The organism is Streptomyces triticisoli (assembly GCF_003270085.1).
Classification (GTDB): Bacteria; Actinomycetota; Actinomycetes; order Streptomycetales; family Streptomycetaceae; genus Streptomyces; species Streptomyces triticisoli.
On record NZ_QFDQ01000029.1, the window covers coordinates 57,672 to 114,238 of the forward strand.

At 69.8% G+C, this 56,567-nt stretch carries 51 protein-coding genes and 1 tRNA gene (2 of these 52 cut by a window edge); 23 read left to right on the plus strand and 29 right to left on the minus strand.

Going from position 1 to position 56,567, the window contains the following annotated elements:
- Positions 1 to 1,817, plus strand: partial view of a transglycosylase domain-containing protein gene (locus DEP02_RS06310; protein ID WP_112466343.1) — the 3' portion only. Its footprint begins 874 nt before the window's first position; 1,817 of the gene's 2,691 nt are visible here — the last part of the coding sequence; its start codon lies off the left edge, out of view; it ends in the stop codon at positions 1,815 to 1,817.
- Between the two features lie 108 nt (positions 1,818 to 1,925).
- Entirely contained in the window at positions 1,926 to 3,434 is a 1,509-nt protein-coding gene (locus DEP02_RS06315) for a glycosyltransferase family 87 protein (RefSeq protein ID WP_438947731.1), read from the plus strand.
- A gap of 83 nt (positions 3,435 to 3,517) precedes the next feature.
- Here DEP02_RS06315 and DEP02_RS06320 read toward each other — a convergent pair whose 3' ends face one another.
- The 3 genes from DEP02_RS06320 to DEP02_RS06330 form a co-directional block, all read right to left on the minus strand.
- Entirely contained in the window at positions 3,518 to 4,549 is a 1,032-nt protein-coding gene (locus DEP02_RS06320; protein WP_112466345.1) for an alanine racemase, read from the minus strand.
- Positions 4,550 to 4,632: 83 nt separating this feature from the next.
- Positions 4,633 to 5,754 (minus strand): lipid II:glycine glycyltransferase FemX, encoded by a 1,122-nt coding sequence (locus DEP02_RS06325; RefSeq protein WP_112466346.1) that lies wholly within the window; start codon positions 5,752 to 5,754, stop codon positions 4,633 to 4,635.
- Between the two features lie 212 nt (positions 5,755 to 5,966).
- A complete protein-coding gene (locus DEP02_RS06330; RefSeq protein WP_112466347.1) occupies positions 5,967 to 6,290 on the minus strand; it encodes a hypothetical protein in 324 nt (107 codons plus the stop codon).
- 284 nt (positions 6,291 to 6,574) lie between these two features.
- Between DEP02_RS06330 and rpsF the strand changes: the two genes are divergently transcribed.
- The 4 genes from rpsF to rplI all read left to right on the plus strand — a co-directional run bounded on the left by rpsF (position 6,575) and on the right by rplI (position 8,299).
- Positions 6,575 to 6,865: a 30S ribosomal protein S6 gene (gene rpsF, locus DEP02_RS06335; protein ID WP_112466348.1), complete on the plus strand. Its 291-nt coding sequence runs from the start codon at positions 6,575 to 6,577 to the stop codon at positions 6,863 to 6,865.
- Between the two features lie 78 nt (positions 6,866 to 6,943).
- Positions 6,944 to 7,540, plus strand: coding sequence for a single-stranded DNA-binding protein (locus DEP02_RS06340; protein WP_112466349.1), 597 nt, complete (start codon positions 6,944 to 6,946; stop codon positions 7,538 to 7,540).
- Between the two features lie 57 nt (positions 7,541 to 7,597).
- On the plus strand, positions 7,598 to 7,834 hold the full coding sequence (gene rpsR, locus DEP02_RS06345; protein ID WP_003949403.1) for a 30S ribosomal protein S18: 237 nt from the start codon (positions 7,598 to 7,600) through the stop codon (positions 7,832 to 7,834).
- 18 nt (positions 7,835 to 7,852) lie between these two features.
- Entirely contained in the window at positions 7,853 to 8,299 is a 447-nt protein-coding gene (rplI, locus tag DEP02_RS06350; RefSeq protein WP_112466350.1) for a 50S ribosomal protein L9, read from the plus strand.
- 111 nt (positions 8,300 to 8,410) lie between these two features.
- Here the strand turns inward: rplI and DEP02_RS06355 are convergent, their stop codons facing one another.
- Positions 8,411 to 9,748 (minus strand): MATE family efflux transporter, encoded by a 1,338-nt coding sequence (locus DEP02_RS06355; RefSeq protein WP_112466351.1) that lies wholly within the window; start codon positions 9,746 to 9,748, stop codon positions 8,411 to 8,413.
- Positions 9,749 to 10,208: 460 nt separating this feature from the next.
- Here DEP02_RS06355 and dnaB point away from each other — a divergent pair, with 460 nt between their 5' ends.
- Together dnaB and DEP02_RS06365 are read left to right on the plus strand one after the other, a co-directional pair.
- On the plus strand, positions 10,209 to 11,684 hold the full coding sequence (gene dnaB / locus DEP02_RS06360) for a replicative DNA helicase (protein ID WP_112466352.1): 1,476 nt from the start codon (positions 10,209 to 10,211) through the stop codon (positions 11,682 to 11,684).
- Positions 11,685 to 11,774: 90 nt separating this feature from the next.
- Positions 11,775 to 13,163 (plus strand): serine hydrolase domain-containing protein, encoded by a 1,389-nt coding sequence (locus DEP02_RS06365; RefSeq protein WP_112466353.1) that lies wholly within the window; start codon positions 11,775 to 11,777, stop codon positions 13,161 to 13,163.
- A gap of 8 nt (positions 13,164 to 13,171) precedes the next feature.
- On the opposite strand, the gene DEP02_RS06370 is transcribed toward DEP02_RS06365, so the two are convergent.
- The 6 genes from DEP02_RS06370 to DEP02_RS06395 form a co-directional block, all read right to left on the minus strand.
- Positions 13,172 to 13,624 (minus strand): GNAT family N-acetyltransferase, encoded by a 453-nt coding sequence (locus DEP02_RS06370; protein ID WP_112466354.1) that lies wholly within the window; start codon positions 13,622 to 13,624, stop codon positions 13,172 to 13,174.
- Positions 13,625 to 13,699: 75 nt separating this feature from the next.
- Positions 13,700 to 14,572, minus strand: coding sequence for a GNAT family N-acetyltransferase (locus DEP02_RS06375; protein WP_232838980.1), 873 nt, complete (start codon positions 14,570 to 14,572; stop codon positions 13,700 to 13,702).
- A 135-nt stretch (positions 14,573 to 14,707) separates the two neighbouring features.
- Positions 14,708 to 15,190, minus strand: coding sequence for an NUDIX domain-containing protein (locus DEP02_RS06380; RefSeq protein WP_112466356.1), 483 nt, complete (start codon positions 15,188 to 15,190; stop codon positions 14,708 to 14,710).
- A gap of 81 nt (positions 15,191 to 15,271) precedes the next feature.
- On the minus strand, positions 15,272 to 16,174 hold the full coding sequence (locus tag DEP02_RS06385) for a LysR family transcriptional regulator (RefSeq protein ID WP_112466357.1): 903 nt from the start codon (positions 16,172 to 16,174) through the stop codon (positions 15,272 to 15,274).
- 238 nt (positions 16,175 to 16,412) lie between these two features.
- Complete coding sequence (locus DEP02_RS06390) at positions 16,413 to 17,594, minus strand: cystathionine gamma-lyase (RefSeq protein WP_232838981.1); 1,182 nt, start codon at positions 17,592 to 17,594, stop codon at positions 16,413 to 16,415.
- Between the two features lie 37 nt (positions 17,595 to 17,631).
- The gene (locus DEP02_RS06395; protein WP_112466359.1) at positions 17,632 to 18,009 is read right to left on the minus strand and encodes a phage holin family protein; all 378 of its coding nucleotides are present in this window, start codon (positions 18,007 to 18,009) and stop codon (positions 17,632 to 17,634) included.
- A gap of 48 nt (positions 18,010 to 18,057) precedes the next feature.
- Here DEP02_RS06395 and DEP02_RS06400 point away from each other — a divergent pair, with 48 nt between their 5' ends.
- From DEP02_RS06400 to DEP02_RS06415, 4 genes are all read left to right on the plus strand, one after another.
- Complete coding sequence (locus DEP02_RS06400) at positions 18,058 to 18,375, plus strand: cupin domain-containing protein (RefSeq protein WP_073950561.1); 318 nt, start codon at positions 18,058 to 18,060, stop codon at positions 18,373 to 18,375.
- A gap of 176 nt (positions 18,376 to 18,551) precedes the next feature.
- Positions 18,552 to 18,749: a DUF5326 family protein gene (locus DEP02_RS06405; RefSeq protein WP_112466360.1), complete on the plus strand. Its 198-nt coding sequence runs from the start codon at positions 18,552 to 18,554 to the stop codon at positions 18,747 to 18,749.
- Positions 18,750 to 18,961: 212 nt separating this feature from the next.
- Entirely contained in the window at positions 18,962 to 19,849 is an 888-nt protein-coding gene (locus tag DEP02_RS06410) for an IclR family transcriptional regulator (protein ID WP_198668312.1), read from the plus strand.
- A 97-nt stretch (positions 19,850 to 19,946) separates the two neighbouring features.
- Positions 19,947 to 20,384 (plus strand): SsgA family sporulation/cell division regulator, encoded by a 438-nt coding sequence (locus tag DEP02_RS06415; protein WP_112466361.1) that lies wholly within the window; start codon positions 19,947 to 19,949, stop codon positions 20,382 to 20,384.
- A gap of 107 nt (positions 20,385 to 20,491) precedes the next feature.
- Here the strand turns inward: DEP02_RS06415 and DEP02_RS06420 are convergent, their stop codons facing one another.
- Positions 20,492 to 21,910 (minus strand): YibE/F family protein, encoded by a 1,419-nt coding sequence (locus DEP02_RS06420; RefSeq protein ID WP_112466362.1) that lies wholly within the window; start codon positions 21,908 to 21,910, stop codon positions 20,492 to 20,494.
- Between the two features lie 242 nt (positions 21,911 to 22,152).
- On the opposite strand from DEP02_RS06420, the gene thiC reads away from it, so the two are divergent.
- Positions 22,153 to 23,913, plus strand: a complete 1,761-nt coding sequence (thiC, locus tag DEP02_RS06425) for a phosphomethylpyrimidine synthase ThiC (RefSeq protein ID WP_112466363.1) — start codon at positions 22,153 to 22,155, stop codon at positions 23,911 to 23,913.
- A gap of 57 nt (positions 23,914 to 23,970) precedes the next feature.
- Here thiC and DEP02_RS06430 read toward each other — a convergent pair whose 3' ends face one another.
- From DEP02_RS06430 to DEP02_RS06440, 3 genes are all read right to left on the minus strand, one after another.
- The gene (locus tag DEP02_RS06430) at positions 23,971 to 24,828 is read right to left on the minus strand and encodes a hypothetical protein (protein ID WP_112466364.1); all 858 of its coding nucleotides are present in this window, start codon (positions 24,826 to 24,828) and stop codon (positions 23,971 to 23,973) included.
- Between the two features lie 181 nt (positions 24,829 to 25,009).
- On the minus strand, positions 25,010 to 26,101 hold the full coding sequence (locus DEP02_RS06435; protein WP_112466365.1) for a metallophosphoesterase: 1,092 nt from the start codon (positions 26,099 to 26,101) through the stop codon (positions 25,010 to 25,012).
- A gap of 183 nt (positions 26,102 to 26,284) precedes the next feature.
- On the minus strand, positions 26,285 to 27,397 hold the full coding sequence (locus DEP02_RS06440) for a LacI family DNA-binding transcriptional regulator (RefSeq protein ID WP_112466366.1): 1,113 nt from the start codon (positions 27,395 to 27,397) through the stop codon (positions 26,285 to 26,287).
- Positions 27,398 to 27,829: 432 nt separating this feature from the next.
- On the opposite strand from DEP02_RS06440, the gene hisC reads away from it, so the two are divergent.
- From hisC to cydD, 4 genes are all read left to right on the plus strand, one after another.
- Positions 27,830 to 28,909 carry a histidinol-phosphate transaminase gene (gene hisC, locus DEP02_RS06445; RefSeq protein ID WP_112466367.1) on the plus strand — a complete coding sequence of 360 codons (1,080 nt, stop codon included), beginning with the start codon at positions 27,830 to 27,832 and terminating at the stop codon, positions 28,907 to 28,909.
- 248 nt (positions 28,910 to 29,157) lie between these two features.
- A complete protein-coding gene (locus DEP02_RS06450; protein ID WP_112466368.1) occupies positions 29,158 to 30,663 on the plus strand; it encodes a cytochrome ubiquinol oxidase subunit I in 1,506 nt (501 codons plus the stop codon).
- Between the two features lie 20 nt (positions 30,664 to 30,683).
- Positions 30,684 to 31,688 carry a cytochrome d ubiquinol oxidase subunit II gene (gene cydB / locus DEP02_RS06455; protein ID WP_112466369.1) on the plus strand — a complete coding sequence of 335 codons (1,005 nt, stop codon included), beginning with the start codon at positions 30,684 to 30,686 and terminating at the stop codon, positions 31,686 to 31,688.
- A 50-nt stretch (positions 31,689 to 31,738) separates the two neighbouring features.
- Positions 31,739 to 35,245 (plus strand): thiol reductant ABC exporter subunit CydD, encoded by a 3,507-nt coding sequence (cydD, locus tag DEP02_RS06460; protein WP_112466370.1) that lies wholly within the window; start codon positions 31,739 to 31,741, stop codon positions 35,243 to 35,245.
- A 45-nt stretch (positions 35,246 to 35,290) separates the two neighbouring features.
- Here the strand turns inward: cydD and DEP02_RS06465 are convergent, their stop codons facing one another.
- The 4 genes from DEP02_RS06465 to DEP02_RS06480 all read right to left on the minus strand — a co-directional run bounded on the left by DEP02_RS06465 (position 35,291) and on the right by DEP02_RS06480 (position 39,679).
- A complete protein-coding gene (locus tag DEP02_RS06465; protein ID WP_198668314.1) occupies positions 35,291 to 36,178 on the minus strand; it encodes a Cof-type HAD-IIB family hydrolase in 888 nt (295 codons plus the stop codon).
- A gap of 49 nt (positions 36,179 to 36,227) precedes the next feature.
- Positions 36,228 to 37,130, minus strand: a complete 903-nt coding sequence (locus DEP02_RS06470) for an LLM class flavin-dependent oxidoreductase (RefSeq protein WP_112466372.1) — start codon at positions 37,128 to 37,130, stop codon at positions 36,228 to 36,230.
- A gap of 92 nt (positions 37,131 to 37,222) precedes the next feature.
- Complete coding sequence (locus tag DEP02_RS06475) at positions 37,223 to 37,771, minus strand: RNA 2'-phosphotransferase (protein ID WP_112466373.1); 549 nt, start codon at positions 37,769 to 37,771, stop codon at positions 37,223 to 37,225.
- Positions 37,772 to 37,894: 123 nt separating this feature from the next.
- On the minus strand, positions 37,895 to 39,679 hold the full coding sequence (locus DEP02_RS06480; protein WP_112466374.1) for an SDR family oxidoreductase: 1,785 nt from the start codon (positions 39,677 to 39,679) through the stop codon (positions 37,895 to 37,897).
- 74 nt (positions 39,680 to 39,753) lie between these two features.
- On the opposite strand from DEP02_RS06480, the gene DEP02_RS06485 reads away from it, so the two are divergent.
- The 5 genes from DEP02_RS06485 to DEP02_RS06505 all read left to right on the plus strand — a co-directional run bounded on the left by DEP02_RS06485 (position 39,754) and on the right by DEP02_RS06505 (position 43,940).
- Positions 39,754 to 40,806 carry an ABC transporter ATP-binding protein gene (locus tag DEP02_RS06485; RefSeq protein ID WP_198668315.1) on the plus strand — a complete coding sequence of 351 codons (1,053 nt, stop codon included), beginning with the start codon at positions 39,754 to 39,756 and terminating at the stop codon, positions 40,804 to 40,806.
- Positions 40,796 to 41,704, plus strand: coding sequence for an ABC transporter permease (locus DEP02_RS06490; RefSeq protein ID WP_112466375.1), 909 nt, complete (start codon positions 40,796 to 40,798; stop codon positions 41,702 to 41,704). The genes DEP02_RS06485 and DEP02_RS06490 overlap by 11 nt, the downstream gene beginning before the upstream one ends.
- A 223-nt stretch (positions 41,705 to 41,927) precedes the next feature.
- Positions 41,928 to 42,839: an ABC transporter ATP-binding protein gene (locus DEP02_RS06495; protein ID WP_112466376.1), complete on the plus strand. Its 912-nt coding sequence runs from the start codon at positions 41,928 to 41,930 to the stop codon at positions 42,837 to 42,839.
- Positions 42,840 to 42,849: 10 nt separating this feature from the next.
- Complete coding sequence (locus DEP02_RS06500) at positions 42,850 to 43,569, plus strand: ABC transporter permease subunit (RefSeq protein ID WP_112466377.1); 720 nt, start codon at positions 42,850 to 42,852, stop codon at positions 43,567 to 43,569.
- A gap of 285 nt (positions 43,570 to 43,854) precedes the next feature.
- Positions 43,855 to 43,940: transfer RNA gene (locus DEP02_RS06505), tRNA-Ser, on the plus strand.
- A 92-nt stretch (positions 43,941 to 44,032) separates the two neighbouring features.
- Here DEP02_RS06505 and DEP02_RS06510 read toward each other — a convergent pair.
- The 9 genes from DEP02_RS06510 to DEP02_RS06550 form a co-directional block, all read right to left on the minus strand.
- Positions 44,033 to 44,845, minus strand: a complete 813-nt coding sequence (locus tag DEP02_RS06510; protein ID WP_112466378.1) for an HAD family hydrolase — start codon at positions 44,843 to 44,845, stop codon at positions 44,033 to 44,035.
- Positions 44,842 to 46,119 (minus strand): serine--tRNA ligase, encoded by a 1,278-nt coding sequence (serS, locus tag DEP02_RS06515; protein WP_112466379.1) that lies wholly within the window; start codon positions 46,117 to 46,119, stop codon positions 44,842 to 44,844. Before serS ends, DEP02_RS06510 begins: the two co-directional genes overlap by 4 nt.
- A 524-nt stretch (positions 46,120 to 46,643) precedes the next feature.
- Positions 46,644 to 47,576, minus strand: coding sequence for a prephenate dehydratase (gene pheA, locus DEP02_RS06520; RefSeq protein ID WP_112466380.1), 933 nt, complete (start codon positions 47,574 to 47,576; stop codon positions 46,644 to 46,646).
- Between the two features lie 107 nt (positions 47,577 to 47,683).
- Positions 47,684 to 48,982, minus strand: a complete 1,299-nt coding sequence (gene efeB, locus DEP02_RS06525) for an iron uptake transporter deferrochelatase/peroxidase subunit (protein WP_112466381.1) — start codon at positions 48,980 to 48,982, stop codon at positions 47,684 to 47,686.
- An 8-nt stretch (positions 48,983 to 48,990) separates the two neighbouring features.
- On the minus strand, positions 48,991 to 51,018 hold the full coding sequence (locus tag DEP02_RS06530; protein WP_112466382.1) for a copper resistance CopC/CopD family protein: 2,028 nt from the start codon (positions 51,016 to 51,018) through the stop codon (positions 48,991 to 48,993).
- Positions 51,019 to 51,031: 13 nt separating this feature from the next.
- Positions 51,032 to 51,478 (minus strand): copper chaperone PCu(A)C, encoded by a 447-nt coding sequence (locus DEP02_RS06535; protein WP_112466383.1) that lies wholly within the window; start codon positions 51,476 to 51,478, stop codon positions 51,032 to 51,034.
- A gap of 26 nt (positions 51,479 to 51,504) precedes the next feature.
- Complete coding sequence (locus DEP02_RS06540) at positions 51,505 to 52,155, minus strand: SCO family protein (protein WP_112466384.1); 651 nt, start codon at positions 52,153 to 52,155, stop codon at positions 51,505 to 51,507.
- 92 nt (positions 52,156 to 52,247) lie between these two features.
- Positions 52,248 to 52,979 (minus strand): YcnI family copper-binding membrane protein, encoded by a 732-nt coding sequence (locus DEP02_RS06545; protein ID WP_112466385.1) that lies wholly within the window; start codon positions 52,977 to 52,979, stop codon positions 52,248 to 52,250.
- A 163-nt stretch (positions 52,980 to 53,142) separates the two neighbouring features.
- On the minus strand, positions 53,143 to 53,988 hold the full coding sequence (locus DEP02_RS06550; RefSeq protein WP_112466386.1) for a hypothetical protein: 846 nt from the start codon (positions 53,986 to 53,988) through the stop codon (positions 53,143 to 53,145).
- A 222-nt stretch (positions 53,989 to 54,210) separates the two neighbouring features.
- On the opposite strand from DEP02_RS06550, the gene DEP02_RS06555 reads away from it, so the two are divergent.
- The gene (locus DEP02_RS06555) at positions 54,211 to 54,657 is read left to right on the plus strand and encodes an ATP-binding protein (protein ID WP_112466387.1); all 447 of its coding nucleotides are present in this window, start codon (positions 54,211 to 54,213) and stop codon (positions 54,655 to 54,657) included.
- A gap of 176 nt (positions 54,658 to 54,833) precedes the next feature.
- Here DEP02_RS06555 and DEP02_RS35435 read toward each other — a convergent pair whose 3' ends face one another.
- Together DEP02_RS35435 and DEP02_RS06565 are read right to left on the minus strand one after the other, a co-directional pair.
- Positions 54,834 to 55,028 carry a hypothetical protein gene (locus DEP02_RS35435; protein ID WP_112466388.1) on the minus strand — a complete coding sequence of 65 codons (195 nt, stop codon included), beginning with the start codon at positions 55,026 to 55,028 and terminating at the stop codon, positions 54,834 to 54,836.
- 660 nt (positions 55,029 to 55,688) lie between these two features.
- Positions 55,689 to 56,567: the 3' portion of an aminopeptidase P family protein gene (locus DEP02_RS06565; RefSeq protein ID WP_112466389.1), read on the minus strand. 579 nt of this gene lie beyond the right edge of the window; the window shows 879 of its 1,458 coding nt (coding positions 580-1,458); its start codon lies off the right edge, out of view; its stop codon occupies positions 55,689 to 55,691.

Here is a 56,567-nt window from a genome sequence, read left to right on the forward strand (position 1 = left end):
ACGGCCTTCAGGCGGCCGCGCGCGCGTACTTCAACAAGGACGCCAAGGACCTGAAACCGGGCGAGTGTGCCTTCCTGGCCGCGATGCTCAAGGGCGCGACCTACTACGACCCCGCGGGCGCGACCTCGATCGACCCGGCGGCCACGCCCGAGGACAACAAGAGGCGGGCCCTGCGACAGATGCAGGACACCCTCACCAAGATGGTCGAGTACGGCCATCTGAGCGCCACGGAACGGGCCAAGTACAAGACGCTGCCCAAGCTGGAGAACCCCAGGTCGAACACGCAGCTGAGCGGCCAGATCGGCTATCTCGTCGACCTCGCCAAGGGGTACGTCGTCAACAACACGGAGATCACTGCCGACAAGCTGCAACAAGGCGGCTACCAGATCCACACGACCTTCGACCGGAAGAAGGTCGACAAGCTGGAGAAGGCCGTCAAGAAGGTGTACAAGGCGAACATCGACCCCAAGAAGCGCCCGAGGACCGACACGCACGTCCAGTTCGGCGGGGCCTCGGTCGACCCGGAGACGGGCGCCATCGTGGCGGTCTACGGCGGTGAGGACGCGACGAAGCACTTCACGAACAACGCCGACGCCACGGGTGCCCAGGTGGGCTCGACGTTCAAACCGTTCGTGCTGGCCGCGGCCATGCAGGACGGCGTCCGTAATCCCAGTCTCGGAGAGACACAGGCGCAGGACGAGCGCACGCAGGTCTCCCCCAAGAGCCGCTTCAGCGGTCAGAACAAGCTCAAGATCAAGAATTACGACGGCACGGTCTGGACGAACGAGAAGGACCAGGAGTGGCTCCAGGTCAATGACGGCCAGGAGTCCTACGGCAGCCCGCCCGACTATCTGATCGATCTTCGCGAGGCGATGCGTTGGTCGGTGAACTCCGCCTTCGTGCAGCTGGGCATGGACGTGGGTCTGGACAAGGTCAAGCAGGCCGCCACCAACGCCGGCCTGAAGGAGAACAGCCTGGGCGGCGCCACCTTCCCGTCCTTCTCCATCGGCATCTCCGACCCCAGTGCCATCCGTATGGCGGGCTCGTACGCCACCTTCGCCGCCAGCGGAAAGCAGAACGAGCCGTTCTCGGTCACCAAGGTCGAGAACAAGGACGGGGTGCTCTTCAAGCACGAGAGCCGGACCAAGCAGGCTTTCACCGAGAAGGTCGCCGACAACGTCACCGACATCCTGAAGACCGTGGTGGAGAAGGGCACGGGCACCAACGCCCAGTTGCCGGGCCGTGAGGTGGCCGGCAAGACCGGTACCACGGACGGCAACAAGTCGGCCTGGTTCGTCGGCTACACCCCACAGCTGTCGACCGCGATCAGCATGTTCCGGCTCGACGACGACGAAAGCAACAAGTCGCGGGAATTCCTGAAGATGTTCGGAACGGGCGGCCAGGAGAAGATCCACGGCGCCTCGTTCCCGGCCGAGATCTGGCACGACTACATGCTGGAAGCGCTCAAGAACGTGCCGGCGAAGGCCTTCCCGACGCCCGAGCCCATCGGCGAGATCGTCAACGCCGAGCCCAGCCCCACACCGACTCCTTCGGCCACCGAGACCGAGGAGGAGAGCCCGACTCCCTCGCCCACGCCCAGCCGGACCGAGCCCAGCCCGACGCCCACGCCGACCCGGACTCGTTGTGGTTTCTTCGGCTGCGGCGACAACGGCGGTCAGACGGGCGACGGCGGCACGGACGGTGGCATCACCCCGGAGCCTTCACCCAGCGACACGGGTGGTGACGACAGTGGCAGCGGAGGCAGCAACCGGGGCAACGGCAACGGAGGCGGCTTCTTCGGGGGCACGAACAATTAGCCGCTTCGCCATCCGGCGAGGGCGTTTCACGTGAAACAAGGGCCGCCGCACCCACCCGGTGCGGCGGCCCTCCGCTTCTTCCCGGACACGTACGGCAGGATGTGCCCCATGCCCAGTGCTGAACCCACGCAAGCGAGCGCACACGAACCCGACCCGGTGCGGCCCACCAAGGAGGACGAGGTCGCCACGGCCGGCAGTGAGCTGATCGGCGGCCCGGTCGGTCGACGCGCCCTGCTCGGGACGTCCTGGTGGACCCCGGTACGGGTCGTCGCGCTCGTCGCGATCGGCATGTTCGCCCTCGGCCTGGTCCAGAAGGCGCCCTGCTACCACGGCGCCTGGTTCTTCGGCGCGAGCTCGCAGTACACAAAGGCCTGCTACTCGGACATCCCGCACCTCTACCAGGGGCGCGGCTTCGCCGACGGCCTCGTGCCCTACTTCGACAAGCTCCCCGGCGACATGCCGTACCTGGAGTACCCGGTGCTGACCGGACTGTTCATGGAGGTGGCCTCCTGGCTGACCCCGCACAGCGGCAGCATCCAGCACCAGGAGCAGTGGTACTGGATGGTCAACGCCGGGATGCTGATGGTGTGCGCGGCCGTCATCGCCGTCTGCGTGGCCCGTACGCACGCCCGGCGGCCGTGGGACGGTCTGCTGGTCGCCCTGGCACCGGCCTTCGCGCTGACCGCCACCATCAACTGGGACCTGCTGGCGGTCGCCCTGACGGCCGCCGCGATGCTGATGTGGTCCCGGGGACGTTCGCTCGCCTTCGGCGTCCTGCTGGGGCTCGCCACGGCCGCCAAGCTCTACCCCGTCTTCCTGCTCGGCCCGCTGTTCCTGCTGTGCTGGCGTGCGGGGAAGTGGCGCGACTTCGGCAAGGCCCTGGCGGGCGCGGTCGTCGCCTGGCTGGTGGTGAACCTGCCGGTGATGGCCTTCGCCGAGGACGGCTGGTGGCAGTTCTACAGGTTCAGCCATGACCGGGGCGTCGACTTCGGATCCTTCTGGCTGATCTGGGCCCAGAACTCCAGCAACCCGCCCAGCACCGACTTCGTCAACACCACGGCCACGCTGCTGGTGGTGCTGTGCGCCCTCGGCATCGCGGTGCTGACACTGTCCGCCCCGCGCCGCCCGCGCTTCGCCCAGCTCGCCTTTCTGATCGTCGCGGCCTTCATCCTCACCAACAAGGTCTACTCGCCGCAGTACGTCCTGTGGCTGGTCCCGCTGGCCGTGCTGGCCCGCCCCAAGTGGCGGGACTTCCTGATCTGGCAGGCCTGCGAGGTGGCGTACTTCCTCGGGATCTGGATGTACCTCGCGTACACGACCAGCGGCGATGCCCACAAGGGTCTGCCGACCGACGGCTACCACTGGGCGATCGCCGTGCATCTGCTGGGCACGCTGTACCTGTGCGCGGTCGTCGTACGCGACATCCTCATGCCGGAGAGGGACGTGGTGCGCCGCGCCGGCGACGACGACCCCTCGGGCGGCGTACTCGACGGCGCCGAGGACGTCTTCGCCCTCGGCACCCGCACTCCTTCACCACGTGACCTGACCCACGTCGGCGCACCACAGGTGGAGTGGGGCGGCCAGAGCACGGACGCACCCCAGGACGGTTCGCCCTGAGCGAACAGAGCTCGCTCAGGGCGAACATGCGGAAGGCCGTACACGGCAGTGACCGTGTACGGCCTTCCGCATGAGAAGGGGGCTCAGTGGTCCACGAGCCGGTCGAACTGCGTGGTGGTGTGCCGCAGATGCGCCACCAGTTCGTCACCGACCTTGGGCTCCTGGGCGTCCGTGGGGATGAACAGGATCGACACCTGCATGTGCGGTGGCTCAGCGAACCAGCGCTGCTTGCCGCTCCAGACGAACGGGGAGAGGTTCCGGTTCACCGTGGCAAGGCCGGCGCGGGCGACGCCCTTGGCCCTCGGCATGACGCCGTGCAGCGCCTTGGGGGCCTCCAGGCCCACGCCGTGCGACGTACCGCCCGCCACGACCACCAGGAAGCCGTCCGAGGCCGCCTTCTGCTGGCGGTAGCCGAAGCGGTCGCCCTTGGCGACCCGCGTGACGTCCAGGACCGAGCCGCGGTACTCGGTGGCCTCGTGATCCCCCAGCCACAGCCGCGTGCCGATCCGGGCACGGAAACTGGTCTGCGGGAACTGCTGCTGCAGCCGGGCGAGTTCGTCCGCCTTGAGATGGCTGACGAACATCGTGTGCAACGGCAGCCGGGCCGCGCGCAGCCGGTCCATCCAGCCGATGACCTCCTCCACCGCGTCCGAGCCGTCGGTGCGGTCCAGCGGCAGGTGGATGGCGAAGCCCTCCAGCCGGACGTTCTCGATGGCGGCGTGCAGCTGCGGCAGGTCCTGCTCGCTGACACCGTGCCGCTTCATCGAGGACATCACCTCGATGACGACACGGGCCCCGACAAGGCCGTACACCCCGTCGACCGACGACACCGAGCGGACCACCCGGTCGGGCAGCGGCACCGGCTCCTCGCCGCGGCGGTACGGCGTGAGCACCAGCAGGTCGCCGCTGAAGAAGTCCTTGATGCGCGCGGCCTCGTACGTCGTGCCGACGGCGAGGATGTCCGCGCCCAGCCGGGTGGCCTCCTCCGCCAGCCGCTCGTGCCCGAAGCCGTAGCCGTTGCCCTTGCAGACCGGGACGAGTCCCGGGAACTGCTCCTGCACGTGCTTGTGGTGCGCCCGCCAGCGCGCGGTGTCGACGTAGAGCGTGAGCGCCATGGCCGGACCTGGAACCTTTCTCGTGGCTGCGGTGTATCAGAAGTATGGAAGTTGTCGACCGAGTCGAAGCGAAGAGCGTCAGGTCAGCGACGCGACATGTAGATGTCGAGCGCCTTGTGGAGCAGCTTGTTCAGCGGGAAGTCCCACTCGCCGAGGTACTCGGCGGCCTGCCCGCCGGTGCCGACCTTGAACTGGATCAGGCCGAAGAGGTGGTCGGTCTCGTCCAGCGAGTCGGAGATGCCGCGCAGGTCGTAGACCGTGGCACCGAGCGCGTAGGCGTCGCGCAGCATCCGCCACTGCATTGCGTTCGAGGGCCGGACCTCCCGGCCGATGTTGTCGGAGGCGCCGTAGGAGTACCAGACGTGGCCGCCGACGATCAGCATGGTCGCCGCGGCCAGGTTCACACCGTTGTGCCGGGCGAAGTACAACCGCATGCGGTTGGGGTCCTCGGTGTTGAGGGCTGTCCACATGCGCTGGAAGTACGACAGAGGGCGGGGCCGGAAGTGGTCGCGCACCGCGGTGATCTCGTACAGCCGCTGCCATTCCTCGAGGTCCTGGTAGCCGCCCTGGACGACCTCGACACCGGACTTCTCGGCCTTCTTGATGTTGCGACGCCACAGCTGGTTGAAGTTCTTGTGCACCTCTTCCAGGGACCGGTTGGCCAGCGGTACCTGGAAGACGTAGCGGGGCTGGACGTCACCGAAGCCGGCGCCCCCGTCCTCACCCTGCTGCCAGCCCATACGGCGCAGCTTGTCGGCGACCTCGAAGGCGCGGGGCTCGATGAAGTCGGCTTCCAGGTCGCGCAGACGCTTGACGTCCGAGTTCTGGATGCCCTTCTTGATGGTCTCGGCGTTCCAGCGGCGGATGACCACCGGCGGGCCCATCTTCACCGAGAAGGCGCCCTGTTGCTTCAGATGCGCCAGCATCGGCTGGATCCAGTCGTCGAGGTTCGGCGCGAACCAGTTGATGACCGGACCCTCGGGCAGATAGGCGAGATACCGCTTGATCTTGGGCAGTTGGCGGTACAGGACGAGACCCGCACCGACCATCTCGCCGGTGCGGTCGTCGAACCAGCCCAGGTTCTCCGGGCGCCACTCCGACTTGACGTCCGCCCAGGCCGGGACCTGCATGTGACTCGCCGCGGGCAGGCTCTGGATGTAGGCCAGATGCTGCTCTCGACTGATGGTCCTCAGGGTCAGGCTCATTCGGGGCGCTCCTCGGGCTGGTGTGTCCCCATGGGGTCAGGGGCTCCGGCTCTCGCGCCGAAGCCTACTGCGCCCGGGGAGCGCGCAGACGGGCCGCACGCAACCTTCGCCCTGGCCCGTCGCCCGCCGGGGCGCCGCGCACGGTCGGTGGGGGGCGGCGTCCGCGCAGTCCGGTGAACGCCGCCCGTCAGGAGCGGCCGGGGTGCCCGGGATCAGCTGAAGAAGCCGCCGAAGAGACCGCCGTGCGCCAGGCCGAGGTAGAAGCCGACCGCGGAGGCGCCGAGGCCGAGGATCAGCCCGAAGCGCTGGCGTGTCGTCACCGAGACCCACTGGCCGTACGCGCCGGTGAGGATGCCCACCAGGCCGGCCCAGGAACTCAGCAGGTGCAGACTGTGGAAGAGGAGCCCGGTGATGAAGGCCACCACGCCCAGCACCAGGGTCACCGCGAGCAGGGTGTCCTGGAGCGGGTGGGGCTTGCCGTCCGTGGCGAAGAGGCCGCCGCCGGCGGCGGTGTTCGGTCGCATCGTCTGTGCCATGGGGCACCTCCTGCGAAAGGCGGCGCATCCTAGCGCCGTGCACACCCGTGATGTCCAGGTTGGCGGTCCCTGCGACCCGATTTCAACCGGAAGCGGATGTGCGGGTACTCTGTACGGTCTGCACAGTGTCTGCCCCGGCGGAGCCACGGCGAACCCGGAGAGTGCGTCGGCCGACCCCGATTGTCAGTGACGGCTGATGTAATGCAGGCACTGTTGCGTACGCATCGCAACCCTCCTGCCACGGAACGACCGTGGCCGCTGAGTCCGAAGGAGGTGGGTTCCACATGCGTCACTACGAGGTGATGGTCATCCTCGACCCCGATCTTGAGGAGCGCTCTGTCTCCCCGCTGATCGAGAACTTCCTTTCCGTCGTCCGTGACGGTGGCGGAAAGGTCGAGAAGGTCGATACCTGGGGCCGTCGTCGTCTCGCGTACGAGGTCAAGAAGAAGCCCGAGGGTATCTACTCGGTCATCGACCTGCAGGCCGAGCCTGCGGTCGTCAAGGAGCTCGACCGCCAGATGAACCTGAACGAGTCGGTCCTCCGGACCAAGGTCCTCCGCCCCGAGACCCACTGAGCCCTTCCGCTCAGCCGGCCTCGGGATTCGAGTAGCAGCACAAGCAGCCAGAGCAGCACACCCGCCGAGAGGTTCCCCATGGCAGGCGAGACCGTCATCACGGTCGTCGGCAATCTTGTCGACGACCCCGAGCTGCGCTTCACCCCTTCCGGTGCGGCGGTCGCGAAGTTCCGCGTCGCGTCCACGCCCCGCACCTTCGACCGCCAGACGAACGAGTGGAAGGACGGCGAGAGCCTCTTCCTCACCTGCTCGGTCTGGCGCCAGGCGGCGGAGAACGTCGCCGAGTCGCTCCAGCGAGGCATGCGCGTCATCGTGCAGGGGCGGTTGAAGCAGCGGTCCTACGAGGATCGTGAGGGCATCAAGCGCACGGTCTACGAGCTGGACGTCGACGAAGTCGGCGCCAGCCTGCGCAACGCCACGGCCAAGGTCACCAAGACCACCGGCCGCGGTGGCCAGAGCGGTTACGGCGGCGGCCAGGGTGGCGGCGGCTGGGGCGGCGGCCCCGGTGGCGGCCAGGGCGGCGGCCAAGGCGGTGGCCAAGGCGGTGGCCAGGGCGGCGCTCCTGCCGACGACCCGTGGGCGACCGGTGCTCCCGCCGGTGGCGGCCAGGGTGGCGGCGGCTGGGGCGGCGGCTCCGGCGGCGGTGGCGGCTACTCGGACGAGCCCCCCTTCTAGGTCCCCGGACCGAGGGCGGGTCGTACCCACACTTCTTGATCACACAGGAGAAACACCATGGCGAAGCCGCCTGTGCGCAAGCCTAAGAAGAAGGTCTGCGCTTTCTGCAAGGACAAGGTCACGTACGTGGACTACAAGGACACGAACATGCTGCGGAAGTTCATTTCCGACCGCGGCAAGATCCGTGCCCGCCGCGTGACCGGCAACTGCACGCAGCACCAGCGTGACGTCGCCACGGCCGTCAAGAACAGCCGTGAGATGGCGCTGCTGCCCTACACCTCCACTGCGCGCTAAGGGAAGGGTGAGCCACTCATGAAGATCATCCTCACCCACGAGGTCTCCGGCCTCGGTGCCGCAGGTGACGTCGTCGATGTCAAGGACGGTTACGCCCGCAACTACCTGGTCCCGCGGAAGCTCGCGATCCGCTGGACCAAGGGCGGCGAGAAGGACGTCGAGCAGATCCGTCGTGCTCGCAAGATCCACGAGATCCAGACCATCGAGCAGGCCAACCAGGTCAAGGCCCAGCTCGAGGGTGTGAAGGTCCGCCTGTCGGTCCGTTCCGGCGACTCCGGTCGTCTCTTCGGCTCCGTCACCCCGGCCGACGTCGCCTCGGCGATCAAGGCTGCCGGCGGTCCCGAGGTCGACAAGCGTCGCATCGAGCTGGGTGCGCCGATCAAGACCCTGGGCGCCCACGAGACGTCCGTGCGTCTGCACCCCGAGGTTGCCGCCAAGGTCAACATCGAGGTCGTCGCGGCCTGACCGCCGCACGCGGCTTGAGCAGTCGGCGAAGGGGCCGCACCCGTCAAGGGTGCGGCCCCTTCGCGTGGTCGGCGCGCTGTGGTGCGAGAAGCGGCGTTTCACGTGAAACGGTCAGCGCGTCGCTCCCGTGACGACCCAGCGGCCCGAGCGGGAGCGCAGCCACAGGGTCAGCATGCGCACGGTCATCATCAGTGCCATGGCCGCCCAGAGCATGGTGAGTCCGCCTCCAAGAGTGGGAACGAGCAACGCCACCGGGGTGAAGACCGCCAAGGTGACCAGCATGGCTCCGGCGAGATACGGTCCGTCTCCAGCACCCATCAGCACACCGTCCAGGACAAAGACGATGCCGCAGACCGGCTGGGAGAGTGCCACCACGAGCAGGGCGGGCAGCGCGGTGTCCTTAACGGCGACGTCGCTGGTGAAGAGGGACAGAAAGAGCGGGCGGCTCAGGAGCACGAGGAGCCCGAGGCAGAACCCGACGGCTGTGCCCCACTGCACCATGCGCCGGCAGGCTTCCCTGGCGCCTGCGGCGTCCTCGGCGCCCAGACAGCGGCCGATGATGGCCTGTCCGGCGATCGCGATGGCGTCGAGGGCGAACGCGAGCAGACTCCACAAGGACAGGATGATCTGGTGAGCGGCGATGTCCGTGTCACCGAGGCGGGCCGCCACCGCCGTGGCGATCAGCAGGATCGCGCGCAGGGAAAGCGTACGGACGAGCAGGGGAACACCGGCCTGCGCGGACGCCCTGATACCGGCCGCGTCGGGGCGGAGAGAGGCGTTGTGTTTTCGGGCTCCGCGGACGACCACGGCAAGGTAGACGGCCGCCATGCCGCACTGGGCGATGACAGTGCCCCAGGCCGAGCCCGCGATGCCGAGCCCGGCACCGTAGACGAGACCGGCGTTCAGGACCGCGTTGGCGATGAAACCCGCGACGGCCACATACAGCGGTGTCCGGGTGTCCTGCAGTCCGCGCAGGACACCGGTGGCGGCCAGAACGACGAGCATGGCCGGAATGCCCAGCGAGGAGATACGCAAATAGGTGGTCGCGTACGGAGCCGCGGTCTGCGAGGCACCGAAGAGGTCCACCAGAGCGGGGGCGGTGGGCAGCACGACCGCGATCATGGCGCCGCCGAGCAGCAGCGCCAGCCAGATGCCGTCCATGCCCTGGCGGATGGCGGCCTGGAGATCACCCGCACCGACGCGGCGGGCGACGGCCGCCGTGGTGGCGTAGGCGAGGAAGACGAAGACGCTGACGGCGGTCATCAGGAGGGCCGAGGCGACGCCGAGCCCGGCGAGCTGCGCCGTGCCGAGATGGCCGACAATCGCGCTGTCGGTCATCACGAAGAGCGGCTCGGCGACGAGTGCGCCGAAGGCTGGAACGGCCAGTGCGACGATCTCTCGGTCGTGCCGGCGCCGGGTGACCGTGCGGCGTGCGGGGGCCTGTGTCATGAGCGCCAATCTAATCGTCCACAGGTAAGAGATGCAAAGGCATGGAGACCCTTACTTCAGCTCTTGTGGCGTTCGCTTGTGCGTACCGCCTCAAGCGATCTTGATCCAACTGGGGAAGTTTTTCTCCTGCACAGCCGGTGGATGGGAAAGCAGCAGGTCAGAAGCGCCCCGCAGCAGGTTTCGAGGGCTTGTTCACAGCGCTGTCCACCGAGTCGTGCACAGGTTTGGAGGAGTTCTCCACAGCATCCGGGCGCTCGTCCACATGGCCTGTGGATAACCAGATTGGCTGACGCCCCTCGGGGGCCTACCGTGGTCCGGCGCCCGCTCTGTTCGTCGGCCTTCCAAACCGTCGTAAACCTGACGCGCCCAAAGCGGAGGTGGGCCCCTCATTTGTCAGTGCCGCCCCTTAGAAAAGAGGGGCACGGCGAGGTCCGCTCGGCGGACGGGAGGAGGTTGCTCGGTGAGCATTTCCGAGCCCTTGGACGACCCGTGGGCCGACAGAGGACCCAGTGATCGTCCGTCCGCCTCCCGACGCCTCGACTCGGCTCCCGGCCGCGACGAGCAGCACGACCGCGGCCAGGACCGCGGCGCGTGGGACGACGGGGGCTCCTCCTTCGAGCGACTGCCCCCGCAGGACCTGGACGCCGAGCAGTCGGTTCTCGGTGGAATGCTCCTGTCCAAGGACGCCATCGCCGATGTCGTGGAGATCCTCAAGGGCCACGACTTCTACAAACCGGCGCACGAGACGATCTACCAGGCGATCCTCGACGTCTACGCCAAGGGTGAGCCCGCCGACCCCATCACCATCGCCGCCGAGCTCACCAGACGCGGCGAGATCAACAGGGTGGGCGGTGCCTCCTACCTCCACTCGCTCGTGCAGACCGTGCCGACGGCGGCGAACGCCGCGTACTACGCGGAGATCGTCCACGAGCGTGCGATCCTGCGCCGCCTCGTCGAGGCCGGTACGCGCATCACGCAGATGGGGTACGCGGCCGACGACGATGTCGACGAGATCGTCAACCGTGCCCAGGCCGAGGTCTACGCGGTCACCGAGCAGCGCACCAGCGAGGATTACCTGCCGCTGGGCGACATCATGGAAGGCGCGCTCGACGAGATCGAGGCGATCGGTTCGCGCAGCGGCGAGATGACCGGTGTGCCCACCGGATTCACCGACTTCGACTCGCTGACGAACGGTCTGCACCCGGGCCAGATGATCGTCATCGCAGCGCGCCCCGCGATGGGCAAGTCGACGCTCGCGCTGGACTTCGCGCGGGTGGCGTCGATCAAGCACAACCTGCCCAGCGTGATCTTCTCGCTGGAGATGGGGCGCAACGAGATCGCGATGCGTCTGCTGTCCGCCGAGGCCCGCGTCGCCCTGCACCACATGCGCTCGGGCACGATGACCGACGAGGACTGGACGCGGCTGGCCCGCCGGATGCCGGACGTCTCGGCCGCCCCGCTCTACATCGACGACTCTCCGAACCTGTCGATGATGGAAATCCGCGCCAAGTGCCGGCGCCTGAAGCAGCGCAACGATCTCAAGCTGGTCATCATCGACTACCTGCAGCTGATGCAGTCCGGCGGCTCCAAGCGCGCCGAGAGCCGGCAGCAGGAGGTCTCGGACATGTCCCGCAACCTCAAGCTGCTGGCCAAGGAGCTGGAGCTCCCGGTCATCGCGCTCTCCCAGCTCAACCGTGGCCCCGAGCAGCGCACGGACAAGAAGCCGATGGTCTCCGACCTGCGTGAGTCGGGCTCCATCGAGCAGGACGCCGACATGGTCATTCTGCTGCACCGCGAGGACGCCTACGAGAAGGAGTCGCCGCGCGCCGGTGAGGCCGACCTGATCGTCGCCAAGCACCGCAACGGCCCGACCGCGACGATCACGGTCGCCTTCCAGGGTCATTACTCGCGGTTCGTGGACATGGCGCAGACCTGAGCGGCGGCGTCCCGTGGTCCGCCACGCCCTGCCGCCGTGTCCGCCGGAAATGCGCTCGACGTGCGCGGACGCACCGGATGGACTGGGGGCATGACGACTTCTCAGGATGAATTGCTTCCCGGTACGCGCCGGGCGCTGTCGCACCGGATCGCCGTGGCACAGACCGAGGGGCGGGCACCGTCGCTCGTCGCCGCGGTCGTGCGCGAGGGGCGGACCGTCTGGCATGGCGCGCGGACATCGGTGGAGGGCCACGGACCGGACGAGAACACGCAGTACCGGATCGGCTCGATCACCAAGACCTTCACCGCCGTGCTCGTGCTGCGGCTGCGCGACGAGGGTGTCCTGGACCTGACGGACCCGCTGGAGAAGCATCTGCCGGGCACCGGTGTGGGGGAGGCCACGATCGCTGACCTGCTGGCGCACACGGGAGGGCTGGCCGCCGAGTCGCCCGCGCCGTGGTGGGAGAGATCGCCCGGAGCTCTGCGCCCCGAACTCGCCGACGTACTGGGCGAGGAGCCGCTGCGGCATCCGGTCGGCCGGCGGTTCCACTACTCGAATCCCGGCTACACCCTGCTGGGCGCGCTCGTCGAGGAGGTGCGCGGCGTCGACTGGGAGGAGGTCCTTCGGCGGGAAGTGCTCGAACCCCTGGGACTGAACCGCACGGGCGCTCACCCCGAGGCGCCGTACGCGGATGGCTGGGCGGTGCATCCCTGGGCCGATGTGATGCTGCCGGAGCCTGCCGAGGACCTCGGCCGGATGGCTCCGGCCGGGCAATTGTGGTCCACTACAGGGGATTTGGCTCGCTTCGCCGCCTTCCTCGCCAAGGGGGACGAGCGGGTTCTGAGCGCCGAGTCGCTCTGGGAGATGCGGACTCCGGCGGCTCCCTCACAAGCGGCGGATGTGGCCTCCGGGTACGCGTACGGCCTGGGGCTCGAACTGCGGCGGTGGGGCGACCGGCTCCTCGTGGGGCACAGCGGGTCGCTCCCGGGTTTCCTGGCCTCGCTCACCATCGATGTGGAGGCCGACGTGGCCGCGGTCGTGCTGGCCAACTGCACGTCCGGCCCGCTGCCTGTCACGGTGGGGGCCGACCTCGTGCGTATCGTCGCCGACGCGGAGCCGCGGATTCCCGAGCCCTGGCGGCCACTGCGGGAGATCGACCCGTCGGTACTGGAGCTGGCGGGGCAGTGGTACTGGGGGACGTACGGCTTCGGCCTGCGGCTGACCGCCGACGGACTCCTCTCGCTGGAACCGCTGTCCGGCAGCGGCCGGCGTTCACGGTTCCGGGCGAACGGTGACGGAACCTGGACGGGGCTGGAGGGCTACTACGCCGGTGAGGTGCTGCGGGCGGTGCGGCGGCCGGACGGGTCGGTGGACCACCTGGACCTCGGGTCGTTCGTGTTCACACGCCAGCCGTACGACACGGAGGCTTCCGTGCCCGGTGGCGTGGATCCGGAGGGGTGGCGGGGCACCGGTCGGTGACCGGGGATTCACAGCCGCAGTTTGAAGCCCAGGTGCGAGGCTTCGAAGCCCAGTCGTTCGTAGAAGCGGTGGGCGTCGGTACGGGTTCGGTCCGATGTCAGCTGCACCAACTGGCAGCCGTGGTGTCGTGAGGCGTCGATGGCCCACTCGATGAGCTGCGTGCCCAGGCCGCTGCCGCGCTCGTCGGTGTGGACGCGGACGCCTTCGATGATCGACCGGGTGGAGCCGCGTCGGGACAGGCCGGGAATGATCGAGAGCTGGAGCGTGCCGACGACGCGGTCCTCGCGCACCGCGACCATCAGGTGCTGGTGAGGATCGGAGCTCAGCCGCTCCAGCGCGGCCAGATACGGCGCGAGGTCGTCCGGGGACTCGCGCTGCGCACCCAGCGGGTCGTCGGCGAGCATGCCGACGATGGCGGGCACGTCGTCGGCGACAGCCGGCCGTATCTCGAAATCTGTCATGTCCCGTACTCTATGGCACGGTTGGGGCCTGTACCGGAGCGTGTGTGTGCACAACGCTCGTCCGTGGCGGCTTCCTCAGCCCGCCGCCACGGTGAGTGGGGCGAAGCGTCGGCTCCAGTCCCCGGGGAGTTCCGCGATGCCGTAGGTCATGACGGCGTTGCGAGTCACGGGCGTCGGCCCGCGTTCCTTCAGCCAGGTCAGCAGTTCCTCGTGGCGTACGTCGATGTCCGTGCGCAGTGGGCGGCTGGTGTGGGCGGCGAGAGAGGCGAGCAGGGCCTTGGCCGTCTCGGTGTCCCGGGCGATCAGGGGACCCACGACGTGGGTGTCCATGTTGGGCCAGGCTGCGGCGTAGCCGATGATTCGGCCGTGGTCCTCGGCGACCCGCAGCTGGTCCGCGAACGCGGGAAGCCGGGTGACGAAGGGCGTGCGATCGGCGCCGAAGACCTCCTCGTCGAGCCGGAGGATGCCGGTGAGATCACCGGCGGTGGCCGCTCGCGTGGCGATACAAGGGCGTTGCTCGTCCGGCGTCGGTGTGAAGCGCCCGAGTACCATCTCCGCCCATCCGGTGACCTTGAAGCCCAGCTCCTCGTACAGCGGACGGCCGTACGGCGTCGCGTGGAGCGTCAGGGGCGTGGTGCCCATCGTCGAGATGACGTGGTGCATCAGCCGGCGTCCGATGCCCTGGCGGGCATGTCGTTCGGCGACCAGGACCATGCCGATGGCGCCCAGATCCGGACGGTCCTGCGGTCCGTACCGGGTGAGGACGCACGCGGCGACGAGTCCCCCGTCCGGATCGTCGATGCCGTAGCCCGTCCCGGCTGTCAGGAGGAAGCCCCACTTGTGCTCCTCACGCTGCCACCCTCGGTTCTCGGACAGATCGGCGCAGGCTGTGAGATCGCGAAGCGTCAGACGGCGGATGGGGGAAAGAGCGGGGGAAGAAGTCGACACGCAGGTCAGGCTGTCCGACGGGCACCCTCGGCGTCCAGCCGTTTCGGACCGGACGGACGTGGTTTTGGTCATGCGGTGGTCAGTTGGGCACTCCATGGACAGGTGTGTGGTGTTTCACGTGAAACATCCGCTTCCTCAGCCCAGGTCAGGTGCGTGCATGGCGCGTACGCCCTCGATGTTTCCGTCCAGATAGTGCCGCAGGGACAGTGGAACCAGGTGGACGGAGGCGATGCCGACCCGGGTGAACGGCACCCGCACGATCTCGTACTCGCCGGCGGGATCGTCCACTTCGGGGCCGTGTCGCTGGGAGGTGTCCATGGACTCCAGTCGGCAGACGAAGAAGTGCTGCACCTTCACACCGGTCGCACCGCCGTCCTCGCCGATGTGCTCCACGGTGTCCACGAAACAGGGCACCACGTCGGTGATCTTGGCGCCGAGTTCCTCGTGGACCTCGCGGTGCAGGGCATCGACGACGGTCGTGTCCCTGGGTTCGACTCCGCCACCGGGAGTGACCCAGTAGGGATCGACACCGGGCTTCGTGCGCTTGATCAGGATCAGGTCGTCACCGTCGAGGAGAACGGCACGAGCGGTGCGCTTGACCACGGGTCGGACGGTCATGGGAGAAATGTGGCCCGGCTGGTTCCACGTGAAACATCGCACGACGCCGCAGCCCTCAGGGCAGGGCATTCCGCTGGTGGCTCAGGACCAGTCGGCGGCCGCACGCAGCAGCCACTCGTGAGCCCGCGCGATGTGCGGCATGGCCAGCGTGCCGGTCCGGACGACGAGGAAATAGGTGCGCAGAGGTGGCACCGCCGGTTCGTGGAGGGCCACGACCTTCCCCCGCCCCAGGGCGGCCGCGCACAGATACCGGGGCAGTACCGCGAGTCCGGCGCCCGCCATCACGCAGGCGAGGACCGCACGCAGATCGGGAACGATCACCGTGCCGGACATCGCCGGCCGGGAGTCGAAGACCGAGGCCCAGTAACGGGAGGCGAAGGGCAGCGACTCGTGGACCTCGACCAGGGGAATGGCCTCCAGAGGGGGTACGGCCTTGCGGCGCGGCCTCGTGGAGTCGATCCGCTCGGCCCAGCGCGGGGCGGCGACCAGAACATGTTCCTCGTCGCACAACGGAGCTGCCGTGAGCAGTCCACCGCGCGGCCGGGCCGTGCTGATGGCCAGGTCATGATGTCCGGCGGACAGGCCGTCCAGGGTTTCCTCGGCAGTCCCGAACGAGGTGCGCAGGGCGAATCCCTGCTCGTCGCCGGTCAGCCCGGTCAGCACGGGCAGTGCCCGCTCCGCGGTGAATTCCGGTGGACCGGCCAGATGCAGGGTGCGTAAGGAGGACTCGTCATCGAGGCTGGATTCGGTGATCTCCACCAGGGCGTCGAGATGCGGCGCGGCCTTGTGGGCGAGTTCATCGCCGATGGTCGTGGGCGTCACACCGCGGGCCTGGCGCAGGAACAGGGGGCGGCCCACCTGCCGTTCCAGCGTGCGGATCTGGGAGGTGACGGCCGGCTGGGAGAGACCGAGCAGCGCCGCGGCCCGGGTGAAGGAGCCCGCCCGGTGCACAGTCACGAACGTGCGCAGCAACGCCAGATCCATGGCGCACCCACCCCTCTCGGTGCCCTTTGCACGGCCCCCGGCCCCGCCCAACTATAAATATGTCGATAGGTCTCTGTCGCTACCGTGATTGGACACTGACATTGGGTCAACTAGCCTTGTACGCGCGGTTCTACGCGCGGGAACCGGAGGGCGGTCCGAGCCACGAGGGGGGAGGCTCGGACCGCCCGCTGTGCGTGACCGGCGGCGTATCGACGTCCGACCGGCGTTCCCAAGGCGGTCAGCGGGCTGATTCTTGCAGCGCTCGCAGCACATCCGCCACCAGATCCTCGGGGTCCTCGGTACCGACGGACATCCGGATGAAGCCCTCCGGCACCGCGTCCCCGACCCAGCGCCCGCGCCGCTCGGCCGTTGAGCGCACCCCGCCGAAGCTCGTCGCGTCGTCCACGAGCCTGAGCGCGTCGAGGAAACGCTCGGCACGCGCGCGCGTGGGCAGCGTGAAGGACACCACACACCCGTAGCGCCGCATTTGCTGTGAGGCGGTCTTGTACGAGGGATCGTCCGGGAGCCCCGGATAACGCAGCCCGGTCACCTCGGGACGTCCGCGCAGCGCCTTGGCGAGTGCCAGGGCGGAGGCGTTCTGACGGTCGACACGCAGCTGCAGGGTGGCGATGGAACGGTGTGCGAGCCAGGCCTCCATCGGCCCCGGGATCGCGCCCACGATCTTGCGCCAGCGGCGTACGGCCGCCATGGCCTCGCCGCCGCGGCCGGCGACGTATCCCAGCAGGATGTCGCCGTGCCCGGTGAGCTGCTTGGTGCCGCTGGCCACCGAGAAGTCCGCGCCGAGCGCCAGCGGCCGCTGCCCGAGCGGGGTCGCCAGGGTGTTGTCGACCGCGACCAGAGCGCCACGCGCGTGTGCCGCCTGAACCAGCCGCCGGATGTCGCAGACGTCGAGCCCCGGGTTCGACGGGGACTCGATCCACAGCAGCCGTGCCCCGTCCAGCGCGTCGAACTGGGCGTCCCCGCCGGTAGGCGCGGTGCGCACCTCGATGCCGTACGCCTGCAGCTGTTCGCCGGTCAGGGGCAGCGCCTGGTAGCCGTCGCTGGGCAGGACCACTGCGTCCCCCGCGCGCAGCTGGGAGAAGAGCACCGAGGAGATGGCGGCCATGCCGGAGGCGAACACCAGCGTCTCCACGCCGCCCTGCCCGGGCGCTTCCAGCTCACCGATGGCGCGCTCCAGCAGGCTCCAGGTCGGATTCTCGTCGCGACCGTAGGTGTAGGGGCCCGTCGGGTCGCCCGGCAGATGGAAGTGGGCGGCGAACACCGGACCCGGAAGCGTCGGCTCGTGCTTGACCGGCTCGGGCAGTCCGGCCCGCACCGCGCGCGTGCCCTCACCGACGCCTGCGGGGAAACGGGACTCCTTCTGAGAATCGTCCAAATCATGCGCAGCGGAATCGTTCATGCCGCCCTGCTTCTTCGTTCGGCCCGTCATCGGTCACTCAGTCCTCGTCCGGCAGGACCATGTGCAGTGCCCAGGAGACGACCGAGATGATCAGGCCGCCGAGGACGGCCGTCCAGAAGCCCTCGACGTGGAAACTCACCTCGAGCTTGCCGCACACCCACGACGTGAGCAGCAGCATCAGCGCGTTGACCACCAGGGTGATCAGGCCGAGCGTCAGGAGGAACAGAGGGAAGGTCAGCACCTTCACCACCGGCTTGACCAGGAAGTTCACCAGGCCGAAGACCAGGGCGACGACGATCAGCGTGCCGACCTTCCGGGCAGTTCCGTCGCCGGTCAGGGCGATTTTGTCGAGCAGCCAGACGGCGACCGCCAGGGCGCCCGCGTTGGCGATCGTCTTGACTACGAAATTCTTCATGTGTCTGATCGTGGCAGACGAGACCGGTGACGAGCGTGGGCGAGGGCGATGAAGGCATTCCGGCTGGACGAACTGGAGGCGGAGCGAGCCGCCAACGAGGGCGCCTACCTTCAGTTCCTGCGGGAGCGGAACATGTCGGTCGGTCTGTACGCGCTCGACGCGGGCGACCACGACCCGCAGAAGCCGCACAACCAGGACGAGGTGTACTTCGTCGTGAGCGGCCGTGCCTCGATCACGGTCGGCCTGGAGACGACCCAGGTGGCGCGCGGCAGCGTGGTCTACGTGCCGGCCGGAGTCGCCCACAAGTTCCACCACATCAGCGAGGATCTGCGGGTCCTGGTGGTGTTCTCTCCCCCGGAAGCCTGAGACGCCGTCTCGGGGTTCCCTAGGGGAACGGTCAGGGGAGGACAAGGGGTGCGAGGGCCCGCCGGTCTCCCCGGCCGTCCTAGCATCGAGTACAGGACATCGAAAGGCCCGCACCGGGGAGTGCGGGACACCGACAGGGCCGGCGCAGGGCCGGTGGAGAGATGAGGACGAGGGCAATGCGAGAGATCTTCGCGGGTCTGCCGTGGTGGGTGAAGTGGATCGCGGTGCCGGTCATCGCCCTGGTCGTCTTCGGCGGCCTGATAGCGAGCGTGGTCGGCTTCGTGATCGGCCTGCTGTTCAAGCTGCTGGTCTTCGTGGCCCTGGTCGGCGGGCTGATCTACATCGTCCGGAAGTTCATGTCGAGCTCGTCCTGACACAGCGACCGGTGAGAGCCGTGGGACACCGGTGACCGGTAACGGGAATCGCCGGTTCCCTCGCGGGAGGGAAGTTTTCCGGACAGTCCGTCTGTGAGCGGTGTCAGGCGGATAAGGTCCGGAAATCGACGCGGGGCAGGTCCCCGCGGGCGGCTTGCACCCCCACCCGTGCTCCCGGCACGGCTGCCCCCCTCGCGCTACGGGAGTGACCCTTGGCCACGGCTGACACCGCACCCGCAGAACGGCACGCGCCCCCCGTACCCCGGGGGCCGTCCCGCTCCACGGCACTCCCGGCGCAGCCGCGCTCATCGCCCCCCGTGCAACAGCCCCGCACCACGGTTCCGGAGCAGCAGCCCCAGACCCTCATCGGGTCCGTGCAGCGCGCGATGCGCCTGCTGGAATCCGTCGCACGGCACGAGCAGGGAGCGCCCGCCAAACAGCTTGCCCGCGAGACGGGTATGGCGCTGCCCACCGCCTACCATCTGCTGCGCACCCTCGTCCATGAGGGCTATCTGTACCGCGACCGGGGCCTGTTCTTCCTGGGCGAGGCGGCCGAGCGGCTGAGCAGCAGCGGGGCGGCGCAGAAACGTCGCAGCACAGTCGTCGAGGCGATGGCGCGGTGGCGGGATGCGATCGGTGCGCCGGTGTACTACGCGATGTACCGCGACGGCGAGATCGAGATCATGTGTGTCTCCGCCTCCGCGACCAACCCGGCGGTCGAGGAGTGGGCCGACTTCCGTGAGACCGGGCACGCGCACGCGATCGGCCAGTGTCTGCTGTCCCAGATGGACGACGGCGCCCGTCGCGACCACCTCGACCGCTATCCCGTACTGTCCCTCACCCCGTACACGATCCATGACGAGCACAGCCTGCTGCGGCGCCTGGAACGGACGTCGCGGATGGAGCCGGTGACCGAGCGGCAGGAGTACGCGCTGGGGACGGTGTGCGCGGCGGTTCCCATCACCATGGGCACCGCGGCGGCCACCATGGCCCTCTCCCTTCCCACTCGCCAGGCCGACCGGCTGCTGCCCGCCGCGCGACAGCTGCAGCGCGAGGTGGGACGGTGCCTGGGCTCCCTGGCGCTCTCTATCAGTATCTGAAAACTCACTCCTTGTGATCTGGTGTGCACGTTCAGCAAGATGCACCAGTGTTACGGGACGGGTTCCCGGCCAGTCGACGGCAAATGACGGGGTAGCGATGCGCGAGTCCGTACAAGCAGAGGTCATGATGAGCTTTCTCGTGTCCGAGGAGCTCTCCTTCCGCATTCCAGTGGAGCTGCGGTACGAGACCTGTGATCCCTATGCCGTGCGGCTGACCTTCCACCTTCCCGGAGACGCCCCGGTGACCTGGGCGTTCGGACGGGAGCTGCTGATCGACGGGGTGGGCACGCCGTGCGGGGACGGCGATGTGCGCATCGCGCCCGCCGACGCCGGCTTGCTCAGCGAGGTCCTGATCCGGCTTCAGGTCGGCGGTGACCGGGCGCTGTTCCGCTCCTCCACGGCGCCGCTGGTGGCGTTCCTGGACCGCACGGACAAGCTGGTGCCGCTGGGCCAGGAGGGCGCGCTGGCCGACTTCGACGCCCACCTCGACGAGGCTCTGGACCGCATCCTGGCGGAGGAGCAGAGCACAGGCTGAAGCGTTACGGCACCGGCTGCACGGATGCTGATGTACCGCTTCGCTTGATCGCGTCCCGCAAGAGTGCAGGAACGGTTCGCCGACCGGGCGCCGACCCCCGCACCGGGTCACCGCTTGCGGCGCCTGCCCCGCCCGCCGCGCGCCGGAGCGGGCACGGCGGCCGGCCCTCGTCCGCCACGGTCGGCCGAGACCACGAGCGCCGCCAGGGCCGTGGTGACCGGAACGGAGGCGACCAGGCCGATCGAGCCCACCAGCGTGCGCACGATCTCCTCGGCGACCAGCTCACTGTTGGCGACGGTCCCCACTCCGCTCTGCGCGATGGAGAAGAGCAGCAGCAGCGGAAGCGCAGCACCCGCGTACGCGAGGACGAGAGTGTTGACCACCGAGGCGATGTGGTCGCGTCCGATGCGGATGCCCGCGCGGTACAGCCCGCGCCAGCCCATCGAGGGATTGGCCTCGTGCAGTTCCCAGACCGCGGACGTCTGCGTGACCGTCACGTCGTCGAGCACCCCGAGCGAGCCGATGATGACGCCGGCCAGCAGCAGACCGCTCATGTCGATCGACGGATACAGGCCGTGGATCAGCCCGGTGTTGTCGTCGGTGTTGCCGGTGAGCGCGGCCCAGCCGATGAACAGTGAGCCCAGCACGCCGATCAGCATCAGCGAGATCAGTGTGCCGAGCACCGCCACCGACGTACGCGCGGACAGACCGTGACACATGTACAGCGCGATCAGCATGATGGCGCTCGCCCCCACGACCGCCACGGCCAGCGGGTTCGAGCCCTGCAGGATCGCGGGCAGGATGAACAGGTTCAGCACCAGGAAGCTGATGGCCAACGCGATCAGTGCCATGACGCCCCGCAACCGCCCGACGGCCACGACGGCGAGTGCGAAGACGCCGGCCAGCAGTGCCATCGGGAAGCGCCGGTTGACGTCGGCTACCGAGTACTGCAAGTCCCTTGGCGCGGAGGGCTCGTAGGCGACCACGACCTTCTCGCCCTGGTACAACTGGCGGGACTGGTCGGGCCGCACGATCTCGGTGAACGTACGGCCCCTGTCCTTGCCGGTGTCCACCCGAATCGTGGCCTTCTTGCAGCTGCCGGACGCCTGTTGCTGTGCGGAGGAGCCCTCGGCGGTGGAGGCACCGCCGGTCGGTGCGGAGGCGGAGCCGTTCACCGACGTGCAGCTCACCTCGACCACCTGGGCGACTGTGGCCTGCTGCGTCTGCCGGTCGAACCCCAGGCCGGTGCGCTCGTGCGCCGGGGGGCCGCCAGGCCACAGCACGGTGAGACCGACCACCACCGCGGCGGCGAACGGGATCAGGACCGCCGCGATGACCTTGCGGAGGTGCTTGGAGACGGGTGCGGTCGGCCCGTGGCTGTGCGAGTGCCCGTGCCCGCCGCCGCTCCCCGGACCGCGTCCATGCCCGTGTCCGTGGCCGGTATCGGTGGCGTTCTGGCCGTGTCCGAAGTCATGTCCGTGCTGCGGTTCGGGCGGCGGACAGGGGGATTGCTGTGTCGTGCTCACCGCCCGATCATCGCAAGAACGGCGCAGGCCCACTGTTCACCGCGCCACATATGACGCTAGCGTAGAGGCACCTTTGCACACGCGGGAGCTCGGAGCACCGGGCTGAGAGGGCGCTGACCTCCGTCTTTGCGATGTTTCACGTGGAACACGTGATGTTTCACCGTGAAACATCGGCAGACGGACACCGCTGCGTCGACCGCCGAACCTGTTACCGGGTAATGCCGGCGTAGGGAGTAGGTCTCATGACCAACAAGGACATAAGCACGCCTGCCTCCGCGCAGAAGTCCATCGGCTGGCACAAGGGGTACGTGGAAGGCTCACGCCCCGACCTGCGGGTACCGGTCCGTCAGGTGCACCTCACCAACGGGCAGTCGGTCACGCTGTACGACACTTCGGGCCCGTACACCGATCCATTCCTCGACACCGACGTCCGCAGGGGGCTGCCGCCGCTGCGGGAGAACTGGATCGTCGCACGCGGCGACACCGAGGAGTACGCGGGGCGTCCCGTCCGCCCCGAGGACGACGGGATCAAGCACACCTCACCGCGCGGCGGCCTGCGCAACCTCGACGCGGTGTTTCCGGGACGGCCGCGGCAGCCGCGCCGTGGCCGGGAGGGCGGGGCGGTGACGCAGCTCGCGTACGCGCGCCGCGGGGAGATCACGCCGGAGATGGAGTTCGTGGCGATCCGGGAGAACGTCGCTCCCGAGGTCGTCCGCGAGGAGATCGCGGCGGGACGCGCCGTGCTGCCGGCCAACGTCAACCACCCGGAAATCGAGCCGATGATCATCGGCAAGCGGTTCCTGGTGAAGGTCAACGCCAACATCGGCAACTCCGCGGTGACCTCCTCCATCGAGGAGGAGGTGGAGAAGATGACCTGGGCGACCCGCTGGGGCGCCGACACGGTCATGGACCTCTCCACCGGTCGCAACATCCACACCACCCGGGAGTGGGTGCTGCGCAACTCCCCCGTCCCCATCGGCACGGTGCCGCTGTACCAGGCCCTGGAGAAGGTGGACGGCAAGGCCGAGGAACTGACCTGGGAGACCTACAAGGACACGGTCATCGAGCAGGCCGAGCAGGGCGTGGACTACATGACCGTCCACGCCGGCGTGCGCCTGGCCTACGTACCGCTGACCGCGAACCGCAAAACCGGCATCGTCTCGCGCGGCGGCTCGATCATGGCGGCCTGGTGCCTCGCGCACCACAAGGAGTCGTTCCTGTACGAGAACTTCGAGGAGCTCTGCGAGATCCTCGCCGCCTACGACGTCACGTACTCCCTGGGCGACGGCCTCAGGCCCGGCTCCATCGCGGACGCCAACGACGAGGCACAGTTCGCGGAATTGCGCACACTCGGGGAACTCGGCCGGATCGCCAGGCGTTTCAACGTACAGACCATGATCGAGGGCCCGGGACACGTCCCGATGCACAAGATCAAGGAGAACATCGACCTTCAGCAGGAGATCTGCGATGAAGCACCGTTCTATACGCTCGGCCCGCTGACGACCGACATCGCGCCGGCCTACGACCACATCACCTCCGGCATCGGCGCCGCGATGATCGCCTGGTGGGGCACGGCCATGCTCTGCTACGTCACACCCAAGGAGCACCTGGGCCTGCCCAACCGTGACGATGTCAAGACCGGCGTCATCACCTACAAGATTGCCGCTCACGCCGCCGACCTCGCCAAGGGTCATCCGGGTGCGCAGGAGTGGGACGACGCACTGTCCGACGCCCGCTTCGAGTTCCGGTGGGAAGACCAGTTCAACCTGTCCCTCGACCCGGACACGGCACGGGACTTCCACGACGAGACCCTCCCGGCGGAACCCGCCAAGACGGCCCACTTCTGCTCGATGTGCGGCCCGAAGTTCTGTTCGATGAAGATCTCGCAGGACATCCGCCGTGAACACGGCGTCGGCAAGGCAGAGATCGAGGAGGGCATGGCTCAGAAGGCGAAGGAGTTCGCGGCCGCAGGCAACCGGGTGTACCTGCCGGTCGTGGACTGAGCCTTGCCGCGTGCGGGGCGGAAAGACGTGCCGGGGCCCTCGGGGTGAGGGCTCCGGTCACTCCGGCTGGTGGTCCGGGCCTCCGAAGTCCGGGCTGGTGAAGTCGGGGCTGGTGAAGCTCGGGCGAGGGCTCGGGACTCCGTCGTGGGGGCTGCTGAAACCGGGGCGGTCGTAGCCGAGTTGCGGGATGCGGCCGGACGGCGCCGACGGGTCCGTACGGGCCGGCGCGGGGGAGCCGGCGTCGGCGAGTGCGTCGCGCAGGAACGGCAGGATGCCTTGTTCGAGCAGGGCCTCGTGCCAGGCGGCCCTCGCCTGGGCGAGTTCTTCGGCCAGTTCGCCGTGGGGTCCGGTCTCCAGCGAGGCGTTGTTGCGCAGCGCGGTGAGCAGCAGTCCGGCGGCGGCCACGAGGATCGCCACCGCGGTCACGGCGCCGAACACCCAGCCGGTGGTGATCATGGTCTGGGCGAAGGCCTGTGCCGGGTCGAGCATCTTCAGGAGGTAGCCGACGAGAAGGAAGAGGGCGGCGGCTATCCCGGCCAGGACAGGGGCGAGCACCGCCACGACGGCGCCCGCGCCCGCGCCGGTGGCCTCGACGACCCCCTCCGTGGTGGCGACCGGCCCGGTTCCGTCCGGCTCGGCGGAGCCGGACCGGCCGGTGGTGGACAGGGGGGTCGACGCCGGCCGGCGCAGTTCCTCGCGGACCTTGACGTAGTGGTGGTATTCGGTCGCCGCGGCCGCCGTGATCAGAGCAGTGGCGCCCAGTGCCATGGCGCGCAGCTGTTTCGAGTTGAGCCGATGTCCGACAGCGGCCAGTTCCGGACGGTGTGGGGCGGAGCGCAGCGCCTCATCGAGGATCCGCTCGTATTCCTGGCGGTCCTCGCTCAGCAGGTGCTGCGGAACGCTGTTCATGTGCATCCCCCGATGCTCCGTAGGGCTTGGGGCTCGCGCGGCGGCGAGCCGTCGGGCAGAAACGGAGGGGAGCCTGCTACGGATAAGCCGATGGTAGAGCCGTGACGGTGCGCGATGACAGGGGGTTTCCACAAAATGGGTGCCGACCTGCGCGGTCGTCTCCGCAGGGCGTCTGCCCGGTGAACGGTCAGTTTTCCAGGGGAAGTTGCTGGACCAGCAGCTTTCCGGCCATGGTCACGCCGCCGTCCATCGCGATGGCGAGTCCGTCGGCGTAGACGTGCGGTCCCTCCACGATGGGGCCCGCGCTCTCGTCGCCGTCCTCGGAGCCGACTTCGCCCAGCAGATAGGGGATGGGGCTGTGGCCGTGAACGATTCGGGTGCCGCCGTACGTATGGAGCAGGGAGCGTACGGCGTCGGCGCCGCCCTCGTCGCGGAAGGAGAAGCGCTTGGTGAACTTGCGGAACAGCTCCCAGACCTCGTTCACGTCGTTGCGGGTGAGCGTTTCGCGGACGGTGTCGTTGACCTCTTCGATCGAGGCGCCGTAGTCGAGATAGGCGGTGGTGTCGGAGTGCACGAGCAGATAGCCGTCGACCTCCTCGACCGCGCCGAGGCGGGCCATCCACTGCAGGTGGTGGTCCTGGAGGCGGTCCATGTCGGACTTCTGGCCGCCGTTGAGCAGCCAGGCCGCCTGGAAGGTGGCGGTGCCCGCGCCGGAGTTGACGGGGGTGTCGCCGAACCGCTTGGCGCCGAGCAGCAGCAGCTCGTGGTTGCCCATGAGGGCCTTGCAGTAGCCGCCGGCGGCGGCCGCCTCGGCGGACAGCCGCATCACGAGGTCGATCACGCCGATGCCGTCCGGCCCGCGATCGGTGAAGTCGCCGAGGAACCACAGCCGCGTGGTGCCCGCGCACCACTGGCCGGCGGAGTCGATGAGCCCCTTCTCCCGGAGGGCGGCCACCAGCTGGTCGAGGTAGCCGTGCACGTCACCGACGACGTACAGGGGACCTGGGCCGGTGCCGGGCTGTGCGGCGGGTGCGGGGGCAGGGTCGACGGCCACCTGAGCCGTGTCACCGCGGTTGATGACCGGCAGGTCGCGCTCGGTGGGCGTGTACGCGTCGGAGTAACCCTTGTGGGCCGGCCGGGCCGTCTCGGCGGGGGGCATGCTGTGCGTGTACGGGCCGGTCTCGTTGACGTACGCGGGCACCCGGAAGTCGCGCAGCGTTGCCGTGCGCTCCACATCGGGTCCCTGACCGGCCCCCTGAGTCATCGACCCCTCCACCATCGCGCCGCGTCTGCACCGCTTCGGACTGCCTGGTCGCAGCGGCCCGCGGTGTCGTGGGCCCATCATAGGAATGCGGATCGCGCCATGTGATGACCCAGGGGTGGTGAATCGGAGCAGGACTCCGGTTCACCGTGGCTTTCGCCCTGATTGACCGGTCTTCGACGGCCCTGCGGCCGCCTTGCTCTAATGCCCGTCCGATGTGCGTGGTGGGCTGACCGTGCGGCGTTGCGGGCGTCGCTGGGACGAGGTGCGCACGATCAGCTCGGTCGGTATGACCTGCTCGACCGGGTGGTCCGACTCGGCACCTTCGATCGCGTCGATGAGGAGTTGGACGACCGCTGTGCCGATCCGGCGCGGCTTCAGGGACAGCGTGGTGATGGGCGGCTCCGTGCTGGCGTACACGGTGGACTCGCTGCAGCACACCAGCAGCAGGTCCTCGGGGACGCGCAGGCCGTAGCGGCGGGCGGCGGCGAGCAGGTCGGTGCCGTTGGGGTCGAACAGGCCGTAGACGGCGTCGGGCCGGTCGGGGCGGGCCAGCAGCCGGTCGGCGGCGACGGCGCCCGCGCACGGGTCGTGGGCGGGGTAGGCCTCGTAGACCGGGTCCTGGCCGACGCGCTCGCACCAGTGCAGGTAGGCGGTCGTCGACAGGTGGGTGTACGTGTCCGTGGTGGTGCCGGTCAGCAGGCCGATGCGACGGGCGCCGGCCTCGGCGAGGTGGTCGAGGATGCCGAGGACGGCGGCTTCGTGGTCGTTGTCGACCCAGGCGGTGACGGGGAGCGTGCCGGCCGGGCGACCGTCGCTGACCACCGGTAAACCCTGACGGACCAGCTCGCTGACGACCGGGTCCTGGTCGGAGGGGTCGATGACGACCGTGCCGTCCAGGGCGACGTTCGACCACACGTCGTGGCGCGAGGTCGCGGGCAGGATGACGAGGGCGTAGCCGCGGGCGAGCGCGGCCGAGGTGGCGGCCCGGGCCATCTCGGCGAAGTACGCGAACTCGGTGAAGGTGAAAGGTTCATTCCCGTACGTGGTCACGGTCAGGCCGATGAGGCCCGACTTGCCGGTACGGAGGGTGCGGGCCGCGGCCGAGGGGCGGTACCCCAGCCGGTCGGCGACCTCGCGGACATGGCGTCGAGTGGCGTCGGGGAGCCGGCCCTTGCCGTTGAGGGCGTCGGAGACGGTCGTGATGGAGACTCCGGCGGCGGCGGCCACGTCTCTGATGCCCGCCCGGCCCGGCCGGCCGCCTCGGCGTGAGGTTTCCGCGCGGCTCACCTGGTGCTTCCCTGCTGCTGTCATGGCGAGCCGATAGTAGGGCTCATGCGGTGGGGTAGTGCGGACGCATATGCACTCGTTGACAGGCACGTTTCTGCATGGTCATCCAGGGCTGACTTCCTTTGAAACCATGTCAGTTGAGCGATGCGATGCCAGGACCTGACGCGGCGGCACGCATGGACCTGCCGAGCCCTCGATGTTTCGAAGAGGTCTCAACTCACCTTCACGAGGGATGCGCGCCACGGCGTGAGCCACCGGCGCGTAGATATATCTTGACGCGCCCCTCAGAATCGCATGTCTTCGTACGGTGATGCCCCTGATGCCCTCTGATGCCAGTGTGACCCATGAGATCGGAGTTGCCGCACAGGTGATGGCGTCCGACCCATACGCAGCGGCGCCCAATCCTCATAAGGTGTGCAGTATTGGAAGCCGGTGGTGGTCACGAGGAGGACTGCGGTGAGCGAGACGAGCCCGAAGCTGCGTGCCGAGCTGGAGGGTATCCCCACCTACAAGCCGGGAAAGCCCGCCGCGGCCGGCGGCCCGGTGGCGTACAAGCTGTCCTCCAACGAGAACCCCTACCCGCCGCTGCCGGGGGTGATGGAGACGGTGACGGCCGCAGCCTGTTCCTTCAACCGCTACCCGGACATGGCGTGCACGGCCCTGACCAACGAGCTGGCCGAGCGCTTCGGCGTGCCGGCCGCCCACGTGGCCACCGGCACCGGCTCCGTCGGTGTCGCCCAGCAGCTGATCCAGTCCACCAGTGGCCCCGGCGACGAGGTCGTCTACGCCTGGCGGTCCTTCGAGGCGTACCCGATCATCACGCAGATCAGTGGGGCGACCTCCGTGCGGGTACCGCTGACCTCGGATGATGTGCACGACCTGGACGCGATGGCGGACGCCATCACCGACCGTACCCGTCTGGTCTTCGTCTGCAATCCGAACAACCCGACCGGCACGGTGGTGCGGCGGGCCGAGCTGGAACGCTTCCTCGACCGGGTTCCCTCCGATGTGCTGGTGGTGCTGGACGAGGCCTACCGCGAGTTCATCCGCGACCCCGAGGTGCCGGACGGTGTGATGCTCTACCGCGACCGGCCGAACGTCTGTGTGCTGCGCACCTTCTCCAAGGCCTACGGCCTCGCCGGGCTGCGGGTCGGCTTCGCGATCGCCCATGAGCCGGTGGCGGCGGCGCTGCGCAAGACGGCGGTGCCGTTCGGTGTGAGCCAGCTGGCGCAGGAGGCGGCGATCGCCTCGCTGCGGGCCGAGGACGAACTGCTGGGCCGGGTCGGTTCGCTGGTGTGCGAGCGCGCGCGTGTGGTCGACGGGCTGCGGGCGCAGGGCTGGACGGTGCCCGAGACGCAGGCCAACTTCGTGTGGCTGCGGCTGGGGGAGCGTACGGTCGCCTTCGCCGAGGCGTGCGAGCAGGCGGGGGTGGTGGTCCGGCCGTTCCCGGGCGAGGGCGTGCGGGTGACCGTCGGGGAGGCCGAGGCGAACGACATCTTCCTGAAGGCGGCGGAGGCGTTCCGCAGGGAGGTCTGAGCGCCGCGGCCGCCGGGGCGGGCATCGGGATGAGTCCCGGGTGCCCGCCCTGTTTGCTGCCGGCCGACAAGTTGCGCCCAGGGGGTTGACGCAGGAGGGGACCCCCCTTACGAGCTTCGCGGAACGTGCGTCATAATTGCTTGTGAATGTGAACGCGTTCACAAGCGAGTCCGATTGTTGCCTTGTTGTGTAGAACACGCCGGGGCAAACGGCCGCCGCCACCGCGGTGACGTAAGGAGAGTGACGACGTGGACCTGGCTTTGGCGCCGGAGACGCTGGCGCGCTGGCAGTTCGGCATCACGACCGTCTACCACTTCCTGTTCGTCCCCCTGACGATCTCGCTGGCCGCCCTGACGGCCGGACTGCAGACCGCCTGGGTGCGCACGGAGAAGGAGAAGTACCTCAGAGCCACCAAGTTCTGGGGCAAGCTCTTCCTGATCAACATCGCCATGGGTGTGGTCACCGGCATCGTGCAGGAGTTCCAGTTCGGCATGAACTGGTCGGACTACTCCCGCTTCGTCGGCGACATCTTCGGTGCCCCGCTCGCCTTCGAGGCGCTGATCGCGTTCTTCTTCGAGTCCACGTTCATCGGTCTGTGGATCTTCGGCTGGGACAAGCTGCCCAAGAAGATCCATCTGGCCTGCATATGGATGGTCTCGTTCGGCACCCTGGTGTCGGCCTACTTCATCCTCGCGGCCAACTCCTGGATGCAGCACCCCGTCGGCTACCGGATCAACGAGGAGAAGGGCCGGGCCGAGCTCACCGACTTCTGGCTGGTGCTCACCCAGAACACCACGCTCAACCAGGTCTTCCACAGCTTCGCGGCGGCTTTCCTGACGGGCGGCGCCTTCATGGTGGGCATCGCCGCCTTCCACCTCATGCGCAAGAAGCACATCCCCGTCATGCGCACCTCGCTCCGGCTCGGCCTGGTCACCATGGCGGTCGGGGGCCTGCTCACCGCGGTCAGCGGGGACACCCTCGGCAAGGTCATGTACGAGCAGCAGCCCATGAAGATGGCTGCCGCCGAGGCGCTGTGGGAGAGCGAGAGTCCGGCGCCCTTCTCGGTCTTCGCGTACGGGGACGTGGACAAGGGGCACAACAAGGTCGCCCTGGAGATCCCCGGGCTCCTGTCCTTCCTCGCCCACGGCGATTTCAACTCGCCCGTGCCCGGCATCAACGACACCAATGAGGCCCTGCAGGAGAAGTTCGGCCCCGGTGACTACAAGCCCATCGTCCCCGTCGCCTACTGGAGCTTCCGCTGGATGATCGGCTTCGGTATGGCGTCCTTCTCGCTCGCCCTGCTGGGACTCTGGCTCACACGGAAGAGGTTCCTGCTGCCGGCCGCACTGCGCACCGGGGAGGACGAGATCCCGCATCTGGTGCTGCTGAAGAAGCCGATCGGGCCGAGGCTCAGCCGGCTGTACTGGCTCCTGGCGCTCTGGACGATGGCGTTCCCGCTGATCGCCAACGCCTGGGGATGGATCTTCACCGAGATGGGCCGGCAGCCCTGGGTCGTCTACGGCCTGATGCAGACCCGGCACGCGGTCTCCCCCGGCGTGTCCCAGGCCGAGGTCATCACCTCGATGGGCATCTTCACCGCGCTGTACGCCGCCCTGGCCGTCATCGAGGTCAAGCTGCTCGCCAAGTACGTCAAGGCGGGCCCGCCCGAACTCACCGAGGCCGACCTCAACCCGCCCAAGAAGATCGGCGGCGATCTCCGTGACGCCGACAAGCCGATGGCCTTCTCGTACTAGGCCGAGGGAGCCGCACAGTCATGGAACTGCACAACGTCTGGTTCGTTCTGATCGCCGTCCTGTGGATCGGCTACTTCTTCCTGGAGGGTTTCGATTTCGGGATCGGGGTCCTCACCCGGCTGCTGGCCCGCGACCGCGCCGAGAAGCGGGTGCTGATCAACACCATCGGCCCCGTCTGGGACGGCAACGAGGTGTGGCTGCTCACGGCCGGTGGTGCCACCTTCGCCGCCTTCCCCGAGTGGTACGCCACGCTCTTCTCCGGCTTCTACCTGCCGCTGCTGGCCATCCTGATCAGCCTGATCGTCCGGGGCGTCGCCTTCGAGTACCGGGCGAAGCGGCCGGAGGAACGCTGGCAGCGCAACTGGGAGGCGGCGATCTTCTGGACCTCGCTCATCCCCGCGTTCCTTTGGGGCGTGGCGTTCGGGAACATCGTGCGCGGAGTGAAGATCGACTCCGAGTTCGAGTACGTGGGCAACGTCTGGGACCTGCTCAACCCGTACGCCCTGCTGGGCGGCCTGGTCACGCTGACGCTCTTCACCTTCCACGGTGCGGTGTTCGCGGCGCTCAAGACCGTCGGTGACATCCGGGGGCGCGCGCGGCAGCTGGCGCAGCGTGTGGGGCTGGTCACGGCCGTACTGGCTCTGGTCTTCCTGCTGTGGACGCAGGCCGGCAGCGGTGACGGCAAGAGCCTGGTCGCACTGGTCGTCGCGGTCGCCGCGCTGGTCGCCGCCCTGGTGGCGAACCGGGCGGGACGCGAGGGGTGGTCGTTCACGCTGTCCGGCGTCACCATCGTGGCGGCTGTGGCGATGCTCTTCCTGACGCTCTTCCCGAACGTCATGCCGTCCACGCTCAACGCGGACTGGAGCCTGACGGTCACCAACGCCTCCTCCAGTCCCTACACCCTGAAGATCATGACCTGGCTCTCGGTGATCGCCATGCCGATCGTTCTGCTCTACCAGGGATGGACCTACTGGGTGTTCCGCAAGCGGATCGGCACACAGCACATCGCCGAACCCGCGCACTGAGTCCGATGAGGGTGTGTTTCACGTGAAACGCACCCTCGGGGCCGAAGGGCATGTTTCACGTGAAACCGATCGATCCGCGACTTCTCCGTCACGCCCGAGCCACCCGGCTCTTCCTGGTGGCCGTCGTCGGGCTGGGCGCCATCGGCGCGGGGCTGGTCATCGCACAGGCGATGCTCATCGCCGAAGTGGTGGTGGGCGCCTTCCAGCACCGGATGGCGGTCGCCGAGCTCCGGACCCCCCTGCTCCTGTTGGTGGCCGTGGCCTGCGGTCGTGCGCTGGTCTCCTGGCTGACCGAGCTCGCCGCCCACCGGGCGAGTGCGGCGGTGAAGTCGGAGCTGCGCGGGCGGCTGCTGGAACGCGCGACGGCACTTGGCCCCGGCTGGCTGAGCGGGCAGCGGACCGGCTCGCTGGTCGCCCTGGCCACACGCGGAATCGACGCCCTGGACGACTATTTCTCGCGCTATCTGCCGCAGCTGGGACTGGCGGTGGTCGTCCCGGTGGCGGTGCTCGCGCGGATCGTCACCGAGGACTGGGTCTCCGCGGCCATCATCGTGGGCACCCTTCCGCTGATCCCCGTCTTCATGATGCTGATCGGCTGGGCCACACAGTCCCGCATGGACCGTCAGTGGCGGCTGCTGTCCCGACTGTCCGGGCACTTCCTCGACGTCGTGGCGGGGCTGCCGACCCTGAAGGTGTTCGGCCGGGCCAAGGCGCAGGCGGAGTCGATCCAGCGCATCACCGGTGAGTACCGGCGGGCGACCATGCGCACCCTGCGGATCGCCTTCCTGTCCTCGTTCGCCCTGGAACTGCTGGCCACGCTGTCGGTGGCCCTGGTCGCGGTCACGATCGGCATGCGGCTCGTCAGCGGCGACATGGACCTGTACGTCGGGCTGGTCATCCTCGTGCTCGCACCCGAGGCGTATCTCCCGCTGCGGCAGGTGGGCGCGCAGTACCACGCGGCGGCGGAGGGGCTGGCAGCGGCCGAGGAGATCTTCGCCGTGCTGGAGACCCCCGTGCCGAAGTCCGGCACGGGGGCCGCCCCGACGGGCGACCTGTCCTTCGAGCGGGTGAGCGTCCACTACCCCGGGCGGTCCGGAGACGCGGTGAAGGACATGTCCTTCACCGTGCGGCAGGGGGAGACGGTCGCGCTCGTCGGGCCCAGCGGTGCGGGCAAGTCGACGCTGCTGAACGTTCTGCTGGGGTTCGTGCGGCCCACCGCGGGCCGGGTGCGGATCGCGGGAGTCGATCTCGCCGACATCGACCTGGAGCAGTGGCGGTCGCGGATCGCCTGGGTACCGCAGCGACCGCACCTGTACGCCGGGACGATCGCCGAGAACGTACGGCTGGCACGGCCCGACGCGGACGACGCCGCCGTACGCAGTGCGCTGACCGACGCTGGTGCGCTGGAGTTCGTGGACGCGCTGCCCAAGGGAATGGACACCGGGCTCGGCGAGGACGGGGCCGGGCTGTCCGCCGGGCAGCGCCAGCGGCTCGCGCTCGCCCGGGCCTTCCTCGCCGACCGGCCCGTCCTGCTGCTCGACGAGCCGACGGCCGCGTTGGACGGAGCCACCGAGGCGGAGGTCGTGACAGCGGTGCGACGCCTGTCCGCCGGGCGGACGGTGCTGCTGGTGGTGCACCGGCCGGCCCTACTGGAGGTGGCGGACCGGGTGGTGCGCCTCGACGAGGCCGAGTCCCCCGCGCCCGCGCGGGCCGCGGTCCCGAGCGCCGCGACACAGCCGGCGGAAAAGCCGCAGCCGGGACCCACCGCCACCCCGGTCGGACCCGGGGCCGGGACCACGACAGGCGCGGGTGGCGTTCTCGCCCGGGTCCGGGCGATGTCCGGACCCCGGCGCGGCCGTCTCGCCCTCGCCCTGCTGTTCGGCAGCCTCGCGCTCGGCAGCGCGGTCGGGCTGATGGCCACGTCCGGATGGCTCATCTCGCGGGCGTCCCAGCAGCCCCCCGTGCTCTACCTGATGGTGGCCGTCACGGCGACCAGGGCCTTCGGCATCGGGCGGGCGGTCTTCCGGTACGCGGAACGGCTGGTGTCGCACGACGCCGTGCTGCGGATGCTGGCCGATACACGGGTGGCCGTCTACCGGCGGCTGGAACGGCTGGCGCCCGCCGGGCTGCGCCGGATGCGCCGCGGCGATCTGCTCACGCGGCTCGTCGCGGACGTGGACGCCCTGCAGGACTACTGGCTGCGCTGGCTGCTGCCCGCCGGTGCGGCACTGACCGTGTCCGCCGTCTCCGTCGCCTTCACCACCTGGCTGCTGCCCGAGGCCGGTGCGGTGCTCGCTGCCGGCCTGCTCGCAGCCGGGGCGGGCGTCCCCCTCGTCACCGGGGCCGTGTCACGGCGCGCCGAGCACCGGCTCGCCCCCGCACGCGGCGCCCTCGCCACCCGGGTGACCGACCTGCTCACCGGAACCGCCGAACTGACGGTCGCCGGCGCCCTGCCCGCCCGTACCGCCGTGGCCCGGCGGGCCGACGGCGTGCTGACCCGGATCGCCTCGCGCGCCGCCACCGCCACCGCGCTCGGTGACGGACTCACCGCCCTGATCTCCGGGCTGACCGTCGCGGCGGCGGCCCTCGTCGGCGCCCAGGCGGTCACCGACGGGCGGCTGGCCGGTGTGACCATGGCCGCCGTCGTCCTCACCCCGCTGGCCGCCTTCGAAGCGGTTCTCGGCATGCCGCTCGCCGTGCAGTACCGGCAACGGGTGCGCCGCAGCGCGGAGCGGGTGTACGAGGTCCTGGACGCCCCCGAGCCCGTCCGTGAGCCGGAGCGGCCCCGGCAGACGCCCGCCTCCCCTTTCCCGCTCACCGTCGACAACCTGACGGCCCGGCACGCGGGCCAGGACCGGCCGGCACTCGCCGGCGTCGGTCTGACGCTCCAGGAGGGCCGCAGGGTCGCCGTGGTCGGGCCGTCCGGGTCCGGCAAGACCACGCTCGCCCAGGTGCTGCTGCGCTTCCTCGACGCGGAAGCGGGCGCCTACACCCTCGGCGGCGTCGACGCCCACACCCTGGCCGGCGACGACGTACGACGGCTGGTCGGGCTGTGTGCCCAGGACGCGCACCTCTTCGACAGCTCGGTGCGGGAGAACCTGCTGCTCGCGAAGAAGGACGCGACCGAGACCGAACTACGGGACGCCCTGGCACGGGCCCGGCTGCTCGACTGGGCCGACACCCTGCCCGACGGGCTCGACACGCTCGTCGGCGAGCACGGGGCCCGGCTGTCGGGCGGGCAGCGGCAGCGGCTGGCCCTGGCTCGTGCGCTGCTCGCCGACTTCCCTGTGCTCGTGCTCGACGAGCCCGCCGAACACCTCGACCTGGCCACCGCCGACGCGCTCACCGCCGATCTGCTGGCCGCCACCGAGGGCCGTACGACGTTGCTCATCACGCACCGCCTGGCCGGGCTGGAGGCCGTGGACGAGGTGATCGTCCTGGACCGGGGGCGCGTGGTTCAGCGGGGGGCGTACGCGGAGCTGGCCGCGCTGCCGGGACCGCTGCGGCGAATGGCCGAGCGGGAGGCGGAAACCCAGGTGCTGGTGGGGGCGAGGTAGCGGCTCACCCGTGCGCCAGGTCCCGCCGGGTGGGCAGCGCGCCCGTCACAGCCGCTCCCCCAGCATCCGTTCGATCACCGCGGCGACCCCGTCCTCGTTGTTGGCGAACGTCATTCCCGAGGCCGCGGCGATCGCGTCGGGGTGGGCGTTGCCCATGGCGTAGGACCGGCCGGCCCAGGTGAGCATCTCGATGTCGTTCGGCATGTCACCGAAGGCGACGACCTCCTCGTGCGAGATGCCGCGCTCGGCACAGCACAGTGCCAGAGTGCTCGCCTTGGAGACGTCCGGACCGCTGATCTCCAGCAGAGCGCTGGGGCTGGACCGGGTGATCGTGGCGTGCTCGCCGACGGCGAGCCGGGCGACGGTGAGGAACGCGTCCGGGTCCAGGGTGGGGTGGTAGGCGAGGATCTTCAGGATCGGCTGCTCGGTGCCGGCCCCGTCCGCCGCCAGCAACTCCTCGGCGGGTGCCAGGGCGTCGGGTCTCTCCATGTGCAGCTTCGGATAGGCCGGCTCCTGATAGAAGCCGTACGTCTGCTCGACCGCGTACACCGTGCCCGGTACCGCCTCGCGCACCAGCCGTACCGCGTCCAGCGCGCTCTTCCGTGCCAGCTCCCGCACCTTCACGAAGCGGTGGGCGCCGGGACCGCCGTGCAGATCGACCACGGCCGCGCCGTTGCCGCAGATCGCCAGGCCGTGCCCGTGGACGTGGTCGGCGACCACGTCCATCCAGCGGGCCGGACGGCCGGTGACGAAGAAGACCTCGATGCCCGCCTCCTCCGCGGCCGCCAGGGCGGCGATCGTGCGGGGGGAGACCGACTTGTCGTCACGCAGCAGGGTGCCGTCGAGATCGGTGGCGATCAGCCGCGGCGGCAGGGCGGCGGCCGGGGTTTCGGGCTGTCGAGTCGCTGAGGTCACCGTGGCATTGTCCCGCATATGCCCGCACGACCGTGCGACACTCCGCACATTTGAGGGGTTGCCTCGGTCACGTCAGCTGGGCGGGCGCTTCCAGGGCGATCCGCTCGAAGACCTTCTCCTCCGCGGCGAAGTCCGAGTCGGGGATGGGCCAGTGGATCACGATCTCGGTGAAACCCAGCTCTTGGTGGCGGCCTGCGAAGTCGACGAACGCGTCGAGGGACTCCAGCGGCCGACCCCGGTCCGGGGTGAATCCGGTCAGCAGAACCTTGTCGAGCGCGGCAACGTTACGGCCCGCCTCGGCACAGGCGTCCGCGAGCTTCTCGGCCTGAGCGCGGAGGGCCTGAACGGACTGCTCCGGCGTGCCGTTCTCGTACAGCCTGGGGTCACCGGTGGTCACCCACGCCTGCCCGTACCGCGCCGCGAGCCGCAGCCCGCGCGGACCGGTCGCGGCCACCGCGAACGGCAGCCGGGGACGCTGCACACAGCCGGGGATGGTGCGGGCCTCGTGGGCCGAGTAGAAGTCGCCCCTGTAGGACACCGCGTCCTCGGTCAGTAGTCGGTCGAGCAGGGAGACGAACTCGGCGAACCGGTCGGCCCGCTCCCGCGGCGTCCACGGCTCCTGTCCGAGCGCGGTGGCGTCGAAGCCGTTGCCGCCCGCGCCGATGCCGAGCGTGATCCGCCCGCCGGAGATGTCGTCGAGGGAGATCAGCTCCTTGGCGAGAGTGACCGGATGCCGGAAGTTCGGCGAGGTCACCAGCGTGCCCAGCCGCAGCCGGTCGGTCACGGCCGCGGCAGCGGTCAGTGTCGGCACCGCCCCGAACCACGGACCGTTCCGGAAGCTGCGCCAGGACAGATGGTCGTAGGTGTAGGCGGCGTGGAAACCGAGCTGCTCGGCACGGGTCCATGCCGAACGGCCGCCCTCCTGCCAGCGGCGGTACGGAAGGATCACGGTGCTCAGACGCAGACTCATGGGCCCGAGCCTAAGCGCCCGCAAGTGTTTCACGTGAAACCTTCACCGTACGCGGCCGGGTGATCCAGGCCGCCGGCCATGCCGGACCGGGCTCAATGGTGGGTGGGAAACCGCAGGTAGCGAGGTGGCACGGCCTTCGTCAGCCATACCCCGTTGGCGCTGACGCGGAAGACATGACCGTCGCGGTGCATGGCGGCCGCGTCCACGGCGAGCACCACCGGACGGCCGCGGCGGGCGCCGACACGGGTCGCGGTCTCGCGATCGGGTGAGAGGTGCACGTCGTGCCGGTTCATGGGCCGCAGGCCTTCGATGCGGATGGCGGCCAGGCTGCGGGCCACCGTCCCGTGGTAGAGGTACGGCGGCGGGGTCACGGCCGGCAGCGCGAGGTCGACCTCGACGCTGTGGCCCTGACTGGCGCGGATGCGGGTGCCCTCGATCGCGAAGCGCCGCTTGTCGTTGGTGACGACCACATGGTCAAGTTCCTCGCGCGAGATGCGGAAGCCGTGGGCGGCCGCCGCCGCGAGCAGCGTGTCGATCTCGACCCAGCCGCCCTCGTCGAGGGTGAGCCCGATCCTCCCGGGCTGGTGACGGAGGTGTGCGGAGAGGTACCTCGACACCTTCACGGTGCGCCTTTCGTCCATCCGACCAGCCTGCCGGGAGAGACGAACATCACGCAGGTCAATTTCGACCGGGAGGTTTGATCCACAGCCAAGTTGCCTTATCCACAGGAGAATTGACAGAACCTGTGGACAACGGCCGTTGATTCAGGGCGTTGTGCCGGGATCGTCGGCTCCCAGCGGCGGCCGCACCCGCGCGAGCCTGCGCCGCACCCGCGGAGCGAAACGCGTCACCGCGTGGAGGAGACGTGCCTCCGGAGTCACCGGCACCACCGCCTCGTCCCGCACGACCGCGCGCAGGATCGCGTCGGCCACCTTCTCCGGCGGATAGTCGCGCAGCCCGTACAGGCGGGCCGTGCGCTGCCGCAGGCGCTTCTCCTCCTCCGCGCCGACACCCGCGAAGTGCGCCGTCGACGCAATACCGGTGTTGACGAAACCGGGGCAGACCGCCGTGACACCGATCCCCTGCCCGGCCAGCTCCGCGCGCAGGCACTCGCTCAGCATCAGCACCGCCGCCTTGGAAGCGCTGTAGGCGGGCAGAGCCTTCGAGGGCTGGTACGCCGCCGCGGACGCCGTATTGACGATGTGGCCGCCCTGCCCGCGCTCGGCCATGCGCTTCCCGAGGAGCCGGCAGCCGTGGACGACCCCCCACAGGTTGACGTCGAGGACCTTCCTCCAGTCCTCGGTGGTGTGGTCGAAGAACGAGCCGGACAGGCCGATGCCGGCGTTGTTCACCAGCACGTCCACCACGCCGTACTCGGCGGCGACCTTCTCGTCCAGCTTCTCCATGGCCTGCTCGTCGCAGACGTCCACCGGCTCGGCCCGGGCGGTCGGCGCACCGAGCCGCCGGCACTGCTCCGCGGTACGGGCCGCGGCCCCGGCGTCCCGGTCGACGGCCACCACCCGTGCGCCGGCCTCGGCGAAGGCGAACGCCGTGGCCCGTCCGATGCCGCTGCCCGCACCCGTGACCAGCACGAGCTGCCCGGCGAAGCGGTCCGCGTACTTCCCGACGGCGGCGGTCCGCGGCCGTCCGCCCTCGACGGCCGTCACGAAGTCCGTGATCCAGGCCGCCAACTGGTCGGGCCGGGTGCGGGGCACCCAGTGCTTGGCGGGGAGCGCACGGCGCACCAGGTCCGGGGCCCACCGCTCCAGGTCGTCGTACAGGTACTCCGACAGGAAGGCGTCCTTCAGGGGAGTGATGAGCTGCACCGGCACGTGCGCGTAGGCGTCCGGCCGCGGCCTGCGCAGCCGGGCGCGGACGTTGTCCCGGTACAGCCAGGCACCGTGCGCCGCGTCCCGGGGCAGCGACGAGGTCGGGTAGTCGTCACCGGGCGGCTTCCCGACGCGTTCCAGGATCTCGGGCCAGCGCTTGCCGAGCGGGCCGCGCCAGGCCAGTTCGGGCAGCTTCGGCACGTGCAGCAGGTACACGTACCAGGACTTGGCGCCCTGGCCGAGGAGCCGGCCCACCCGGCGCGGGGTGGGGCGCTTGACGCGCGTGCCGATCCAGTGGCCGAAGTGGTCCAGGGACGGGCCGGACACGGACGTGAAGGAGGCGATCCGGCCCTCGGCTCGGTGGACGGTGACGAACTCCCAGGACTGCACCGAGCCCCAGTCGTGCCCCACGAGATGCACCGGCCTGCCGGGACTGACCGCGTCCGCGACCGCCAGGAAGTCGTCCGTGAGCTTCTCCAGCGTGAAGCCGCCGCGCAGCGGCAGGGGTGCGGTGGAGCGGCCGTGGCCCCTCACGTCGTACAGCACGACGTGGAACCGGCCGGCCAGGCGCCGGGCCACCCGGGACCAGACCTCCTTGCTGTCCGGATAGCCGTGCACCAGGACGACCGTCGGCTGCCGGGGATCCCCCAGTTCGGCCACGCACAGCTCGACCCCGTTCGTGCGTACCCAGCGCTCCCGCGCGCCTTCCAGCGGCGTCACGCGCGTCACCTCTCCCGAGACCGTGTGGGACCTTAAGGGTGTGACCCTTAAGGTCCCCGTAATACTCGAGTCTGATGCCAAGACGGCTCTCGGGTCTGACGACGTGCGGGGCGCGGGTCACTACCGTCGGGGGCGTGACTGTGATCGCGACCGAAAGCCTGAGCAAGCGGTTCCCCAGGGTGACCGCTCTTGACCGGCTCTCCGTGGACGTCGGACCCGGTGTGACCGGACTCGTCGGCGCCAACGGAGCCGGCAAGTCCACACTCATCAAGATCCTGCTGGGTCTGTCCCCCGCCACCGAGGGCCGCGCCGAAGTGCTCGGCCTCGATGTCGCCTCCAAGGGCGCCGCCATCCGCGAGCGCGTGGGCTACATGCCGGAGCACGACTGTCTGCCGCCCGACGTCTCGGCCACCGAGTTCGTCGTCCACATGGCGCGCATGTCCGGGCTGCCCCCGACGGCCGCGCGCGAGCGCACCGCGGACACCCTGCGCCACGTCGGCCTGTACGAGGAGCGCTACCGCCCCATCGGTGGCTACTCCACCGGCATGAAGCAGCGCGTCAAGCTCGCCCAGGCCCTGGTGCACGACCCGCGGCTGGTCTTCCTCGACGAGCCGACCAACGGCCTCGACCCGGTCGGCCGCGACGAGATGCTCGGCCTGATCCGCCGCATCCACACCGACTTCGGCATCTCGGTCCTGGTCACCTCCCACCTGCTGGGCGAGCTCGAACGCACCTGTGACCACGTCGTCGTCATCGACGGCGGCAAGCTGCTGCGTTCCAGCTCCACCACCGACTTCACCCAGACCACGACCACCCTCGCCGTCGAGGTCACCGACAGCGACGAGCACCCGGACGGTACCCGCGCGGTGCGCGACGCGCTCCACGCGCGCGGGGTGGACACCCAGGACAGCACGGGCCTGCCGGGCGCCGGCCACGTCCTGCTGCTCACCGCGCAGGGCGAGGAGACGTACGACCTGGTGCGGGACGTGATCGCGGACCTGGGCCTCGGCCTGGTGCGCATGGAGCAGCGCCGGCACCACATCTCGGAGGTCTTCCGGGACAACGACGAACAGAACGACGAACAGCGCGACGGACAGCGGAAGGAGGCGGTCGGCCATGGCCGTTGAGCACTCCGCGGCACCGCCCTCGGGCGACCAGACCCGCATCCACAACATCGGCTACCGCAGCTACGACGGCCCCCGCCTCGGCCGCGCCTACGCCCGCCGCTCGCTGTACTCGCAGTCCCTGCGCGGCGCCTACGGCCTCGGCCGCTCGGTGAAGTCCAAGGTGCTGCCCATGCTGCTGTTCGTGGTGATGTGCGTGCCCGCGGCCATCATGGTCGCCGTCGCGGTCGCCACCAAGGCCAAGGACCTGCCCATCGCCTACACGGACTACGCCCTCATCATGCAGGCCGTCATCAGCCTCTACGTCGCCTCGCAGGCACCCCAGTCCGTCTCCCGCGACCTGCGCTTCAAGACCGTACCGCTGTACTTCTCGCGGCCCATCGAGACCGCCGACTACGTCCGCGCCAAGTACGCGGCGCTGGCCTCGGCGCTGTTCATCCTGACCGCCGCCCCGCTGCTGGTGCTCTACGTGGGCGCACTGCTGGCCAAGCTGGACTTCGCAGACCAGACCAAGGGGTTCGCCCAGGGATTCGTCTCCGTGGCACTGCTCTCCCTGCTCTTCGCCGGCATCGGCCTGGTCATCGCCGCCGTCACCCCGCGCCGCGGCTTCGGCATCGCCGCCGTGATCGCCGTACTGACCATCTCCTACGGCGCCGTCTCCACCCTCCAGGCCATCGCGGACGCCCGCAACAACACCGGAGCCATCCCCTGGATCGGCCTGTTCTCGCCGGTCACCCTGATCGACGGAGTGCAGACCGCCTTCCTGGGCGCGACCTCCTCGACACCCGGCGGTGTCGGCCCGACGAACGGCGAGGGCATCGTGTACGTCCTCGCAGTCCTCGGCCTCATTGCCACCAGCTACGGCCTGTTGGTGCGCCGCTACAAGAAGGTGGGACTTTGAACCCTCCCCCTCGCGAACGGGGAGGATTCCTGGCTCACGCCGCTCGGCCGCTCCGCGAGCGATCGAGTCTCACACGATCGACACCAGCCGGGTTGGAACCAGCCCGGTTCCCCAATGGAATGGAGGGTGCTGTGCTGGCTTGGTTCTCGCTCAGCACGCCGCGAGCGCACCGCAGTGCCGTGCCTTGCTGTGTCAAGAGCCGGGTATTCCTCCGGAGGTTGCGGTGACCACTCTGAGCATCGACCACGTCTCCCGCTGGTTCGGCAACGTGGTCGCCGTCAACGACATCACCATGACGATCGGCCCCGGCGTCACCGGCCTGCTCGGCCCCAACGGCGCCGGAAAGTCCACGCTGATCAACATGATGGCCGGTTTCCTCGCCCCCTCCACGGGCAGCGTCACCCTCGACGGACAGCCGGTGTGGCGCAACGAGCGGATCTACCGGCACATCGGCATCGTCCCCGAGCGGGAGGCGATGTACGACTTCCTCACCGGCCGCGAGTTCGTCGTCGCCAACGCCGAACTGCACGGCCTGGGCGCCAAGGCCGCCCAGAAGGCACTCGCCACCGTCGAGATGGAGTACGCGCAGGACCGGAAGATCTCCACCTACTCCAAGGGCATGCGGCAGCGCGTGAAGATGGCGAGCGCCCTCGTGCACGATCCCTCACTGCTCCTGCTCGACGAGCCGTTCAACGGCATGGACCCGCGCCAGCGCATGCAGCTGATGGACCTGCTGCGGCGCATGGGCGACGAGGGCCGCACGGTGCTGTTCTCCTCCCACATCCTGGAGGAGGTCGAGCAGCTCGCCTGGCACATCGAGGTCGTCGTCGCCGGACGCCACGCGGCCAGCGGCGACTTCCGCAAGATCCGCCGCCTGATGACCGATCGCCCGCACCGCTACCTGGTGCGCTCCAGCGACGACCGCGCGCTCGCGGCCGCGCTGATCGCCGACCCCTCGACCTCCGGCATCGAGGTCGACCTCGCCGAGGGCGCACTGCGCGTCCAGGCCGTCGACTTCGGCCGGTTCACGGTCCTGCTGCCGAGGGTGGCCCGGGACCACGGCATCCGGCTGCACACGGTCTCGCCGTCCGACGAGTCCCTCGAGTCCGTCTTCTCGTACCTGGTCGCGGCGTAGGAGGCCCACGATGTACGACCCCACAGTCGCCCGGCTCACCTACCGGGCCCTGCTCGGCCGTCGCCGGGCCCTCATCCTCGGCGCGTTGCCGCTGCTGCTCCTCGTGATCGCCGCCGTCGTCCGCGCCCTCGCCGGAGCCGACGACCAGACCGCGGTGAACGTCCTGGGCGGGTTCGCGCTCGCCACCATGGTGCCGATCATCGGCGTCATCGCCGGTACCGGCGCCATCGGGCCGGAGATCGACGACGGCTCGGTGGTGTACCTGCTGTCCAAGCCGCTGAAGCGGCCGACGATCATCTTCACCAAGCTGATCGTGGCGATCGCGGTGACCATGGTGTTCTCGGCGGTGCCGACCCTGCTCGCCGGACTGATCCTCAACGGCAACGGGCAGCAGGTAGCCGTGGCCTACACGGTGGCCGCGCTGGTTGCCTCCATCGCCTACGCGGCTCTCTTCCTCCTGCTGGGCACGGTCTCCCGGCACGCGGTGGTCTTCGGGCTCGTCTACGCGCTCGTGTGGGAGGCGCTGTTCGGCTCCCTGGTCCCCGGGGCGCGCACGCTGAGCGTCCAGCAGTGGTCGCTGGCCGTCGCCCACAAGGTCGCCGACGGCGACATGGTCACCTCCGACGTCGCACTGCCGACGGCGACGGTGCTGCTGGTGATGGTGACCGTGCTGGCCACCTGGTACGCCGGACAGAAGCTGCGGTCGCTGACCCTCGCCGGCGAGGAGTGAGACCCGTTGGCGGCGGTGACCGGGCCGGTCGCCCGCTAATTCGGTGGCGCCGACGCCGTCGTCACGGCACAGTGGTGGTGTCCACCACGCCGGACGGCGCCGGCGTCACGATCTGGGAGAGGAGCTGGGCGATGTCCATGCACGGCAGTACGCCGAGCTCCCGACAGGGCAGCCCACGGCGGGCTCCGGAGTAACTACCCACTCCGTCGAGCCCGCCCCGCACGGGGAACTGCCCGGGGCGGCCGCTTCGAGCACGCGATCCGCTGTCGCGTGGGCCGCCCACCCGGAGGATTGGCCGAGTGGTAAGGCACCGGCTTGCTAAGCCGTGGTCGGGGTTCACCCCCGCGCACGTTCGATCCGTGCATCCTCCGCACAGACCGAAAGCACAGCCCGAAAGCCCAGACCGAAAGCACAGCCCGAAAGCGCAGGCTGAAAACAGAGGCCGAAGGCACGGACCGACAGCTCAGCCCAGCAACTCCTCCAGCACCACCGCGATGCCGTCCTCGTCGTTCGAGGCCGTCATCGTGTCCGCGACCGCCTTCAGCTCCCCGTGGGCGTTGGCCATGGCCACACCGTGGGCCGCCCAGGCGAACATCGGTACGTCGTTGGGCATGTCGCCGAAGGCGATGGCGTCCGCCGCCTTCAGCCTCAGCCGCCGCGCGGCCAGCGACAGGCCCGTCGCCTTCGACAGGCCGAGCGGCAGCAGCTCGACGATGCCCTCACCGGACATGGTGACCGACACGAAACCACCGGCGGTCCGGCGGGCCACGTCGGCCAGTTCGTCGTCCGTGAGGGTCGGATGCTGGATGTAGATCTTGTTGAGGGGCGCGCTCCACAGGTCCGAGGCGTCCGTGAACGGAATCGCCGGAAGCGGGCCCGAGACCGCGTAGCCGGGCCCCACGAGCACCTCGCCGTCCAGGCCGTCGCGGCTGGCCGCCAGGTACAACGGACCGACCTCGGCCTCGATCTTGGCCAGCGCCACACCGGCCAGCTGCCGGTCCAGGGTCACCGAGGTCAGCAGGCGGTGCTCCCCGGCGTCGTACACCTGGGAGCCCTGGCCGCAGACCGCGAGGCCCCGGTAGCCGAGGTCGTCGAGGACGTGCCGTGTCCAGGGCACCGCGCGGCCCGTGACCACGAGATGCGCGGCCCCCGCCGCGGTGGCCGCGGCGAGTGCCTCACGGGTGCGAACCGAGACCGACCCGTCGGAACGCAGGAGGGTGCCGTCGAGGTCGGTGGCGATGAGCTTGTAGGGGAAGGACTGGGGGGTGTGGCTCACTTGGCCACCGGTTCCAGGACCTCCCGGCCGCCGAGGTAGGGGCGCAGCACCTCGGGCACCCGTACGGAGCCGTCGGCCTGCTGGTGGTTCTCCAGGATCGCGACGATGGTGCGTGGGACGGCGCACAGCGTGCCGTTGAGCGTGGCCAGCGGACGGACCTTCTTGTCCTCGCGCACCCGGATCTGCAGGCGGCGGGACTGGAACTCGGTGCAGTCCGAGGTCGAGGTCAGCTCGCGGTACCTGCCCTGGGTCGGGATCCACGCCTCGCAGTCGAACTTGCGCGAGGCCGAGGACCCCAGGTCACCCGAGGCCACGTCGATGACCCGGAACGGCAGCTCCAGCGAGGTCAGCCACTGCTTCTCCCACTCCAGCAGCCGCTGGTGCTCCTCCTGCGACTCCTCGGGGGTGACGTAGGAGAACATCTCGACCTTGTCGAACTGGTGCACGCGGAAGATGCCGCGGGTGTCCTTGCCGTGCGAGCCGGCCTCACGGCGGAAGCACGGCGAGAACCCGGCGTACCGCAGCGGCAGGCGCTCGGCGTCGATGATCTCGTCCATGTGGTAGGCCGCCAGCGGCACCTCGGAGGTGCCGACCAGGTACAGGTCGTCCTTCTCCAGGTGGTACACGTCCTGGGCGGCCTGGCCGAGGAAGCCGGTTCCGGCCATCGACTGCGGGCGGACCAGCGCCGGGGTCAGCATCGGCGTGAAGCCGGCCGCGGTGGCCTGGGCCATCGCCGCGTTCACCAGGGCCAGCTCCAGCAGGGCGCCGACACCGGTGAGGAAGTAGAAGCGTGAACCGGAGACCTTCGCGCCGCGCTCCACATCGATCGCGCCGAGCGACTGCCCGAGCTCCAGGTGGTCCCTGGGCTCGAAGCCCTCGGCGGCGAAGTCGCGGATCGTGCCGTGCGTCTCCAGCGTGACGAAGTCCTCCTCGCCGCCGACGGGCACGTCGGGGTGCACGAGGTTGCCGAGCTGGAGCAGCAGCTCCTGGGTCTCGGTGTCCGCCGCGTCGCGCTCGGCGTCGGCCGCCTTGACGTCGGCGGCCAGCTGGCTCGCCTTCTTCAGCAGCTCGGCCTTCTCCTCGCCGGAGGCCTTCGGGATGAGCTTGCCCAGCGCCTTCTGTTCGGCGCGCAGCTCGTCGAAGCGGACGCCGGACGACCTGCGCCGCTCGTCGGCAGACAGGAGGGAGTCGACGAGCGCGACGTCCTCTCCACGGGCGCGCTGGGAGGCGCGCACACGGTCGGGGTCCTCACGGAGCAGGCGAAGGTCAATCACATGGTCAAGGCTACCGGTGCGGCGTTCCCCCTCACGACCCTGTATTCCGAACCGTGCATTACGTACCGTTATGGGGGAATTGCCCCCTGTGTCAATGGGGGTCGCCCCGCTCCCTGGAACAGGGCGGACGGCAGACGAGCGGTTGGCTGGATTTCCCCGCGCCGGCCAGGATTTGGGCTTGTGTTGTCCACAGCGGCGCTCAGTGATCCACATGTCCGGGAAAGTTATCCACAGGCTGTGCGAAACTTCTGTGGACGCCGAAATTGATCCCTCCGGAAACCGTGACCGGAAGGAAGAATTCCTGACTCGGACCGGATTGAACCGGCTCGAAGCCCACTTTCGGGTGGAAAGAGGTCGTCCCAAAAGATGAACCAAAGGAGACTGGTGGACGAAGGGTGACTTGCCCGCCCTGGCCCTCCCGTCGGGCCGCAAAGGGATTTGCCGATCGAATCACCCATAGATGTCGACTTGTCCCCTGGTCGAGAAGAAGACCTGTGGACAACTTCTGTGGATAACGTCACCGGCTAGAAACGGCCGTCCTGACAGCGCGCCACCCAGTCCGCCGCCGCCGTGAACTCCCCGTCCGAGGTCCCGGCCAGCGGAGGCCGTACGTCCGCCACGCCGATGTCCGCCCGCGGGTACGAGCCGAGGAAGCGCACCTGCAGACAGATCCGCTTCAGTCCCATCAGGGCCTCGGCCATCCGACGGTCGTTGATGTGTCCCTCGGCGTCGACGCAGAAGCAGTAGTTGCCGATGCCCGCGCCCGTCGGGCGGGACTGCAGCAGCATCAGGTTGATGCCGCGGGTGCTGAACTCGCCCAGCAGGTCGCGCAGCGCACCGGGGTGGTCGTCGCGCTGCCACAGCACCACGGAGGTCTTGTCCGCACCGCTCGGGGCGGCGGGCCGGGCGGGCCGGCCGACCAGCACGAACCGCGTCTGCGCGTTCTCGGCGTCGTGGATGCCCGTCTCCAGGGGCACGAGTCCGTAGCGCTCGGCCGCGAACTCACCGGCGAAGGCGGCGTCGTAGCGGCCCTCCTGGACGAGGCGGGCGCCGTCCGCGTTCGAGGCGGCCGACTCCCAGACGGCGTCGGGGAGGTGCGCCTTCAGCCAGTTGCGCACCTGCGGCTGGGCGGCCGGGTGGGCGGTGACCGTCTTGACGTCGGACAGCTTGGTGCCGGGCCTGACCAGCAGCGCGAAGGTGATCGACAACAGCACCTCGCGGTAGATCATCAGCGGCTCGCCCGCGACCAGTTCGTCGAGGGTGGTGGTGATGCCGCCCTCGACGGAGTTCTCGATCGGCACGAACGCGGCCTCGGCCTCACCGGCGCGGACCGCGTCCAGCGCGGACTGCACGGACACGTACGGGGTCAGCTCCCGGGTGGCCGTCTCGGGAAGGGTGCGCAGGGCGACTTCGGTGAAGGTGCCCTCGGGGCCGAGATATGCGTAGCTCGCTGGCATGAACTCACCCTAACGGCCGTCCGGGAGGCAGACGCGCGTGTCCCACGAGAGCCCCTCCCGAGGGTGAACCCGCGTAACCCCACCGGACGGCGCTCCCCTTGCCGCGCTCACCCCTCCAGCAGCCGCTGCCCCACGTACTCGCCCTTGGCCGCCCCGCCCGGCACCGCGAACAGCCCGCTCGCCTCGTGCCGGACGTACTGCGACAGCGCGTCGCCGCGGTCCAGCTTGCGCTGCACCGGCACGAAACCGCGCAACGGGTCCGCCTGCCAGCAGATGAACAGCAGGCCCGCGTCCGGGGTGCCGTCGGTGCCGAAGCCGTCGTGGTAGGAGAAGGGGCGCCGGAGCATGGCGGCGCCGCCGTTCTGGTCGGGCCGGGTGATCCGCGCGTGCGCGTTGACCGGGACGACGTAGCTGCCGTCCTTGCCGGTCTTCTCCAGGTCCATCGCGGTCGTCTCGGTACCCCCGCTGAGCGGGGCGCCGTCGGACTTGCGGCGCCCGATGACGTTCTCCTGCTGGGTGAGCGACAGCTTCTCCCAGTCGTCCAGGAGCATGCGGATGCGACGTACGACGACGTAGGAGCCGTTCGCCATCCAGGCCGGCTCACCGTTCGCGGGGACGAAGAGGCGCTGGTCGAAGTCGGGGTCGGACGGCTTGGGGTTGCGGGTGCCGTCGACCTGGCCCATGAGGTTGCGGGCCGTCATGGGGTGCGCGGTGGCACCGGGGGAGCGGTTGAAGCCGTTCATCTGCCAGCGGACGCGGGCGGCGCCGCCCGCGTCCTTCTGCAGGGCGCGCAGGGCGTGGAAGGCGACCAGCGCGTCGTTCGCGCCGATCTGCACCCACAGGTCGCCGTTGCTGCGGGCCTTGTCGAGTTGGTCGGAGGAGAAGTCGGGCAGTGGGTCGAGGGCGCTGGGCCGCTGCCTCTGCAGGCCCGTCCGGTCGAAGAAGGAGTGGCCGAAGCCGAAGGTGACCGTCAGCGAGGAGGGGCCGGCGTCCAGGGCGACACCGGTGTCGCCGTGGTCGGACGGCTGGCCGGCCATCAGCCGCTCGGCCGTCGCCGACCAGCGGCGCAGCAGTGCGGCGGCCTCCTTGCGGCCCGCGCCGGGGGCGAGGTCGAAGGCGATGAGATGGCCGCAGGCCTGCAGGGGGTCGGTGATGCCGGGCTGATGTTTCCCGTGAAACATCGCCCGGTCGGCGCCGAGCGAGGTGAGCGGGGTGGCGCCGACGGGTGCCGCCGTGTATCCGACGGCGGCGCCGGCCGCGCCGAGGACGAGTCCGGTCGCACCGGCCGTGCCGAGCAGTTGTCGGCGTGATACGCCCGCTCTCGTGGGAGCGTCCGCCTTCGTGGGCGCGGGAACCGCGGGCGAGGGGTTCTGGGAGGTGGCCTCCGGGATGGACTGGTCGGTCATGGTGGGGTTCAGCCGATCTGCGCGTTCTTGGTGACGGTCACCTGGTCGATGTCGGAGGTCCGCACGGTCACCTCGATCTGCCAGTCGCCGGCCATGGGGATCTGCACTCCGCTCGCGGCCCAGTGCCCGGTGGCGATGCGGTCCGGGGCCACCGGCAGCGGCCCGAGCTTCTTGGCGGCGAGTGAGAAGGCGACCTTGACCTCGGGGATGTCGTAGGGGCGTCCGTCGGTGCGCTGTACGTAGACGTGCAGGTCGTTGCCGCCCACGCGCGCGGGGTCGATGTCGAGCCGTACGAGGCCCTTGCCGTTCTGCCCGCCGGTGTCGAAGGGCATGTCGAGGGTGACCGCGCCTTCCGAGGAGGACGAGGACGAGGACGACGTGGCGGCCTTGGCCTCCACTTCGGTGCGGCCCGGTTCGGTCTGGGTCAGGGCGGTGGTGACGGCGAGCAGGACGACGGCGACAGCGGCCTCCGCCAGTACGGACCGGCGCAGTCCCAGGCGGCCCGGGTCGGCGTCCCGTAGCCGCTTGCGCCGTGCGGTGTCCACGGCGGCCCGCTGCCGGGCGAGCTGGGCGGCCCGCTGGGAGGTGTCGCCGTTCGCCGCCCTGCCACCGGTTTTCGCCTTCTCGTCGGGTCCGGGCTTCCCTTCGCCTCCGGGCTCGCCGTCGGGTCCGGGCTTCCCTCCGCTTCCGGACTCGGCGTCGGTCCCGGTCTTCTCGTCCGAGCCGGTCGTCTTGCCCGCGGTCGCCGGGACCCTGGCGTGCGTCGTGACCGCCGCCTGCGCGGTCACCGTCTCGGCCAGTCGTCCCGTCCATCGGCGGGAGATCGAGGCGATGCCGACCAGCAGCACCACCAGGCCGATCTTGACCAGGAGCAGCTGTCCGTAGCGGGTGCCGGTGAGCGCCTGCCAGGAGCCGGCCTGGCGCCAGGACTGGTAGGTCCCGGTGGCCACCAGGGCGAGGACGGAGCCGAAGGCGAGGCGGGAGAAGCGGCGCACGGCCGCGGTCTCGACCGGGGTCTGCCCGGACGATCCGTACAGTGCGACCAGGAGGGTGACGAGTCCGCCGAGCCAGGTGGCCACGGCGAGCAGGTGGATGACGTCGACCGGCATCGCGATGCCCGTCTGGAGGCCGGTCGAGGCGTGCTCGGCCATGGACCAGCTGGCCGCGATCCCGGCGGCGACGGCGGTTCCGCCGATCGCGAGCCCGAGGCTCGGGTCGCGTTTCTCCTCGCCGTCCTGTTTCTCCTGGTCGTCCCGCTTCCCGTGCGCTCCGAAGAGCACCGCGACGAACAGGGCCGCCGCGGCGAGCAGCAGCAGCCGGGAGACGAGGGCGGCGCCTGTCTTGGTCTGGAGGACCTGTCCGAGGAGGGTCAGGTCGAAGATGTCCCCGGCCTTCCCGGAGGTGGTGTAGGAGCCGCGCAGGAGCAGCAGCATGAGGGTGGACGCGGTGAGGGTGACCCAGCCGGAGACGACGAGCCGCTGTACGGCCCGAACCCCCGAGCCGCGCTGCCAGCAGGCCAGGACGAAGGCGGCGCCGCCGACCAGGACGATGAAGCCGGCGTACGACACGTACCGCCCGAACCCGTGGAGCGCGCCGACGAGTCCGCCGCCCGCCTCCTGGCCGCCGACCGCGGCGGAGGTCTTGGAGGGGGCGCCGATGGAGAAGGTGTAGGCGCCGCCGACGGGGTGGCTGTCGGCCGAGACCACCTGGTAGACGACGGTGTAGGTGCCGTCCGGCAGGCCGCCGCGCAGCTGTACGGCGTACGTCGTCCCGCTGACGTTGGCGGGCTTCCCGGCGTCGACACGGTTGCCCTTGGGGTCGAGCACGCGCAGCGAGTCGTCGTTCAGGGCGACCTGCTCGGAGAAGGTCAGCGACACCTGGCCGGGTGCCTTGTCGACCACCACCCCCTGCTGGGGATCGCTGCCGGTCAGCGCGGCGTGCGCGGAGGCCGGGGCGGCGCCGGCGAGCAGCAGCCCGATGGCGGCCAGGAGCAGCAGCACCAGGTTCCGGACGCGGGGGGTGATGGTCTGCGACAAGGTGGTCCCTCCCTCAGTGTCCGGTCGTGTGGTGGTACGTGGCTTCCTTCACCGGCATCTCGACCTTGAGGCCGCCGGATTTCGCGAAGTGCAGTTCGACGGTGACCGTCTGGCCCTGCTGGAGTGTGCGCTTCAGCTTGTCGAACATCAGGTGGTCGCCGCCGCTCTTGAGAACGAGCCGTCCGTGGGCGGGGACGGTGAGGGGGCCGGCCTCCTTCATCGCCCCGTCGACGGTCTCGTGCACGGTGACCTCGCCCGCGTCGGCGCTGGTGACCGAGGTGAGCCTGTCGGCGGCGCCGCCCTTGTTCTCGATGGTCAGGAAGCCGGCTGCCATCGAGTCCGAGACGGGCTGGGGGATGTAGGCGGAGTGGACGGACAGCTCGGCTTTCGCGCTTCCGGAGCCGGAGGCGGAGTCGCCGCAGCCGGTGAGCAGGGCCGTTCCTGCCAGGGCGGCGGCCATGAGTGCGGCCGCCGGTGCGGGGCGCCTCACGGGTTCTCACCCTTGACGAGTTCGGGGAGGTCCTTGGTGTAGTCGTCGACGGTGGCGTCCTCGCCGTACAGCACGTATCCGGCGTCGGTCTTCGGGGAGAAGGCGACCACCTGGGTGCCGTGGTACGAGACGAGCTTGCCGTTCTTGTCCTTGGCGGTCGGTTCGATGGAGATGCCGAGCGTGCGCGCGCCGGCCTGGATGGTGTCGAAGTCGCCGGTCAGGCCGATGAACTCGGCGTCGATGCCCTTGAGCCACTTGCCGAGTTCGGCCGGGGTGTCGCGGGCCGGGTCGGTGGTGACGAACACCACGCGCAGCTCGTCCCGCTCGGCCTTGGGCAGGTCCTTCATCGCGACCGCGATGTTGCTCAACGTCAGCGGGCAGACGTCGGGGCAGTGGGTGTAGCCGAAGTAGACCAGCGTCGGGTGGCCGGCGGTCTCCTTGCGGAGGTCGTACTTCTTGCCGTGGGTGTCGGTGAGGACCAGGTCGGGCTTCTCGAACGGCTTGTCGAGGAGGGTCGCGGCCTTCTGCGAGGTGTCCTCGGAGACGACGGCGACGGGCCTCTTGGGGTCGTCGCCGCTGCCGCAGGCGGAGAGGGGCATCGTGGCGGCGGCGAGCAGTGCGGCCGCCACGAATGTCTTGTTACGCATAGAGAAATGTCCCAGATGTGAGAAATCCGGCGCGCACCGGGGGTCGTATGCAAGAGTCGCACGACCCCCGGGCGCGTGACGGATGGGCCGGATCAGGCGGCGGTGCGCCTGCGGCCGGCGAGTACGCCGTAGGCCACGCCGGCGGCGCCGACGACGATGCCGATGATGCCGAGGACGCGGGCGGTGGTGTCGCTGCCGCTCTTCGAGGTGTCGGCGGCGGTGCTCTGGGCGGCGGGCTTGGCGTCGTCGGCGGTGTCCTCGGCCGACGTGCCGTGCCCGTGACCGTCGTCCGAGGCGGCGGCCAGCTGCAGGACCGGCGCCGGGGTGTCCGGCTCCTCCTGGCCCTTCTGCGGCACCTCGATCCAGCGCACGACCTCCTTGTTGGAGTACGTCTGGATCGCCTTGAAGACCAGCTGGTCGGTGTCCTCGGGCAGGGCGCCCATGGAGAGCGGGAACTTCTGGAAGTAGCCAGGCTCGATGCCCTTGCCGTCGGCGGTCCAGGTGACCTTGGTGACGGCCTCGGAGATCTTCCTGCCGTGCACCTCGAGCGGCTTGTCCAGCTTGGACTTGGTGACCTCGATCTTCCAGCCGTTCATCGGCTGCGGCATCACGGAGGCCAGCGGGTGGTCGGCCGGGAAGGTGACCTCGAGCTTGGTGGTGGAGGCGTTGTCGCGCTCGTTGGGCACCTTGAAGTCGACGACCGCGTAGCCGCCCTTGGCGGCCGTGCCCTCCGGCTGCACGCTGACGTGCGCGAAGGCGGGGGCGGACAGGACGAGGACGGCCGGGCCGGCGAGGGCAGCGGCGGCGAGACGGGAAGCCTTCATGGGGGGTGCACTCCCTTTCGAGTGTGTTCGGTGTCAGAGGGGTGCGCGTGCGCGGCGGGACCGGCGGTGTGGTGTTCCCGGCGGACGGGCACGCGCGCGTGCCGCACGACGGCGGCCGCTCCCTCCGGCGGAACCCGCTCGGTGGGCTGGTGGTCGCGTCGCGTCAGGCAGCGAGGACGAGTGCGGCGGCGGCCGGCGGGCCGCGGCGGATCACCGTGTGCTGGAGCGCGGCGGTGTGGGGGGTCGGCGGCGCGGAGTCGGCGGTCCGCCGGAAGCGGGGGACCGCGTCGGGTGCGGGCGGCAGCCCGGCGCACAGGGCGCGCACCAGTGCGAGCGCCGCGCGCAGGGATCGTACGAGCGCCCCCTCGGCGACTCCGTGCGCCGACAGGTCGACCAGTCGCAGCAGGGCCAGGTCGCCGCGGCGCAGCAGCCAGCCCGTGGCGACCGCGGCGAGGACGTGGACGAGCAGCATCGCCAGGGACGGCATCAGAGCGGCCGCACCGTCGGTGGCCAGGGCGTCGGCCGGGTGGTGCGGGGCGCTCATGTCCCCGCCGCCGTCGTGGACGCGTGCGTCGACGAGTATCCGGTAGGGCTGGGCCGGGCTGATCGCCCCGATGCCGGCCCCGCACACGTACCGCGCGGCCTGCTGCACGAGTTCGGCGTCGGACATGACGGGCAGGGATCCCGTCGACGCCATGGCCCCGGCCGGCCCCGTGGTCGTGCCGCCCGTGCTGCCCTGTCCCAGTCCGAACAGGATGTGCAGCACGGTCTGGCCGGCCGCGAGCAGTGTGGCGATCCCCGGCAGGGAACGCGCCCGCCCGGCGAGCGGCGCCGCCACGGCCAGCGTCCCCAGGAAACCCACGCCCAGCGTCCACAGCGGCACCGCGGCGCAGGAAGCCACCGTGTGACCGGCAGCGGCCAGCACGACACAGACCGCGGCGAACACCGCGGCCCGCAGCATCCTGAGATCGCGTCCGGCGCACACCATGCGCGGGTGGGGGGCAGTCATGGCGGCTTCATCATCGCACTGGACCCCGGGGTGCCGTACGGCAGGTCCACAAGATGTGGTATGTCAGGAAAGTTGAGGTCTGTCGCCACTGGCCCGCACATACACCGATTCCCTGGCCGTCGCATCCGCCGATTGGACGGTGCCGCGTCAACCGAGTGCTTACGGTCGGGTACTCGGGGCAATACGTAACGGTATGTCGAGCCGCGGCCGGGAGGCTGGAGCATGAGCATCTGGTGGTCACTCCATCTGCGGCGTGACGCTGCGAGCGTGCCGCTCGCCCGGCGGCTGTTGCTGGGCACGATGGAGACCGCGGGCGTCGACCCCGACATCTCCTACGACCTGTCCGTCGCCCTGAGCGAGGCCTGCGCGAACGCGGTCGAGCACGGCGGGGACGCCGGCTGCTCGGAGGCGTACCGCGTCACCGCCTACCTCGACGGGGAGAAGTGCCGCATCGAGGTGGCCGACGCGGGGCCCGGCTTTTCGTCCGGTGGCTGCCGCACCCCGTTCCGTGCCGTGCATCCCGAGGCCGAGCACGGCCGCGGCCTGTGCCTCATCCAGGAACTCGCCGACCACGTCCACATCGGCAACAAGCCGGGACGGGGCGGCGCGGTGGTGAGCTTCGACAAGATGCTCAAGTGGCGGAAGGACGCGCCGCTGGTGGCGGTGTAGGTGCGGACGGGCGGCAGGGTCTTCCGCTCGTCGGCGACGTCCACCAGGGCGTGCAGCCCGGTCCCGATGCCGCGCACCCGGCGGGGCCCGGCCGGTCCAGGAGCTGGTGCCGGCGGCGCAGGTGGCGCAGCCGCCACGCGCGCGTACATCCAGTCGGTGGGCACCCGCCGCCGCTCCTAATACGGGGACGCGCCGGTCGGGTGGTGGTGCGCGGGCGTGACGACCACGGCCCTCTCCTCGCCCAGGTCCCGCGCGCACGCCCTGTTTTCGCCGACCCGCATCGGCACCACGCTCCCGCCGCCCCGCCGCGCCGTCCCGTGGTGGAAGGGGAGCCCGGGGGCCTCCACGGCGACCGCACCGCCGCCCAGCACGCGTGGGAGCAGCGCCGGTCCCCTGCGCGTACCCGGAGGCGATGGCGATCCGCTCGGGCGGAGCGATCGCCCCGCGGCCGACCCCCGGGCAGCCCGCGAGCGCCGTGCGCAGTTCGGTCCGGTCAGCGAGGGTCCCCGTGGTCGTACGCCGTGGTCGTACGCCAGTGGGGGCGCCGTCGCGATGGCGGGGCGCAGCGCCCGCGGCCAGGCCGTCGCCGGGAACGCCCGCATGTCCGGACTGTCCGGTCTCGGGTCGGACCGGGGTGCACGCGTGCGCGTGCCGCCGCGCCCGGCTTCTCCGCGTCGACGGTGGGCAGCGCGGTGGCCCGGGTGCCCGAACCCTGCCGTGCCGTCGGGCAGTCCTCGGTGATCGGCTGGTCGTACGCCGCGCCTTCGTGGTGCCGCGCGAGATGACTAGCCCGGCCGCTGGGGCTCCGGGCCGCTGGGGCTCCGAGCCGCCGGATCGTCGGTCACCGGATCGCCGGCCGTCGAGTTCCGGGAGCGAGCCGTCCGTCGCGCACGGCGGCTTGCCGCCGCGCCCCACTTTGGACGCGGGCCCGCTCCGACACCGGACCAGAAGTCGTCCACGTCCGCGAGAACCCTCCCCCGGGCACGCGAACGGCCGGGCACCTGTCGGGTGCCCGGCCGTTCACCGCCGTATCAGCTCTTCAGCGACACCATCCACGCCTCGACCTCGTCGGAGCGGCGGGGCAGCGCCGCCGAGAGGTTGCGGTTGCCGTCCTCCGTGACGAGGATGTCGTCCTCGATGCGGACGCCGATGCCCCGGTACTCCTCCGGGACGGTCAGGTCGTCGGCCTGGAAGTACAGACCCGGCTCGACGGTGAGGACCATGCCCGGCTCCAGCGTGCCGTCGACGTACGTCTCGGTGCGCGCGGCCGCGCAGTCGTGGACGTCCATGCCGAGCATGTGGCCGGTGCCGTGCAGCGTCCAGCGACGCTGCAGGCCGAGCTCCAGTACCCGTTCGACCGGGCCCTCGACCAGACCCCACTCGACGAGCTTCTCGGTGAGCACCCGCTGGGCGGCGTCGTGGAAGTCGCGGTACTTGGCGCCCGGCCTGACCGCCGCGATGCCGGCCTCCTGGGCCTCGTACACGGCGTCGTAGATCTTCTTCTGGATCTCGCTGTAGGTGCCGTTGATGGGCAGTGTGCGCGTGACGTCGGCGGTGTAGAGGGTGTGCGTCTCCACGCCCGCGTCCAGCAGGAGCAGCTCGCCGGAGCGGACGGGCCCGTCGTTGCGCACCCAGTGCAGCGTGCAGGCGCGCGGGCCGGACGCGCAGATGGAGCCGTAGCCGACGTCGTTGCCCTCCACGCGGGCGCGGAGGAAGAACGTTCCCTCGATATAGCGCTCGGAGGTGGCCTCGGCCTTGTCGAGGACCTTCACCACGTCCTCGAAGCCGCGCACGGTGGAGTCGACGGCCTTCTGCAGCTCGCCGATCTCGAACTCGTCCTTGATCAGGCGCATCTCGGAGAGGAAGACACGCAGTTCCTCGTCGCGCTCGGCGGTGACCTTGTCGGTCAG

What these genes read in the sequence shown, in the direction of transcription:
- DEP02_RS06315 (WP_438947731.1), top strand. Translation starts at nt 1,926, where the DNA reads ATGCCCAGTGCTGAACCCACGCAAGCGAGCGCACACGAACCCGACCCG.
- DEP02_RS06320 (WP_112466345.1), bottom strand. Translation starts at nt 4,549, where the DNA reads ATGGCGCTCACGCTCTACGTCGACACCGCGCGCTGGCGGGCGCACCAC.
- DEP02_RS06325 (WP_112466346.1), bottom strand. Translation starts at nt 5,754, where the DNA reads ATGAGCCTGACCCTGAGGACCATCAGTCGAGAGCAGCATCTGGCCTAC.
- DEP02_RS06330 (WP_112466347.1), bottom strand. Translation starts at nt 6,290, where the DNA reads ATGGCACAGACGATGCGACCGAACACCGCCGCCGGCGGCGGCCTCTTC.
- rpsF (WP_112466348.1), top strand. Translation starts at nt 6,575, where the DNA reads ATGCGTCACTACGAGGTGATGGTCATCCTCGACCCCGATCTTGAGGAG.
- DEP02_RS06340 (WP_112466349.1), top strand. Translation starts at nt 6,944, where the DNA reads ATGGCAGGCGAGACCGTCATCACGGTCGTCGGCAATCTTGTCGACGAC.
- rpsR (WP_003949403.1), top strand. Translation starts at nt 7,598, where the DNA reads ATGGCGAAGCCGCCTGTGCGCAAGCCTAAGAAGAAGGTCTGCGCTTTC.
- rplI (WP_112466350.1), top strand. Translation starts at nt 7,853, where the DNA reads ATGAAGATCATCCTCACCCACGAGGTCTCCGGCCTCGGTGCCGCAGGT.
- DEP02_RS06355 (WP_112466351.1), bottom strand. Translation starts at nt 9,748, where the DNA reads ATGACACAGGCCCCCGCACGCCGCACGGTCACCCGGCGCCGGCACGAC.
- DEP02_RS06365 (WP_112466353.1), top strand. Translation starts at nt 11,775, where the DNA reads ATGACGACTTCTCAGGATGAATTGCTTCCCGGTACGCGCCGGGCGCTG.
- DEP02_RS06370 (WP_112466354.1), bottom strand. Translation starts at nt 13,624, where the DNA reads ATGACAGATTTCGAGATACGGCCGGCTGTCGCCGACGACGTGCCCGCC.
- DEP02_RS06380 (WP_112466356.1), bottom strand. Translation starts at nt 15,190, where the DNA reads ATGACCGTCCGACCCGTGGTCAAGCGCACCGCTCGTGCCGTTCTCCTC.
- DEP02_RS06385 (WP_112466357.1), bottom strand. Translation starts at nt 16,174, where the DNA reads ATGGATCTGGCGTTGCTGCGCACGTTCGTGACTGTGCACCGGGCGGGC.
- DEP02_RS06390 (WP_232838981.1), bottom strand. Translation starts at nt 17,594, where the DNA reads ATGAACGATTCCGCTGCGCATGATTTGGACGATTCTCAGAAGGAGTCC.
- DEP02_RS06395 (WP_112466359.1), bottom strand. Translation starts at nt 18,009, where the DNA reads ATGAAGAATTTCGTAGTCAAGACGATCGCCAACGCGGGCGCCCTGGCG.
- DEP02_RS06400 (WP_073950561.1), top strand. Translation starts at nt 18,058, where the DNA reads ATGAAGGCATTCCGGCTGGACGAACTGGAGGCGGAGCGAGCCGCCAAC.
- DEP02_RS06405 (WP_112466360.1), top strand. Translation starts at nt 18,552, where the DNA reads ATGCGAGAGATCTTCGCGGGTCTGCCGTGGTGGGTGAAGTGGATCGCG.
- DEP02_RS06415 (WP_112466361.1), top strand. Translation starts at nt 19,947, where the DNA reads ATGCGCGAGTCCGTACAAGCAGAGGTCATGATGAGCTTTCTCGTGTCC.
- thiC (WP_112466363.1), top strand. Translation starts at nt 22,153, where the DNA reads ATGACCAACAAGGACATAAGCACGCCTGCCTCCGCGCAGAAGTCCATC.
- DEP02_RS06430 (WP_112466364.1), bottom strand. Translation starts at nt 24,828, where the DNA reads ATGCACATGAACAGCGTTCCGCAGCACCTGCTGAGCGAGGACCGCCAG.
- DEP02_RS06435 (WP_112466365.1), bottom strand. Translation starts at nt 26,101, where the DNA reads ATGGTGGAGGGGTCGATGACTCAGGGGGCCGGTCAGGGACCCGATGTG.
- DEP02_RS06440 (WP_112466366.1), bottom strand. Translation starts at nt 27,397, where the DNA reads ATGACAGCAGCAGGGAAGCACCAGGTGAGCCGCGCGGAAACCTCACGC.
- cydB (WP_112466369.1), top strand. Translation starts at nt 30,684, where the DNA reads ATGGAACTGCACAACGTCTGGTTCGTTCTGATCGCCGTCCTGTGGATC.
- cydD (WP_112466370.1), top strand. Translation starts at nt 31,739, where the DNA reads ATGTTTCACGTGAAACCGATCGATCCGCGACTTCTCCGTCACGCCCGA.
- DEP02_RS06465 (WP_198668314.1), bottom strand. Translation starts at nt 36,178, where the DNA reads ATGCGGGACAATGCCACGGTGACCTCAGCGACTCGACAGCCCGAAACC.
- DEP02_RS06470 (WP_112466372.1), bottom strand. Translation starts at nt 37,130, where the DNA reads ATGAGTCTGCGTCTGAGCACCGTGATCCTTCCGTACCGCCGCTGGCAG.
- DEP02_RS06475 (WP_112466373.1), bottom strand. Translation starts at nt 37,771, where the DNA reads ATGGACGAAAGGCGCACCGTGAAGGTGTCGAGGTACCTCTCCGCACAC.
- DEP02_RS06485 (WP_198668315.1), top strand. Translation starts at nt 39,754, where the DNA reads ATGCCAAGACGGCTCTCGGGTCTGACGACGTGCGGGGCGCGGGTCACT.
- DEP02_RS06490 (WP_112466375.1), top strand. Translation starts at nt 40,796, where the DNA reads ATGGCCGTTGAGCACTCCGCGGCACCGCCCTCGGGCGACCAGACCCGC.
- DEP02_RS06500 (WP_112466377.1), top strand. Translation starts at nt 42,850, where the DNA reads ATGTACGACCCCACAGTCGCCCGGCTCACCTACCGGGCCCTGCTCGGC.
- pheA (WP_112466380.1), bottom strand. Translation starts at nt 47,576, where the DNA reads ATGCCAGCGAGCTACGCATATCTCGGCCCCGAGGGCACCTTCACCGAA.
- efeB (WP_112466381.1), bottom strand. Translation starts at nt 48,982, where the DNA reads ATGACCGACCAGTCCATCCCGGAGGCCACCTCCCAGAACCCCTCGCCC.
- DEP02_RS06535 (WP_112466383.1), bottom strand. Translation starts at nt 51,478, where the DNA reads ATGGCCGCCGCCCTGGCAGGAACGGCCCTGCTCACCGGCTGCGGCGAC.
- DEP02_RS06540 (WP_112466384.1), bottom strand. Translation starts at nt 52,155, where the DNA reads ATGCGTAACAAGACATTCGTGGCGGCCGCACTGCTCGCCGCCGCCACG.
- DEP02_RS06545 (WP_112466385.1), bottom strand. Translation starts at nt 52,979, where the DNA reads ATGAAGGCTTCCCGTCTCGCCGCCGCTGCCCTCGCCGGCCCGGCCGTC.
- DEP02_RS06550 (WP_112466386.1), bottom strand. Translation starts at nt 53,988, where the DNA reads ATGACTGCCCCCCACCCGCGCATGGTGTGCGCCGGACGCGATCTCAGG.
- DEP02_RS06555 (WP_112466387.1), top strand. Translation starts at nt 54,211, where the DNA reads ATGAGCATCTGGTGGTCACTCCATCTGCGGCGTGACGCTGCGAGCGTG.